This window comes from Haloarcula rubripromontorii, from assembly GCF_001280425.1.
GTDB lineage: Archaea > Halobacteriota > Halobacteria > Halobacteriales > Haloarculaceae > Haloarcula > Haloarcula rubripromontorii.
Window position 1 is genome coordinate 502,822 of sequence record NZ_LIUF01000003.1, and the last position, 45,565, is coordinate 548,386.

44 protein-coding genes and 5 pseudogenes (1 of these 49 cut by a window edge) are annotated in these 45,565 nt (G+C 56.0%); 23 read left to right on the forward strand and 26 right to left on the reverse strand.

Annotated features, from left to right (window positions below; all coding sequences use genetic code 11):
- The 3 genes from AMS69_RS12090 to AMS69_RS12100 all read right to left on the reverse strand — a co-directional run.
- Positions 1-678: the beginning of a transposase gene (locus AMS69_RS12090; RefSeq protein WP_053968310.1), read on the reverse strand. It extends 999 nt beyond the left edge of the window; only the first 678 of its 1,677 coding nucleotides appear in the window; it begins with the start codon at positions 676-678; its stop codon lies off the left edge, out of view.
- An 80-nt stretch (positions 679-758) separates the two neighbouring features.
- Positions 759-2,006, reverse strand: a complete 1,248-nt coding sequence (locus AMS69_RS12095; protein WP_053968311.1) for a digeranylgeranylglycerophospholipid reductase — start codon at positions 2,004-2,006, stop codon at positions 759-761.
- 95 nt (positions 2,007-2,101) lie between these two features.
- Positions 2,102-2,434, reverse strand: coding sequence for a DMT family transporter (locus AMS69_RS12100; protein WP_007107477.1), 333 nt, complete (start codon positions 2,432-2,434; stop codon positions 2,102-2,104).
- Positions 2,435-2,517: 83 nt separating this feature from the next.
- On the opposite strand from AMS69_RS12100, the gene AMS69_RS12105 reads away from it, so the two are divergent.
- Positions 2,518-3,306, forward strand: a complete 789-nt coding sequence (locus AMS69_RS12105; RefSeq protein ID WP_053968312.1) for a TrmB family transcriptional regulator — start codon at positions 2,518-2,520, stop codon at positions 3,304-3,306.
- A gap of 291 nt (positions 3,307-3,597) precedes the next feature.
- On the opposite strand, the gene AMS69_RS12110 is transcribed toward AMS69_RS12105, so the two are convergent.
- Positions 3,598-5,271: a transposase gene (locus tag AMS69_RS12110; RefSeq protein ID WP_053968313.1), complete on the reverse strand. Its 1,674-nt coding sequence runs from the start codon at positions 5,269-5,271 to the stop codon at positions 3,598-3,600.
- Between the two features lie 198 nt (positions 5,272-5,469).
- Here AMS69_RS12110 and AMS69_RS19735 point away from each other — a divergent pair, with 198 nt between their 5' ends.
- Complete coding sequence (locus AMS69_RS19735; RefSeq protein ID WP_077067794.1) at positions 5,470-6,579, forward strand: outer membrane protein assembly factor BamB family protein; 1,110 nt, start codon at positions 5,470-5,472, stop codon at positions 6,577-6,579.
- 102 nt (positions 6,580-6,681) lie between these two features.
- The gene (locus AMS69_RS12115; RefSeq protein WP_053966624.1) at positions 6,682-7,956 is read left to right on the forward strand and encodes an IS4-like element ISHma1 family transposase; all 1,275 of its coding nucleotides are present in this window, start codon (positions 6,682-6,684) and stop codon (positions 7,954-7,956) included.
- On the opposite strand, the gene AMS69_RS12120 is transcribed toward AMS69_RS12115, so the two are convergent.
- Positions 7,931-8,242, reverse strand: a complete 312-nt coding sequence (locus tag AMS69_RS12120) for a hypothetical protein (RefSeq protein WP_053968314.1) — start codon at positions 8,240-8,242, stop codon at positions 7,931-7,933. The genes AMS69_RS12115 and AMS69_RS12120 overlap by 26 nt on opposite strands.
- Before the next feature lie 379 nt (positions 8,243-8,621).
- Between AMS69_RS12120 and AMS69_RS12125 the strand changes: the two genes are divergently transcribed.
- Positions 8,622-9,056 (forward strand): universal stress protein, encoded by a 435-nt coding sequence (locus AMS69_RS12125; RefSeq protein WP_053968372.1) that lies wholly within the window; start codon positions 8,622-8,624, stop codon positions 9,054-9,056.
- 401 nt (positions 9,057-9,457) lie between these two features.
- On the opposite strand, the gene AMS69_RS12130 is transcribed toward AMS69_RS12125, so the two are convergent.
- Positions 9,458-9,796 carry a type II toxin-antitoxin system PemK/MazF family toxin gene (locus tag AMS69_RS12130; protein WP_053968315.1) on the reverse strand — a complete coding sequence of 113 codons (339 nt, stop codon included), beginning with the start codon at positions 9,794-9,796 and terminating at the stop codon, positions 9,458-9,460.
- Positions 9,796-10,155, reverse strand: a complete 360-nt coding sequence (locus AMS69_RS12135; RefSeq protein ID WP_053968316.1) for a MarR family transcriptional regulator — start codon at positions 10,153-10,155, stop codon at positions 9,796-9,798. Before AMS69_RS12135 ends, AMS69_RS12130 begins: the two co-directional genes overlap by 1 nt.
- Positions 10,156-10,441: 286 nt before the next feature.
- Here AMS69_RS12135 and AMS69_RS12140 point away from each other — a divergent pair, with 286 nt between their 5' ends.
- From AMS69_RS12140 to AMS69_RS20650, 6 genes and pseudogenes are all read left to right on the forward strand, one after another.
- Positions 10,442-10,738, forward strand: coding sequence for a ribbon-helix-helix domain-containing protein (locus tag AMS69_RS12140; RefSeq protein ID WP_053968317.1), 297 nt, complete (start codon positions 10,442-10,444; stop codon positions 10,736-10,738).
- Positions 10,728-11,013: pseudogene (locus AMS69_RS12145) on the forward strand (type II toxin-antitoxin system RelE family toxin). Before AMS69_RS12140 ends, AMS69_RS12145 begins: the two are co-directional and overlap by 11 nt.
- A gap of 183 nt (positions 11,014-11,196) precedes the next feature.
- Positions 11,197-11,334, forward strand: coding sequence for a hypothetical protein (locus AMS69_RS20645; protein ID WP_202904543.1), 138 nt, complete (start codon positions 11,197-11,199; stop codon positions 11,332-11,334).
- A 335-nt stretch (positions 11,335-11,669) separates the two neighbouring features.
- Positions 11,670-12,200 carry a hypothetical protein gene (locus tag AMS69_RS20190; RefSeq protein ID WP_155119956.1) on the forward strand — a complete coding sequence of 177 codons (531 nt, stop codon included), beginning with the start codon at positions 11,670-11,672 and terminating at the stop codon, positions 12,198-12,200.
- A 2-nt stretch (positions 12,201-12,202) separates the two neighbouring features.
- Complete coding sequence (locus AMS69_RS12155; RefSeq protein ID WP_155119957.1) at positions 12,203-12,490, forward strand: hypothetical protein; 288 nt, start codon at positions 12,203-12,205, stop codon at positions 12,488-12,490.
- Positions 12,491-12,899: 409 nt separating this feature from the next.
- Positions 12,900-13,037 (forward strand): hypothetical protein, encoded by a 138-nt coding sequence (locus AMS69_RS20650; RefSeq protein WP_202904544.1) that lies wholly within the window; start codon positions 12,900-12,902, stop codon positions 13,035-13,037.
- Between the two features lie 96 nt (positions 13,038-13,133).
- Here AMS69_RS20650 and AMS69_RS12160 read toward each other — a convergent pair whose 3' ends face one another.
- Positions 13,134-13,964, reverse strand: coding sequence for an IS5-like element ISHwa3 family transposase (locus AMS69_RS12160; protein WP_053968373.1), 831 nt, complete (start codon positions 13,962-13,964; stop codon positions 13,134-13,136).
- Positions 13,965-14,057: 93 nt separating this feature from the next.
- Here AMS69_RS12160 and AMS69_RS12165 point away from each other — a divergent pair, with 93 nt between their 5' ends.
- The 3 genes from AMS69_RS12165 to AMS69_RS12175 all read left to right on the forward strand — a co-directional run bounded on the left by AMS69_RS12165 (position 14,058) and on the right by AMS69_RS12175 (position 15,063).
- A complete protein-coding gene (locus AMS69_RS12165) occupies positions 14,058-14,351 on the forward strand; it encodes a hypothetical protein (RefSeq protein ID WP_238378390.1) in 294 nt (97 codons plus the stop codon).
- A 131-nt stretch (positions 14,352-14,482) separates the two neighbouring features.
- A complete protein-coding gene (locus tag AMS69_RS12170; protein ID WP_053968321.1) occupies positions 14,483-14,677 on the forward strand; it encodes a DUF7557 family protein in 195 nt (64 codons plus the stop codon).
- Entirely contained in the window at positions 14,677-15,063 is a 387-nt protein-coding gene (locus AMS69_RS12175; protein WP_053968322.1) for a PIN domain-containing protein, read from the forward strand. Before AMS69_RS12170 ends, AMS69_RS12175 begins: the two co-directional genes overlap by 1 nt.
- Before the next feature lie 512 nt (positions 15,064-15,575).
- On the opposite strand, the gene AMS69_RS12180 is transcribed toward AMS69_RS12175, so the two are convergent.
- The 5 genes from AMS69_RS12180 to AMS69_RS12200 all read right to left on the reverse strand — a co-directional run bounded on the left by AMS69_RS12180 (position 15,576) and on the right by AMS69_RS12200 (position 18,753).
- Positions 15,576-16,004 (reverse strand): PIN domain-containing protein, encoded by a 429-nt coding sequence (locus tag AMS69_RS12180; protein ID WP_053968323.1) that lies wholly within the window; start codon positions 16,002-16,004, stop codon positions 15,576-15,578.
- Positions 16,001-16,309, reverse strand: a complete 309-nt coding sequence (locus AMS69_RS12185) for an AbrB/MazE/SpoVT family DNA-binding domain-containing protein (protein ID WP_080508829.1) — start codon at positions 16,307-16,309, stop codon at positions 16,001-16,003. The genes AMS69_RS12180 and AMS69_RS12185 overlap by 4 nt, the downstream gene beginning before the upstream one ends.
- A gap of 133 nt (positions 16,310-16,442) precedes the next feature.
- The gene (locus tag AMS69_RS12190) at positions 16,443-16,781 is read right to left on the reverse strand and encodes a hypothetical protein (protein WP_155119958.1); all 339 of its coding nucleotides are present in this window, start codon (positions 16,779-16,781) and stop codon (positions 16,443-16,445) included.
- Positions 16,782-17,609: 828 nt separating this feature from the next.
- On the reverse strand, positions 17,610-18,095 hold the full coding sequence (locus tag AMS69_RS12195) for a hypothetical protein (RefSeq protein WP_053968325.1): 486 nt from the start codon (positions 18,093-18,095) through the stop codon (positions 17,610-17,612).
- The gene (locus AMS69_RS12200; RefSeq protein WP_077067796.1) at positions 18,085-18,753 is read right to left on the reverse strand and encodes a nucleotidyltransferase domain-containing protein; all 669 of its coding nucleotides are present in this window, start codon (positions 18,751-18,753) and stop codon (positions 18,085-18,087) included. Before AMS69_RS12200 ends, AMS69_RS12195 begins: the two co-directional genes overlap by 11 nt.
- Before the next feature lie 998 nt (positions 18,754-19,751).
- Between AMS69_RS12200 and AMS69_RS20195 the strand changes: the two genes are divergently transcribed.
- Positions 19,752-20,327: a hypothetical protein gene (locus AMS69_RS20195; RefSeq protein WP_155119959.1), complete on the forward strand. Its 576-nt coding sequence runs from the start codon at positions 19,752-19,754 to the stop codon at positions 20,325-20,327.
- A gap of 52 nt (positions 20,328-20,379) precedes the next feature.
- Here the strand turns inward: AMS69_RS20195 and AMS69_RS12205 are convergent, their stop codons facing one another.
- Positions 20,380-21,354: a hypothetical protein gene (locus AMS69_RS12205; RefSeq protein WP_053968326.1), complete on the reverse strand. Its 975-nt coding sequence runs from the start codon at positions 21,352-21,354 to the stop codon at positions 20,380-20,382.
- 217 nt (positions 21,355-21,571) lie between these two features.
- Here AMS69_RS12205 and AMS69_RS20875 point away from each other — a divergent pair.
- The 3 genes and pseudogenes from AMS69_RS20875 to AMS69_RS20200 form a co-directional block, all read left to right on the forward strand.
- Positions 21,572-21,718: pseudogene (locus AMS69_RS20875) on the forward strand (IS5/IS1182 family transposase); the annotation flags it as partial.
- A 1,041-nt stretch (positions 21,719-22,759) separates the two neighbouring features.
- Positions 22,760-23,911, forward strand: coding sequence for an SOSS complex subunit B family protein (locus AMS69_RS12210; protein WP_053968327.1), 1,152 nt, complete (start codon positions 22,760-22,762; stop codon positions 23,909-23,911).
- Between the two features lie 1,151 nt (positions 23,912-25,062).
- Positions 25,063-25,212, forward strand: a complete 150-nt coding sequence (locus tag AMS69_RS20200; protein ID WP_155119960.1) for a hypothetical protein — start codon at positions 25,063-25,065, stop codon at positions 25,210-25,212.
- An 11-nt stretch (positions 25,213-25,223) separates the two neighbouring features.
- Here AMS69_RS20200 and AMS69_RS12215 read toward each other — a convergent pair whose 3' ends face one another.
- The 10 genes from AMS69_RS12215 to AMS69_RS12260 form a co-directional block, all read right to left on the reverse strand.
- Entirely contained in the window at positions 25,224-25,586 is a 363-nt protein-coding gene (locus AMS69_RS12215; protein WP_080508830.1) for a hypothetical protein, read from the reverse strand.
- A 1,114-nt stretch (positions 25,587-26,700) separates the two neighbouring features.
- Complete coding sequence (locus AMS69_RS12220) at positions 26,701-28,917, reverse strand: type IV secretory system conjugative DNA transfer family protein (protein WP_053968328.1); 2,217 nt, start codon at positions 28,915-28,917, stop codon at positions 26,701-26,703.
- Positions 28,914-29,669, reverse strand: coding sequence for a relaxase/mobilization nuclease domain-containing protein (locus AMS69_RS12225; protein WP_053968329.1), 756 nt, complete (start codon positions 29,667-29,669; stop codon positions 28,914-28,916). The genes AMS69_RS12220 and AMS69_RS12225 overlap by 4 nt, the downstream gene beginning before the upstream one ends.
- Complete coding sequence (locus tag AMS69_RS12230; RefSeq protein ID WP_053968330.1) at positions 29,666-30,139, reverse strand: hypothetical protein; 474 nt, start codon at positions 30,137-30,139, stop codon at positions 29,666-29,668. Before AMS69_RS12230 ends, AMS69_RS12225 begins: the two co-directional genes overlap by 4 nt.
- Entirely contained in the window at positions 30,136-30,513 is a 378-nt protein-coding gene (locus tag AMS69_RS12235; RefSeq protein ID WP_053968331.1) for a plasmid mobilization protein, read from the reverse strand. The genes AMS69_RS12230 and AMS69_RS12235 overlap by 4 nt, the downstream gene beginning before the upstream one ends.
- Positions 30,514-30,518: 5 nt before the next feature.
- A complete protein-coding gene (locus AMS69_RS12240) occupies positions 30,519-33,770 on the reverse strand; it encodes a VirB4 family type IV secretion system protein (protein WP_053968332.1) in 3,252 nt (1,083 codons plus the stop codon).
- Positions 33,770-35,440 carry a hypothetical protein gene (locus tag AMS69_RS12245; RefSeq protein ID WP_053968333.1) on the reverse strand — a complete coding sequence of 557 codons (1,671 nt, stop codon included), beginning with the start codon at positions 35,438-35,440 and terminating at the stop codon, positions 33,770-33,772. The genes AMS69_RS12240 and AMS69_RS12245 overlap by 1 nt, the downstream gene beginning before the upstream one ends.
- Before the next feature lie 2 nt (positions 35,441-35,442).
- Positions 35,443-36,294 carry a hypothetical protein gene (locus AMS69_RS12250; RefSeq protein ID WP_053968334.1) on the reverse strand — a complete coding sequence of 284 codons (852 nt, stop codon included), beginning with the start codon at positions 36,292-36,294 and terminating at the stop codon, positions 35,443-35,445.
- Positions 36,291-38,348 (reverse strand): hypothetical protein, encoded by a 2,058-nt coding sequence (locus tag AMS69_RS12255; RefSeq protein ID WP_053968335.1) that lies wholly within the window; start codon positions 38,346-38,348, stop codon positions 36,291-36,293. Before AMS69_RS12255 ends, AMS69_RS12250 begins: the two co-directional genes overlap by 4 nt.
- Positions 38,349-38,351: 3 nt before the next feature.
- Positions 38,352-38,807 carry a pilin gene (locus AMS69_RS12260; RefSeq protein WP_053968336.1) on the reverse strand — a complete coding sequence of 152 codons (456 nt, stop codon included), beginning with the start codon at positions 38,805-38,807 and terminating at the stop codon, positions 38,352-38,354.
- A gap of 416 nt (positions 38,808-39,223) precedes the next feature.
- Here AMS69_RS12260 and AMS69_RS20880 point away from each other — a divergent pair.
- The 4 genes and pseudogenes from AMS69_RS20880 to AMS69_RS12275 all read left to right on the forward strand — a co-directional run.
- A pseudogene (locus AMS69_RS20880) lies at positions 39,224-39,583 on the forward strand (transposase); the annotation flags it as partial.
- Positions 39,584-39,627: 44 nt separating this feature from the next.
- A pseudogene (locus tag AMS69_RS21215) lies at positions 39,628-40,248 on the forward strand (hypothetical protein); the annotation flags it as partial.
- A gap of 124 nt (positions 40,249-40,372) precedes the next feature.
- Positions 40,373-40,624, forward strand: coding sequence for an AbrB/MazE/SpoVT family DNA-binding domain-containing protein (locus AMS69_RS12270; protein ID WP_053968337.1), 252 nt, complete (start codon positions 40,373-40,375; stop codon positions 40,622-40,624).
- A complete protein-coding gene (locus AMS69_RS12275; protein ID WP_053968338.1) occupies positions 40,625-41,059 on the forward strand; it encodes a PIN domain-containing protein in 435 nt (144 codons plus the stop codon). It begins immediately after the preceding gene.
- Positions 41,060-41,107: 48 nt separating this feature from the next.
- Here the strand turns inward: AMS69_RS12275 and AMS69_RS12280 are convergent, their stop codons facing one another.
- On the reverse strand, positions 41,108-42,022 hold the full coding sequence (locus tag AMS69_RS12280) for a helix-turn-helix transcriptional regulator (RefSeq protein WP_053968339.1): 915 nt from the start codon (positions 42,020-42,022) through the stop codon (positions 41,108-41,110).
- 138 nt (positions 42,023-42,160) lie between these two features.
- Here AMS69_RS12280 and AMS69_RS12285 point away from each other — a divergent pair, with 138 nt between their 5' ends.
- Positions 42,161-42,484: a hypothetical protein gene (locus tag AMS69_RS12285; RefSeq protein WP_053968340.1), complete on the forward strand. Its 324-nt coding sequence runs from the start codon at positions 42,161-42,163 to the stop codon at positions 42,482-42,484.
- A 786-nt stretch (positions 42,485-43,270) separates the two neighbouring features.
- Here the strand turns inward: AMS69_RS12285 and AMS69_RS12290 are convergent.
- Entirely contained in the window at positions 43,271-44,617 is a 1,347-nt protein-coding gene (locus AMS69_RS12290) for an orc1/cdc6 family replication initiation protein (protein WP_053968341.1), read from the reverse strand.
- A 635-nt stretch (positions 44,618-45,252) separates the two neighbouring features.
- Here AMS69_RS12290 and AMS69_RS12295 point away from each other — a divergent pair.
- Positions 45,253-45,565, forward strand: a pseudogene (locus tag AMS69_RS12295) (IS6 family transposase); the annotation flags it as partial.

The following is a 45,565-nucleotide window of genomic DNA, read 5'->3' on the forward strand; positions in this document are numbered from 1 at the left end:
CGCGTTCTCATGTATCCCGCAGCCGTCCCCACGATCCAGCGAGAGTGCTGGGAAGACAATGCGACTGACGTGGTCGGTGATCTTCTCTGCCTGCTCTAACGCAGTTTGGTCGTCCGGTTCTGACTCACCAGACTCACTCCCGTGGTATCGGAGCTTTCGTGCCGGCTCACGCGGAACCGCGACACCCGCATTCTGGGCTTTGATGAGGATCGTTCGCGCTGTGGTTTCGACCGTGTCCCGGAGATCTGCAGTGAAGCGATGGTGCCAACTGCGCCACAGGGTTGACTGAGCGGGGACCGACTCCAAGCCGATCTGTTCGCTGAAATCAGGGTGCTGGGTGAGGTATTCGACGAGGGCCGTCTCGTGGTTCCAGCCATAGCATTCTTTCAGCAGGAACAAGCGAAATAGTGTCTCCATCTCGTAGCTCGTCGATCCTGCATACCGGTCGTGGGGATCGAACTGGACGTATGCAAGCGGTAATGTGTGGACGAATGGTTCAACGCCCTCGTGTTCGTCTTGTTGGAACCACGTTTTTGCGACCACGCGGACATCCGACTCCAGTGCGGGAAGCGACGAACGATCGAACAGCGGGCTAGACCCATACGTTGGCCAATCGACATAGGAACAATGAGCTATTTGGCGAAAGACTGTTCGACGCGACTCGGGGGGCATAGCCATGTGGGTGCTGATAGCAAAACGTCCAAGACCAGTTGATCAAGATCGGATAGAAGTTGGATTCATCAGCGGAAGTGTTGTGGTTAGCTGGAGTAAGAGACACTCCCAAACTGTGTTTCTCGCCAGTATTTCCAGAGGTAGGATAGATCACTAGGATACAGCAGTTTTACAATTTCCCGCTTGCTGCCATCGTTAATATCTGAAAGGGTATCTCGAGAAAGCTTGTTCAGATCTTGCATGAGTCGGTCGTACCGTTCGTTTGGTGCAAGGTATAGCAACCTCGTCATCATCAATCGACGGTCTTGTCTGGGGGCAACTTGCTCGTTCCATAGGTCGTCGTAGACTCCCATCTCCTCAGCAGAGATGTTTTTCGTCCTCGTCAGACAGCGGTCGGCTGTCATTGCAGCTGCGCGAGCTGATTTCATACACTTGTAGATTCCCTCTCCCCAGACAGGATCAACCGATGGGACAGTATCACCGATCGCCATAAATGAATCAGTACTCATCGATCCGGGGGGCTGTACATGTGCTGATCCCCGAACTGGACTCTCTGCGATTTGTCTGGCGTTCTCGAACCGTGGGTCAGTATCAAGCCAATGTTCAAGATACCCGTCGACGGTGCGATCGTGAATGGCGTTTTCTTGATAGCGTTCATTCTGGATGTAACAGATACCGACTTTTGCTGTGTCGTCACCCGTATGGAAGATCCACGAATAACCTCCAGGGGCGTACTCGTGGTCCAACCGCAACATCATCGCGTCAGTGAGATCAGCAAAATCGGGATGATTGAGATTGACGCCTTCGAATAAGTATTCAATACCAATCGCGTGGTTCTCCCGCTCAAGATTGGCTATCCCCAGACCTTTAGCCAGTGGCGCAGACGGACCCGTAGCATCAATAACGATTTCGCCAAAGACCTCCTGGTCACGGTTATAACGGACACCAACGAGATTACCATCTTCGACGATCGGGTCACGAACACGAGAATCAAACCGATACTCAGCACCCTTGTGACGACCATCCTCGACAAGGAACTTCTTGAACGCCTCGAAGTCCAAGACAAAGCCCGGCTGGTCCTGGATAAAGTGTTCATTTGGAGATTCAAGAACTACTGATTCAGTCGCGTGCATAACGACGTCGTCCGGGATGCCGAAGGAGGTCATCATTGACGCAAACGTTCCGCCGGTAGATTTGTTACTTTGAGCTGGGAATTCATCTTCTGCTTCGGTTTCTAGGACGACAACATCGTACCCACGGTCAGCTAGGTCTCGTGCACACTGCGCCCCCGCTGGACCTGCTCCAGCGATGATCACATCATACCTGTTTGACATCGTTGGAGAACAACTACTCAAGAGCGGACGAACAAGATGTTGGAACACAGTGCCACTTTTCGGTTGTTTCTACACAGGCCCCTGTGCCCACCATCTTAGTGGGCAGACATCTGTGACACCACGTTGACGAAGTAGACGCCACCGATAATGAGGCCAATTCCGAGAAGGCCTGCCAGATCAACTGGTTCATCAAAAATAACGGCCCCGATACCTGCTACACCGACAATACCCAATGCTGCCCATGTCCCATAGACGACACCCATCGGTAATTCCTCTAACGTCAGGGATAGTAGATAGAACGCTGCCCCATATCCGAGGACAACCCCGATACTGGGAACCGGTTGTGAAAACCCATCGGAGAGTTTGAGGGCAGTTGTCCCGAATAATTCGGAGAGTATTGCACCAGCGAGCAGTACGTATGGATGCATATCGTTAGGTCTCGAAGCCCCCGAGATACGACTATTGAAACAAAACAGCACTTACAATTTGTTTGGAGGCACAATGACAAAGCATGACGGAATTGGGCGAGCTTGGACTCTCAAGTTATGAGGAGAAGGTATATCGAACCCTTCTCGTAACAGGAGCAGTGACGGCAGCTGAACTCTCTGATACTAGTGGAGTCCCAAAAGGCCGTATCTACGACGTACTAAACGGCCTTGAAGCTCGCAAGTTGATTTGGAGACAGTCAAGCGACCCAAATCGGTACGTGGCCGTACAGCCAGAAACCGTCGTCGACAGGCTTCTGGCTGAACGAGCGTATGAACTGAAACAAGAGTGGGATCGTTACCGCGAGAAAGCAGAAACAGTTCGTTCGAACCTTTTGCCGACACCACCAACAGAGAGTAGTTTCTGGCTTGGATCGCTCGGGAGTGACGAAATGAGTACAGCGCTCCAGCAGCATATGCGAACCGCGGAGAATGTTGTCAAAGCAACTGTCGGGCCTCCCTACGAGGATGCGACGTGGGAGACACTCCAATCTGAAGTGGAAGGCTTTTTCGAGGGTGCTAATACGGATTTGTCTGTTGACCTCCTCTTCAGTGAAAAAGCAGTTACCGTACTCCCCGACCGATTCCCACATCTAATTGAAAACCAGCCCGCAAACATAACTGTCAGAACGACTCCTGAGATTGCGCTTTCGTTTGATATCGTGGACAATGTGGAGACGACGATCGATGTGCTACATCCAGTATCTGGCGAAGACAGGATCGGTGTGATCGGGATCAAAGATTCGCAAGTAGTCTCCGAGTTTGAGCAGTACTTCCAACGACTGTGGACCGATGCTGTTCCCCTCCTTGAGTGAGACAGTGATGATGGGAGGAAGACGTGATGTACTGTAATTGACTCAAACCGATATTGCCTCTGTGCATTGAGAAGGCCAGTCTCAACTACTGTCGCGCCTTGGAAGTTGAGACTACAGCGGGTTTAGCGGGGCTGTAATGCGTGGTATCGGCCGATTCAATCAGCAGAAACTGACTCAGATCACCCTTCGTTCGCTTCTTCCTGTCGCACTAACAACTATATTGCCATGTTCCCGAGATTCTCAATAGCGTTGCCACTCGGAAATTTGCGCTGACCCAGATCGAGGACGCTACTATCCGATCCCAGTCTCCTTCTTCAGCAGCGTCAATGTGTTATCAGCCGTCACCACCGGCGAATGTTCGTACTCTCCGGTCAACTCAACCTGCACGAGCAAATCAACTGCCCGCCAGATAGAGTACAACAGACACGCGAATGCGAAGTAGAAGAACCGGAGCCCGAAATCCTTCGAGGTCGTCGCAGCCATGAACCGCTTAATCGACCTGTACCCGCTCTCAATCTCCCATCTGTAGCCGTACTCCGTGAGGTGTCCACTCCCCCGATTTGTCATGAACACCGAATACTGCCGGTGATCGTCATGCTCTGAGTCCTCTTTCCGTCGGTAGACCAGCGTCGTCTCGTGCCACTCGTTCTTGCCGAGGTGGAGCTTCCGGTCGGTCTCGTACCGATCTTGACCATGCTGGAGTAACCGCTTGGCCTGGGCTTTCTCACTCGTCTGCATCCGCTTCGGCACGACGTAAGAGAGCCCGCGCTGGCTGATCATCTCCAAGACGTGCTGACTGTCGAACTCCCGGTCCATCAGGACGTTATCAACGTGAACGAGTTCTTCAGCCGAATCCAGCAGGTCCTCGACAATCTCTTGGCGTGACTCGCCTTTCCGCACCGGGCGAGCATCGAGGACGAGCGGGACCGCATTGCCGACTAGTTGCGCTGTCGCCCACTGGTAGGCGTACTCGTCGGTCTTCTCCTTCGTCCCGATGATCTCGTCTTCGTGACCGGTGCGGTCGCCGGTAAAGGGGTCGGCCTCCGTGATGTCGATCGCGACGATGCCTGCGCGGAAGAACTCCTCCGTCGCTGCGATCTCATTGATGAGCTGTCGGACCGCCTGTCGGTACATCTCGCGAATCTGCTCGATAGAGAGATTACGGATCTGGTCGCGATGACCGTGCCCGAGTGGTGTTCGATCACGCGTCGACTCGTGGATGAAGCTGCGAGCGCCCTCGTTGGCGGCCAAGTTCTCACGGAGTCCTAAGTAGGTCTGTAAGCCCCAGTAGGCGTTCTCGGGAATCTCACAGCGCTCGACACGGTTGAGCGAGAACGCGGGGAACGCGACGCGACTGACGTGCTTGGTAATCGTCCCTGTCTTGTTGAGGATGGCCTGGTCGTCAGGGTTCGAATCAGCGGCGTCGTGGCCTTGACGGGAATTTCGTTCTGGTTCGCGTGGTACGGCGACATCTGCGTTTTGCGCTTTGATGAGGATCGTTCGAGCCGCTTTCTGGACCGTCTCGCGGAGATCTCGCGTGAAGCGCTCGTTCCAGCTGCGCCACAGTGTCGATTGATCGGGCACCATCCCAAACTCTAGGCGTCCGCAGAGTCCAGGGTGGCCATCGAGGTACTCGACGAGAGATGTTTCGTGCTTCCATCCGTGGAGTTCTTTCAGCACGAACACGCGAAAGAGGGTATCCATCTCGTAGCGTGTCGAACTTCCGTAGCAGTCGTGGGCTTCGAAGCGGAAGTAGGCCAGAGGAATCGAGCAGACCAGCTGTTCGAGTGAGTTATGATCAGGGTGCGTAAACCAGGCACTCGAGACGACTCGAACGTCCGATTCTAACCCGGCGAGCGAGGTTCGATCGTACAGCGGCGTCGAGTCATATGTGGGCCACTCGACGTGCTGGTGGTGTGCGATTCGTCGAAAGACACTGCATCGAGACTCGCGAGTCGCGACCACTACGAATAGATAGCCCGGACATGCCCAAGAGTCCGTCTAACTGACCTGTATAGTGGTTTCAGTAGCTCTATTGGATTCCCCAGTCGCGAAACAGGAGTGGTGCAGCTAATCGTTAGATGTAGAGTGAGAATGTAACAGAGTGGGGTTCTAGATATAGCTTACAGAATGTCTATATGATTCGGGTGGGTGGATTTCTGTATGCCCTCCCGCCGTTCGTTCCTCGCCACTAGTGGTACGCTCTTGGCAGGTGTCCTCGCTGGCTGCTCGGGGACAATTCTTTCACAATCGCCAGATGGGACGCAATGGACCGCATCAGTTCCTGAACCAACATCACTGTCCCCACCCTGTGTAACGAACGGATGGCTTGCAGTTGGTGGGTATCATAGCAGTCAATCTGGGAATAGCCAGCTCGCGGTTTTTGATGCAACAGACGGGACACGACAGTGGGATATTGATCTAGAACGAATAACTGGCCTCACTGCTTCAGATGGACACATCTACGCCGGCGAGAGAGGCGGCCCCCGTGGTGCACAAGCACAGATCTACGCGTTCGATGCATCGAGTGGTGAGCAATTGTGGACACAGGCCGTGAATAACCTCGCTTCAGCGCTCACTGTTTCGGATGAGACCCTCTACGCGGCGAACGGCTCCCTTGCAGCCCTTGAGACGAGTGATGGAACACTTCGCTGGGAGCAGTCGTCGATCGATGGAATCGACTTCACCGTGATTGCCGCACCAGACGACCAACTTGCAGCTGATGATACGGCGGTCTACTTCGGTAACCAAGGAGGCGTCGTCGCACTCTCACCCAGCAACGGAACACTTCTGTGGGCGTGGCAGCCGGAGGACTGGCCGTCAACAACTGTCGGCCCTCTTCCTGTCGATACCCATGTATATGTTGGAGCAGACGGTAACGTCGCCGCACTTGATCGGACAACTGGCCAGCTCCAGTGGCGATCGTCATTTGGAATGGATGCCCGAGTTCAAGGGGTCCACAAAACTGAATCATCCCTTTTAGTTGCAGAGTCGACAGCGCAAGCACCTTCTGGAACTTTTGGGACATTATATGAGCTCTCACTTCAGAACGGTACGGAACGCTATGAGAGACGCTTTGAGACGCCCGTAACACAAACAACTTCGACCTTGGACAGGTTCATTGTCGGAACAGATGCCGGACAGATCACGTGGGTCGATAGACTCTCTTCATTTGAGCGAGCTCAGACGACGATTTCCAGTGAGACATTTCTCCTAGGTGCCGGTGACGAGCAAGTGTTTGCACAAACAACTAACGGAACCATCCGTCTTTAGCTAAGAGAGAAACCGCGTGACAGCAGCGGCTTATCGAGGCTTCTTTTCGAGAGGAATGAGGAGGCGATAGCTGTGTCCAACAGAGCCTCCTCATCGAGAATCATGCGTCGGCTCACTACACTGTTTCCCTCTGAGTTCCTCGAAGAGCACGCCGAGGAACTCGGCGTGGTCGAGCGAGAGGGTAAGCTCCAGATTCCTGTCCTCGTGTGGGCGCTCGTGTTCGGCTTCGCCGCAGGCGAGAGCCGAACACTCGCTGGGTTTAGACGCTGCTACAACGCTACAGCTGACGAACCGATCTCTTCTGGCGGCTTCTATCACCGGTTGACACCGTTACTCGCAGAGTATCTCCGCGACCTCGTCGAGCGCGGCCTCGACGAAGTCGCTGTCCCTGATGCTGTTGATGCTGATATCGACCGGTTCAGGGACGTGATGATCGCTGATGGAACGGTGTTGCGGTTGCACGAGTTTCTTTCTGATGAGTTTCAAGCCCGCCACGAGGAGCAGGCTGGAGCGAAGCTCCACCTGCTCCACAACGCTACCGACCAGACCATAGAACGGATCGATGTGACTGATGAGAAAACGCACGACAGCGCGCTATTCAAGACAGGATCGTGGCTGCAAGGACGACTGGTTCTGTTTGATCGAGCGTACTTCAAATACCGCCGCTTTGCGTTGATCGACGAGAACGACGGCTACTTCGTGAGTCGGCTGAAGCAGAACGCAAATCCGGTGATAACGGCGGAATTACGGGAATGGCGCGGCCGCGCCATTCCCTTGGAGGGCAAACAGATCCACGATGTGGTCGATGATCTCTCGCGGAAGTACATCGACGTAGAGGTGGAAGCGGAGTTCAAGCGTGGCCAGTACGAGGGAACCCGGTCGCTGGACACGAAGCGATTTCGCGTCGTCGGCGTCCGCAACGAGGACGCCGACGACTACCACCTATACATCACGAATCTACCGAGAGAGGAGTTTCTCCCGGCGGATCTAGCGACGCTGTATCGGTGTCGATGGGAAGTAGAAACGTTGTTCCGTGAGTTGAAGACGCAGTACGAACTGGACGAATTCGACACGAACAACCCTGATGTCGTGAAGATTCTACTGTACGCAGCGTTGCTGTCACTGCTGGTGAGTCGTGAGTTGTTGGATCTGGTCACTGAGCAGGCCGACGATGAGATCGTGTTTCCGCCGGAACGCTGGGCGGCGACCTTCCGGTCGCACGCCCAGCTCATCCTTCACGAACTCGGTGAGTACCTCGGTTACTCGCCACCGCCGTTGTTGGAGCGGCTAATCGAAGATGCCCAGAAAATCCACCAACAACGACCGATCTTACAAGAGACGCTCGCTACCGCTACACAACCGAGGTGTGAGTCTTAGCTAAAGACGAATACGTGTCGGGATAGCTGTTCCAGAGCCGGCGAGCGGGGCCGTTCTTCGGCGGCGTTTCGTGCTCGATATCGTGGCGGTTGATCGCGCGATAGATGGTCCGCTTCGAGACCTCGTGTGCGATGGCCAGATCGGCGACGTCGAAGCCGGCATCGAGCGCCGCTGCCAGATACGACGGGTCGGTGTAGGCGTCTGGCGTGAATTCAGACAGGTCGAGTGCGGCAACGATCTCGGCTTTCCGGTTGGTGGTCGCAGTCTGTGAGTCGGGATCAGTCATCGGTGTATATGTCAAGTTGACTAGCCGGATTTCCTAGAGTGTTTCGGCGACAACGGGGAAGGTGAGCGATAGTAAAATAGCGGCAAGAACTGATGCCATCCGCCCCCTCCCCCCTTCATTCCAGTTAATACCCGCGCGTGCAGGGATCGGAATTGGGAGTCAGCAGCTCGAAGCCGCTACCGACCGATTCTGAGACCGGCCATATATTCGAATACTGAGATATAGTTGCCAGCGGAATCGCCGCCCACCAGTGGGGCCGGTCAGAAAGGACACGGCCGCTTTGCCGTCGCTATGTTGCTCACATTACTGGGGAGTCTGCCTGCTCACTAACTGGTGGCCGGGGTCACAGTTTATGCGTGTGCCGGGCGCTGAAGCCGACATGTACGATAGTATCCTCGTTCCGACCGATGGGAGCGAGCACAGCGACCTTGCCATCGAGCACGCGCTGACGCTCGCGACACAGTTCGACGCGGAAGTTCATGCACTATTCGTCGTCGAACAGGCAGGACCGGACGGTCACTGGGACTTTGCCGTCGAGGACCAGGAAGCAACCGGCGAGAAGGTGCTGGACGCGGTGGATGCAGCAGGCGACGAGCGCGCCGTTCACGTCGAGCGCCACTTGCGCCGTGGGACGCCCAGTGAAGAGATCGTCGACGCCGCCACCGACTACGAGGTCGACCTCATCGTCATGGGAACGCAGGGCCGAACCGGCCTCTCACGCATCGCCACCGCCGGTAGCACGACAGAGCGCGTAGTCAGACTGACCGAGATCCCGACGCTCGTCGTTGGCGGTGCGGGCGCCGAAACCGCGTGAGACCACCAACCGACCCTGGCGAGAGTTAACAGTCCTGTAGCAGCTGATTCGCGAGTTCCTCTACTGGCTATACAGCTGCCGCAGTACTATAGGAAGGCAGTGAGACCGGCTGATGCCACCAGTCTCGAGAGGAGGACTTGTCCGTACTCAGGTCGGATATCATAAGCAATCAACGTCGACAGTCCCGGGTGTTTGCAGGCACATCACAGCGCGATTCGCCCCCTCCCCCCTCCAGTCCAATTAATACCCGCGCGTGTATGCATCAGCGTGAGAGTGAGTCACACAGAGTCGCTTCTTCCGGATTCTGTTCCCGACCATATTTTCACAGAGTCAGGCATGGACGCGGATATCGAGGAATTGTTGCCGTCGGTTCGAAACAGGCCCTTGGGTGACGATAACCGTCAGGTGTCGGGTGCTGGTGTGTATCGATGGAGTTCCGTCACGGCTTCGGCGACGAGCGACGGTGCAAGGGTTCCCTGCTGCTGGTCAAAGTCACGATGCTTGATGGTCGTCGTGTACCACGGCGAAATATACGCATCGGCATCTGAGCCGCCCTCGAGCCAGCCATCGTCTGCGACAGGGATTGCGCCAGAGTGCTGCTGTGTTGTCATCGCGAGTGCAATGCATTCCGTGTGTGCGAACGGGTGGGAGCTGTCACTGACGATGACCCACGGTCGGTACGACGGTCCAGATTTGTGTGGCGCAGGTCCCCACCAGACATCGCCTTGTTCGTAGGGCATCACTCCTGCTCCTCAGATTCGTCGATGCCAGACCCCCACTCCTCGGGATCTTCGGAACCGAGACGATCAGTCGCTGCACGAGCCGTGGCCATCGCACTGAGCGTCTTCTCGATGTCCTCGGCATCACTGATGGCCCAGTACTCACCACGATGTCGCACGAGGTCACGGTCTTCGAGCCGTGACAGAACAACACCAACGCTCCCACGGGCAACATCCGTCGCCTCGTGAATTTCCTTGGGCGTGTACGCTTGCTCTGGGTGGGCCGCCAGAAACGAGAGGATGTCCTCAGCGTTCGTCCGGCCGCCCGAGCGGAGGTCCTCGCTGGATCCTTGCTCGAAGCGGTCGATGTCGATGGGCATACACCACAGTTTGTAACAGAGGGTAATAGCTGTAATGGGTGTAATTGCGGGAGAATCGGCTTCAGCATACGACAGATCGTAGGACCGGCAGAATCCGTAAACCGACGAAGTCGACTCCCTCAAAGCGAATCAGCTTCATAGCAATTGAGATCGTGGTATCAATCATCGTGTCATATCGGGCCGATACAGTACCCCAAGAAAGGGTCGTCAAACAATGCTGTGCTGTGACCAGCCCGTTCTGTCTCGTGCGAAGATTTAGGCATATGCGTACGTAAAGCATCTGTATATGTCTGATGTAGATACAGCAAACAGTGGTGATGAGCCCGAGATGGTCCAAATCAACCTGCGACTGAGTAAGGCATTCCTCGAGGATATCGATGCCACGTGGCAGGAGGAGGGATTCAATTCCCGCAGTGAGTTCCTTCGGCATGCTGCCCGGGATGCAGTGAAACACCCCGCTTTCTCTCGCGAGGGGTGGAAACAGATTGCAGCAAGCGAACACGACCTGCGGTCCGGTGATGCGGAGTTGGTCTCACGAGAGGAGGTTATGCAGATGATGGACCAGGACGAGGATGACGAGTAGCAGCGACTGGGCCTGGAAATTCACGCCACGGGCAGCCTCTCAGTTCGACGATTGACCCACACGTGCAGGACCGCCTTGTCTCAAAACTCGACGAGGTTGTCACCTCTGAATGGCGGACTCCCGATGAGTTCCTCGAACCACTCACCGGCGGTCCGTTCTCGAAACTTCGAATCGGGCAATACCGACTTGCCTGTGTCCTCGACCACGACGAACTGGTCCTAGAAGTTCATCGGATCGAACACCGAAGTGGTGCCTACACTGCAGACGACGATTGAGAGCGAGAGTAACGACTTGTCTACGAAGCCGTAGCAGGTTCGCCGGATAACAGCGGAAACCGTGGTGTGTCCGACCGACTAGTCTCCCCATTGGAGGGCAAAATTCAGTAGTGTGTAGTTTTGTTTACAACGATCCTCTCCCCAATTTTGTGTGCCTCTGGCGGGTGAGAGGCGTTTCTGAATATGAGCACCGAACAGCAGTCCGTCGATGAACAGTTTCCAAGCACCGAAGCCGACGACCGACCAGATATTCGTGCCCAGCATCGACAGGCACAGATGAGTGGCGAGGTGTTTCAGGGTCGTCCCCGGGGTGAGAGATAGATGTGTTGTCCCGACTGCCGCCGGCCACCGTCGGCGTCAGCGTGTGTCGACAAGCGCTATTAGTGTTCTTGTGTCGTCGAGATCGAATACGAGCGAGAAGTATATAGTCGAATATATCCATCCGTGATTTTATCACTGTTTCCGCTAATATAGAGAAATACGCTTCTTCAGACATAACATACCTAGTTTATGTCTATCAATATTTGTATGGTTAGTAAATATTACAAAAATATAATCTTTCCGGTAATACTAAGTACATATGATATACAAATTGATGTGTACGCTAACAAACACCCCTCCGACGCAGAATCCGTAAATAAGGATATAATACAACTATGTATCAAAATCGCCGCCAAGTGTTACAGTCCCTCGCAGGTAGTGCAGTACTCGGAGCAGGAATCCCTCAAATCGCCGCTTCTGGAACAGCACAGGAAACGGACGATCAAAAGAACAATTTCACTATCACGCCACTTTCTGGGCAAGCTGCCGAACAATTGCAGAAGGAATTGCTGTCGACTGATCCTCTCAAAGCTGTCCAGAAAAAGATAGAGAGTAGCGGGTTCAAAGCTGAAGTAGATGATCACACTGTCACAGCCGAAATTACGAACGAAGATACTGATGATCAGTGGGCCGCCCTCAGATTGGGCTTCTCTTACACGGGTGAGGTGACAGACAATCAGAATCATGCCGCCATCTTGTATGCTCACAAGATAGATGATGATAGCGTCTCCGTTCGTGGAATCTTCCAACATGAGGGAGATCCGGTAGCAGTCCACGAAGCAAGCGGTTCAGCGAGCCCTGCCATAGCTGCTGATGACGGAGGCGTTACTACGTATACAGTCCCAGTTGCTGATGGAGGTGAATGATAATGGCTCTAACTTACGCAGGTAAGATACCGGTAGATGAGCTTTGTGATGCTTTTGAAGACCCAGATCACAAATTAAATGATTGGTTAGACGAGCACGGGATTGATGCTTCCGAGGAGGCAGAAGAAGCTGCAAAAGAGATGTCTAAGAATCTTGAGGATGCTGCCGATAGTGCTGATTATGCTGTTGAAGTGGGGCAAGACGTTGTTGATGAGATAGAAGACACAATTGAGGGTGGACTTGATGATATAGGAGATATCATCAATATGGGACAGAATTTCGTTATTTAATAAGACTGTCTGGTGATATGAGATCCCCTATTCAATAGTATGACAACGTATCAAGTTTCGTGGTCGGAAATGGCCGCTTATTCCTTTTTTTTGCTAGTGATGGCTGGTCTGGTGTATGTTGGTGAGACAGCTTTGGCGGTGTTATATATTTCAGCAGTAGCCGTTGGGTTATGCTTGTACGTTATTAGAATAAGATATATGCAATGAGTCGAGATTCGTTTTCAAGAGCCACCAACAGTTCGAGCAACTGTTTTGTCGACAGACGAAACCGCTTCGTCATATGTCTGTATCAGGCCGAACACCCAGATGTTTTAGTCAGAATGTAGTTGGAGTATCGTACCGTTCAGTCTGGTGACGGTACGTTCCCTAAATTTTGTGCGCCTCTGGCGGGTGAGAGGCGTTCCTGAATATGAGTACTGAACAGCAGTCCGTCGACGAACAGTCTGCAGACAGCCAAGCAGATGAGCGACCAGACATTCGTGCCCAGCATCGACAAGCGCAGGCCGATGGCGAGGTGTTTCGAGGCCGCCAGCGAGGTGAGAGATAGATGTGTTGTCCCGACTGCGACCAGCCCTACGAGGTAGCGGCCTGTGTCGACAAGCGCTATTACAGGCTGTGTTGAATCGCCATACAGCAGTGGAATTCACTGTTTCACGGCTCGCTTGATGTTATAGACGACACACATCAGCGCGATTTCACGGAACTCCCGGAACCAAGTACGCGCTCGCACGGCGAAGCCGAGCGAGCGCTTCACAGCCGAGTTCACAGTCTCGGTCATCGAGCGCTGATTGTAGCGCTGTTCGTCGATTCTGGCGTTGTGCGCGTGGTCGTAAGGTGCGAAGATACGATGTTTGATGAGCGGGCGAATCCCGAGGTTACGAAGGGATTCGCGGAGCGATTGCTTGTCATAGCCTTTGTCGGCAGCGAGAGACCGCAGATCGCCCGCGTTCCGGCGGGCGATCTGCTCGGCGAGATCGGCATCGCTTCCTTCTCGGTTCGTCGAGCAGTGAACGTCAAGGACAGCTTGAGAGTCTGTATCGACGAGTTTCGTGACCTTCAGCTTCTGTACGCGGTAGCTGATTCGCTGGCAGTAGTGACGGCTCGCAGCTGAGCGTTCGTAGAATGTTGCGTCGATAGCACCGTGTTTCGAGGGGTCGTGCAGCTGCGCCGACTGGCGCAGCAGCACTCGGCAGACGCTCATACTGATCCGGTCGAACGCCTTACACAACGTGGATGGCGAGGGGAGATCGGCCGCTTCGAGGCCGATCTCCCCGGTTATTTGTGGCATCTCCTTCAGGAGGTCTATCGTCATCCGGTAGGACGTGTCGAGGTAAATCCGCAGACAATGGAGGGAGACGAGCGCATAGTCGGCGAATCCGCCGCCACCTTCCGGGGCGGCGGATTCGTCTCCATCGCCAGTAACTCTTTGAGAAATCGGGACAATCTCGCCAGTGAAGCGGGAGATTTGCGTCATGACCATTCGCAGTCTCCCGCTTCAACTCCTTTGATTTAGCGACCTATCCCGTCGCCATCTAGTGATTCAACACAGCCCTATTACATCAATGGGGTGGCTTCCGACCCGATTCCGTGGGGCGAGGGCAGCCAGTACCTCACGTACAAGTTACAGGTCCTCCAGACCAACGAACGGGCCGTTACCGTCAACCCCGACCGGTGGCGCGACCAGTCCTGTCCTGCCTGTGGCGTCAAGCGAGGCGGGATACATCATCGGTTGTGCGACTACGAGGAGTGCCCCGCGTGTGGCGAGCAACTGCTACTGTGTTCCTGCGTCGTCGACATCGAAGTCGTCGCACCACGTAGCCCGAGGCGTCGTCTCAAGCAGCTGCTCAGTCGTCTCCTGTAGGTAGGACTCCCCCTTGGTAGAGATATGTGGCCAGTGTCAGTTGTTGTGACTACACTCATCTTATTCGCAAGAGTGTACGGTCATTTGGCCAGGGCAAACACTCATAACTGAGAAATTCATTAGAAATTCACATGAGCCGAACATCCATTCCCATAGATACCGATACAAAAGACAGACTCGACGAGGCGAAACGAGAAGATGAAACGTGGGATGAATTCCTCCTCCGAATTGTTGCATCGACCGGTGATGGGATGTCTCCAGGGGCACTGTCTGATGAAGAAGCCGAGGAAGCACTGGAGATCGTACGAGAAGGTCGCGAGCGGTAATGTTTCTCGATACCTCCGCGATTATCGCCTACCAGCAAGGAGACGAGCGCGCTGTCGAGTATCTCGATGATGGCCGGCCATGGTACACATCTACAATCTGCGCCTTCGAGTATATCAACGGCCGGCTTGGAAGCGGTGAAACTGACGTACTGGCCGTCAGACAAGAGTTTTCGGATGTGCAGACACTTGACCTGAACGAGCCCATTGCAGTCGAGGCCGCACGCCTGCAAGATGAAATAATGACTGACGGAGGGCGACTGGCAACTGCTGATATGCTTGTTGCGGCTACAGCCCGCTCAACGGGTGACGAACTTGTCGTCGCGGATAGCGACTTCGAGACTGAAGTCCTTCAAACTGTGATGGAGGTCACGAACCTCCGTAAATGAGCGATACGCAGATATACTAACTGGCTATTTCGGCCACCACAGTAAGTAAATAAACCCAGCCATAACGACTGGTAGCAAGACCAGACCCCGTGGTCAGAATTTTGTGTGCGCCGGCGAGGGTGCCGGCGTCGCACTGACTGCAGTGCGTAGAGCGCCGGCAGGTCACGGTCTACCAATGCATATGCTCATCTACGCGCTAGTTGAGGCATCGACAGCAGACGAGGCACTCGCCGCTGGCAAGGGCGTCTTCGACAACCTGGTCGGCGTCGACAGGCACTCATGTAGCAGTTGTAGTGAGTCCAGTCTTATTATGGATTTGAGTGGCTGGAACTCAATTTTTCGAGACAGTGAAAGTAGACCAGCTAATTTACTGAATTAAACAGAGACGGTGCTCTCACGAGAGTGAAAATAAATCACCGCCTGTGGAGACTGCGCTCCTATGGACATCTAGTCGGTGTCTGCAAAGCGGCCAAGGAGCGAACCACGTCAGCAGTGATAGGGTGGGGCGGCAGTCACGCTGGTTCGGTCCGGAACCGAGTGACCGGGACATCGGCGACAGCATCGTAATCATCGTCGGCCCCGACGAGAAGCATCCCATCAAAATGTGCTGCGGTCCCGAGTGCGAAGGCATCTCCAAGTGCCAGAGAGTAGCGGAATTTGAAGTCAGCTGCCGACGACCAGGTCTGTTCGGTGTCGATTCGACGGATACCGCTTTCCTCAAGGACATCAACGACGGCATCAGCGCGTTCCTCACCGTCAATCGCACGGACGAGATAGTGGACCTCGGCAAGGTTGATCGCCGAAATGTACCCGTCTGCTGCGCCTTCAACAGCGTCGACGTACGTTTCGACGGTGTCGCTCCCTAGTTCGTTGCAGAAATAGGCAATGAGTGGTTCCGCGTCGAAGACGATCGTTTCGGGAATGTCAGCCCCGTCAGTCATGCGTCAGCCTCATCATCGCCGGCGTAACGCTGCCGCAACTCCTCTTCACTGGCTTTGTCCGCTGCACGTTCCTCCTGTAGGCGCTCGGTTGCCGAGCGCTCCTGCTCGTCGGTTTTCCCTTCCAAGACCCCACGCAGGTCTGTAACCGAGTGGATGGGGCGGACAACGATATCACCCTCCTCGGTCCGGACGAACTTTACACGGCCGGGCGTGTCGATGCCCAACTCTTCACGGAACTCCTTCGGGATAGTAGCTTGCCCGCGCGACGATACAGATACCACTTTTTCAGACTCTGTTTTACTCATACTATTCTCTGTTATTATTTTGATCTGGTCATACAAAAGACTGCGGCTTGATAAACTGCTGTCTTCACGCAAACTGACCAGATCAATGTCAAAAGAGCATAAGTCCTCGATGGAACCGCCTGCCGGGAAACGTCTAAAAGTGCAACTCCGTTCCGCCAGCGCCCTCGCGTGATTCGGGCGTTAGATACACGCGAACGCTCATGTCGACCTCGGGTGATTCGCCGTAGTTTGGGTTGAACCGGAGTTTTTGGTCCCAGTCACCACGTTCTGAAATCTGCTCGCCGGCGTTGCCAACCAGTTCACGAGCTCTCTCGAGGTCGGTAGTGTTGAGGTGAAGAATCACGTCGAAATCCTCTTCACCCGTCATCTCACCAGCTGGATCATCAGGATTTGAGGTACAGACCCAGTCGACGTCGTCAGTAAAACTATTCAGTGATTGCTTGAACGCAGTTCGTAGTTCTGTAACTCCCACACCAGTAAAGGACGTGTCTACACACATGAAACTCTGGAAACCGACAACGCTGTACAGTTGGTAGTGGCCTCCCTCACAGGACGCTTGAGGGAGAGTTTTCCTTTTACCCATGACGCTCATGCGTAGCACATTGTTGATGGTGCGCTGTCCTGCGATTTGACTGAACCAGATCTGATTCAAGGATTGACTCGTGAGTCATTTTCTCCTCGGTTTAGCACTCACCACGAGACGAACCGAACTGTATCAACAATCTCCTACGGAAGAGCGTACCCATGAAGTTCTTCTATTTTGTCATCGATGTGGTCCTGAGCGATAGCCAAGTTGTCAACAGCCATTGCGTTGTTCTCGAACTCAGAGAGATGATTATCGAGTGATCTCTGAGCATCGCTCAGGTCGTCGTGCAGCCCATCACCACATCGGTCGATGCCGAGTCGTATTCAAGCGCGTCAAGTGCCTCATTGAGTTCGTCGAGGTCTGCTTGCGTCGGTAAGTTCGTCTGTGTTCAGAACATTATCGAACTGCGCTTCGACCATGTCGACAGTTCCATCGAGTCATCCAGATCGTTGATAGACGCACTGTTCTACCGCACTCATCGGGCTTGAGCTCATGAACAACACGCTGTGCATTGAGCATCTCCCTCGGCGGCAGCGTTTCGGTTTCACTCTCGAGCGTCTGTTCATGCAGTTAAATTCCACGCACGTCGGAGTCGCGCGCGGTTGGAGACAAGAGGGAAACGACTGCACTGACGCTGGCAGTCGGTCCCTTGCAGCGTGGGGCAGACAGGCGGGTAGGAACGGATAGATAGCGGGTGTGTTGTCTGGTCGTCGGTCAGCAGAGACATTCGTGGCGCACTTGGCTCGCGTTGACGAGATCTTGATGGACATCTGTGGCGAGTTCGTGCATCGCCTTTGCTTGCGATTCAGTGGCAATTCCGAGCCGGTAGTCGGTTTTTGTTCGATTCTGGTTCCATAGTTCGGCTAATCGCTCCCCAAACGCATCATCATAAAGTCCGATCTCTGCACCTCGCTGGTACAGTCGCCGATGGCTACTGATGACTTCAGAAGCGTCCATTGCGCCGTCGTGGATGAGTCGGAACTGGATCGTCCGCTCTATCGCAACGAATGACGACTCAATGACAACCGTGTAGTAGCCGTCATCAAGCAGGCGGGACGCAGCTGCCAGAAGCCGACACGCTCGCCGAAGTTGGACCAATTCGGCTTCGTCAACATCGAGCCCGTCCTCAACATTCTGTGGTGTTTGCTCGAAACTACGCTCAGCGGCATCCAGTGCGTTAAGCACTGATTCATTTTCCATTCGCGTACACCTCCGCTCGAATATTGGACAACTGATCCGTCCCAACCAGTATTAGTCCTTCGTCGAACTGCTGTTGGAGCCGGTCACCGATCCGTTTCGCGCTCTCGGTCGATTCGACAAGTGCCTCGAAGGTATAGCGGTTCCCCTCGAATTTCGACTCTTGGAGAGAGCTTACGATTGACTGTACAGTTCGGCGGGCCTGTGTTCTGTCGTCTTCGACGAACACAAGAAGGTCGATATCACTTGCGCGGTCAGCTGTCCCCCGCGCAACACTACCGAAGAGCAGGACGCCGACGAGATGATCAATCTTTTCTTGAACCGTATCGACGAAGGCCCGGACAGGCCTGTGAAATTCCGATTGGGGGATCGACAGGACTGGATCAGGTTTTGTGAGTCGATCACGATGGATACGTACGTATTGCTTCCGTCCTTCTTGACGGGTCTGCACCGTGCCAAGCTCTTTAAGCAGTTTGACTGCCTTCGAGACCGTTGCCTGATTCCCGTCAATCATCTCCGCGAGTTGGCCGATGGTGAATTCTTCGTATGGCTCCTCAATCAAGCGAGCGAGTACATCCTGCATCGCCTGATACCGAAAGACCCGGTCCTGGGGAAACGGATACTCCAGAGCAAGTGTGATTGTTTCTTTCGTATTAGGCATACTATTCCTATTAGGAATGTATGAATATAAAACCCAGTCTGGTCAACCAATTTGGTGACTGTCGATACGCACATCGGAGTCGCGCGCGGTTGGAGACGAGAGGGACGCGACTGCACTGGCGCTGGCAGTCGGTCCCTTGCAGCGTGGGGCAGACGGCCGGGCGAAGCGGGTGGACGCCCGATGTGACGCGACGTGGGGCTGGCAGGCTGGCTGAGAGCGCGTGAGACAGGTGTGAGCCGGCGTGGGACTGACGGCCGGGGAGATTTACGGATGGCTGCTGGTGTGTCTCTAGCCGCCGGGCAGCCGCCGCTGGGCGGCACTCTCGCTCTTGCCGGAGCCGGGACGTTGGCTGGGGGTGTCCGGAGAGGGTACGGGTGGTATGTGTCTCGTGTGTGATAGCGAGCGGGTTCTGGTATTGCTGGGTCTGGAGCCGAGTCGTATGGCACTCGTGACGGTGTCGAGGGAGGTGGGACTACTGGTAGCGGGAATCATGGCACTACTGGTAGCAGGACTATCGGGACTACTGGTAGCGGGACTACTGACTTCGACGGGACGGCTGACACTGCTTGCGGTACTACCTCGAACAACATCGCGACGACAGAGACGGTGTCGGACCAGCACATCTTGAAAGCCCCACGCCGCTGGCGGTCGCTCACCGACTGCTACGGCACGACACAGCAGTAGTGGTTAATATTGGAGCAAAACGCAGGTTTGTAGATCCCGATCTAACAGATCAGGGAATGGCTGTGCAACAAGGGGGTGAAGCGTTGTTAGTCGTTATGGGCTTCATGACAACTTACGCTGGACTTATCGCGTAGATAGCATCATTCACAGGTGACTGCTAGTGGTGGAGTTGTAACAGCTGCGAGTGTCATCCCCATGTAGGATTTGATATATTTTAGACGATCCAGGGACACACTCTCTCTACAGTTCAAGTGATTCTCCTGCCTGAATAGTTAGACAGAAATTATACATATTTGTGTAGAATACAGTCTAGTGTGGCTGAACAGAACTCACTGTCACGGCGGGCTCTTCTTGCAACAGGTCTTGCTACTTCGGCTTCGGGGTGTCTGGGTCCATTCAGTAACGGACCCGATTGCGAGATGTCGAGTAATATTGAGAGGGATGAGGATCTGATTTACAGAGTTAAGATAACCGACACAAGTAACAATGTGGACAAAGAAGGGAGTTGTAGTCGGTGGACAGCCGAGCGTTGCTTAAGCGTCACAGTGTGGATTGACACAGAAATCATCGACCGGATTGAAGCACAAACACCAACCGGGGAACTCGTAGCCGCTTGGGATTCTACTACTACTACTACATCACGCTCGGAGTCGTCATCAACAGATGAGAGCCAAGAAACGGCCTCTTCCGATAAAAATGTCTTCACAGGGGTCACTGAAACGCCATCAGCTGAAAACCCCATAGAGTTGGGTCCGGACGTCCCAGATGATTCACTTGGAGTTTATTTTGAACTGGCCGCTCTAAGCAAGGGGCAAAGTGCAAGCCGCCAGATTCTGTTCTTCTCAGGAGGGGAACAAATCGAACAGATATCGGCATCGCTCGATTGTTGATTATTTGTACACCATTACTCACTAAAAAATTAAATATATCCCCTACTCTTGATCAGCCAAGTGTGTTTGCGTTATCTTCCAGCAGCCATGTCGATACTGCCCATGAGAATGGAGCGAGTATTCCTCCAGTCAACAGGTTGCCAAGGTCATTCGCGGCGTTTGCGATCCCATTTTGATCGAGGTCATATTCGCTCCAATTAATCCCCGGAGCGACGCCGTGTGCTGCGTTGAAATTAACGTCACTACCGCTGGCCTCTACATTGTGTGCCGTCACAACAGTCCCACTGACCGCTGGGAAGTCGGGACAGTCCCAAATCGTCCCTGCCGTGTCACCATCCTCGAAATCCCCTTGATTATTCCATTCGGTGTTGAAAGCGTCTGGGACTTCACAGTTTCCGGTGAATCGTTTCTGCACTTCGCAGAACGGCTCGAATTTCTCATCCCACGTTTCACCCTCACATGCCTCTCCATCAACACTCTCTCTATCATGATCCCAGTCCGAACCGTTGTCATCCTTCACGATTGTTCGGGCCAGCGGTCCGCACTCCTGTGACTCCGTTTGACCATAGTACACTGCATCATACCCGCCCGCAGAGGGTTCATCAAGGCCACTGGTACTCGCTTGGCCATCTGATTCCGCTGGTTTTTCAATTTCTGCAGTGAGGTCCGCTGGTGTGATACTACTGGACTGTGTCGATTGAGCACTGACACTCTCTGACTTCGGTGTGAGATTCAACGAGTACGTCGTCTTTTTTGACTCGCTACCGCTAGTCACTTTGTCTCTGTCGAGTGCTAACGTTTTGCTGACACTACCATTTTCGTGGATTTTAATTTTAGCCGTCTTGACTTCAGGTTTGTCAGCTATATCAGCTTTGACGACTCGTGGCTCGAACGTTTGATCCCAGGATTGGGTGCTGGACGCGGAGACAGTTTGGGCGGTAGACGCTGACGCAACCGCGGCAACGCCGAAATTTCTCAGGAGGGTACGACGATTCAATTTCATTTGTGAATCGGATGTATCTGACATCCAGTGTTACGATCGAATCGATGGATAATAAATATGTCCTATTAATTGTCATGTTGCATGAATTATATGTGTTTGCGAGGGCAAGTTGCCACCAGTCGGACACCCGCAGAAGGGCTTCGCACCATCCGTTGTTCGCTTGGGCTGAAGAAGAACCCATCTTTAGGCAATCGGAGAGTCACCGCACCACGGTAGTTTATCGGGATTTCTTTACAGAGGGCATGATATCTTGGGCGAATATGACTACCTGCTGACCAGACGGGTCGTGCCATGCCCTCCGTCCAACCCGCGAGACACTGACGACCCACTGGACATTGAGTACAGGGTCAATGGCTGCTCCAAGAACCACAACGAGGACATTCAGCTAATCAGCGCTACGGAATTAACTTCTGCTTCGGCGTGAACGCGGAGGGATCAAGAGAGACCAACTGCCAGCGTCAATGCAGTCGGCCTCTCTCAGAGGGCAGACGGCCGGGCAGGACAGGTGGCTGGCTCGTGTGTCTTTGGGCGGGGTGCAGCCGTCGCTGGGCGGCACTCTCGCTGCTGGTCGAGCCGGTACGTGAGCAGGGATCGGACAGCGTGTTAATGAGTGGATCGTGTCCCCCGGATTGTGCAGGGAAAAGTCTGGGACCGTTGTGGCTGGAGCTACGAATGACGATAGGACTCGTAGCGGAGCGAGTACCAGTGGGACTGCACGAGGCAGGAATCAGGATACTGCGGGTGGCGGAACTGGGGACACTAACAGGACGACCACGGCTAAAAGAACCGCGACGACGGACTCGGTATCGGACCAGCACATCTTGAAAGCCCCACGCCGCTGGCGGTCGCTCACCGACATATCCTCACTGCGTTCGGATAGGGGTCGCTGACCCGACCACAGCAAGCGCCAGCGGCGTGCCCCTTTCAGTCCCACCCGACTGCTACGGCACAACACAGCAGTAATCGAACGCACGCGTCGAAGTCGCGCGCGATTCGGCTGAGGAACCCACGCGGCCGGCGCTCCCTCGCCGGAACGAGGACGGTCGCGCTGCTCACTGTGTTCCGGGCTGCTCACTGCGTTGCGCTGCCGGGCTTTCACCCATCCGGCACTCGCTTGGCCGCGCGGGATGCTGGCTCACCGCAACCGCACACGATGAGACCGCCCGCCGGGATGTCACCAAGCTACCGTTTATTTATATACTACTACCCCTCGAAACGTGAAACACAAAACGCCGCTTAGACACCACCAAGACATCCGAATACTGCACTTGAAATAATCCAAATAGTCCGGTAGCTTTAAATACTAGCCACCCATGCCATTAAGTACGGAAAGGCACGACGCACGCGGCGCTGGCAGGGCAGTTTCACGCCGCAGAAATCGGGTGCTAGAACACCCGACAAGTGTCTTTCCGTAAGGCAGTGAAAGACAATGTACGCTACCAATTCCAGCGGTAAGAATGCATCGGCCAGCAACCAACAGGTTCCCCTCTCGACCCACTTCGAAGACGGCCCCGAGCAACTTCTAGAAGCCGTCGCAGAGACCGAGAACGGCAACGAACTCGACTTTCGGATGAACAAGGGGAGCGATAGCCGTGGCAACTACTACGCCCGTCAAGACGACTATCACAGCTACGACTGGACTCGCTCGACCGAGGTCGGCCCCAACCGGCGGTTTGGCGAAACGTTGGAACAGCAGGAGGAACGCCACGGGCGCGACGCCGAACAAGCCCGACACTCCGAGGTCGCACGCGCTCACGTCGACGGTGCCGACCGCGAAGCCTCGGCTCGCCAGCTCACCGACGCCGAAACCGAACGGGCTGACGGGTTCCGGTCCCCGGCTGACCCCCGGCAGTGGATGGACCGCGACACGCTGGCGCGCATCAACCAGCAAGCCGCGACGCTTGCAGACAAGACCAGTCTGTCCCGAGCGGCCGCGAGCCGGCGACTCGCCGCCCTCGTCTCCGGGCAGATGGGCGACTGCGATAGCCTGTATGACGCTTCGTTTACCCTGTTCAGGGACGCCCGCGAGGAACTACAGGAACCGACGCCTCTCGCGGATCTGTCGCCCTACGGGTACGAGTGTACGGTTGAAGGCGAAGTTACGCACATCATCGAGGAACCCGACGCTCGGAACCAGTACCAAGTCCTCTATATCGAAGACGACGAGGGTACGAGCGCGAAGGTCACGGTCTGGGGCAAGTCGATGCACGGCGGCGAGATGGTCCGCACGCTCCACGAAGGCGACCGGGTGCGAATCTCTGGGGGCAAGCCAGACGAGTACGATGGCATCAAGACCGTAGCCGTCACGAGCGACACGCTCATGTGCATCATCGAGCGTGGCGACGGTCCCGCGCCGACCGGACACGGAAGCAGTATGTTCGGTTCGTCCGGTGAGAGTCAGACGGTGGCCTCGTGGGAGGCTGAATCTGACACCCATGCATGGGCCAACGAGCGGGACGGTGACCACGCGGTCGCCGTGACGCTGGGCAAGGCCCGCTGTCGTGAGTCTGGGTGTTCGGACCTGTTCGATACCGAGCATGGAGCCGCCACCCATCGCGGGGTAGTCCACGGCGACGACTGACGCCCGACGGCTAGGGCGTCCCCCACCGAGTGGGGCCTGTCGGTCGGTCGCTGCGACGGTGCTCGCGCACGCGGCTCGCCGGCGGCCACCGGCAAGCCGGGCCGCCGCCGAGCGACCGCGCGCACGGACTGGAGCGCCACCGCACCAGCGCGTCAGCGTGGGTCAGTCTGGTGGAGGCTCTGAGAGGGCTGGAGTCCTGGTGTGTGCGTGGACGTGGGCCAGCCGGCCGGGGAGAAACAGAGGCTGGGTGGCTGGTGTGTCGCGACAGCGCGCGACGCCACCGACAGACTCGCGATGCTCGTCTGTCGAGCCCTCGTTCGCTGGTGCTCACGAGGACGACGGGACGCTCCGCTCGGCGCTATCGCGCGCCTCGCGGCGGTCCATCGTGCCTGCGGTGGCGGGCGCGATCCCGGCCTGCCGCCGGAAGGTGGACGGAAACGCACTCTATCTTCTGTTGTCTGCTCGTGTTTCGATCTAGACAAGCCAACAAACCAATAGCGCGACATTTTTGCGACTCGCTCCGGAAAGTGGAGAGTATCATGTCAACCAACAGAGAAGGTGAAAATCCGATAGAACAGCTTACCAGCGGTCAGGATGCCAAGCGAATCCCTCACCCAAAATCAAACGAGTACATCGCTGTCTTTCGGCTTGACAAGGACAGCAACACCGGATACAAGCTCGTGACCGATGATGGCAGCGTCATCCGGACGTCATGGTCTTCCTCGGGGTGCAGTGTATGCAACGAGAACGAAAGCTACAGTCCGAGGAGGGGGACTCCACACGATACAGCACAAGAGAAGCGCAAGCAAGCAAACTGCGAACACGCACAGTTCGCAGCAGACGCATTCTCACTTGACGCAGCGGGGTCCTGCGACGACTGTGGCGCGTGGGCGATCTCTCCACGGTCGATACCCCACCCTACGGTCTCTGGAGCTACCGCACTAGTTGAGGAGTACTGTGCGGAGTGTGATGCGCTTCGAGCAACGTAACCTGCTGCGGTCCTCAGTGGTCTACCCAAGACAGTCGGCGCAGTCTGGGGAGCTGTTGGGTAGCTGTTTTCTGGGCCCGGAATCCCGGATAGACACACCTCGATTTTGTGTGGCCGCAGGAAGGTGGCGGCCAGATAGGGCCGCCGGGAGGTGATTTCTCAAATGGGAGAAATTCAATTTCCACGCTGTGAGGACGTATTTATTGCCGAGTTCGATGAGGTCCGGATTCGGTCGGGATCGTTCCATGACTCTGACCGCAACGAGTCGTTTGACCAGCTTTGTGAGGACTGCTATCGCGAGGTCGTGAAGTGACGTCGGTCAAACTACTCTCTCTTTTTTTCGACTGGATCTGGGATACGGCCAAACTCAGTTTCTAGCAAGACTTCCAGCTCATCAGTTTCTGTGTCTCTCTCAGCGAAAAAGCCTTCAACCACTTCACGGTCACTGTGGTACTGGATGATCGCCTCGTATCCGTACCGGTTGTTTGCCCCGGCAGGATACCAGTGCTTGACGCGAACTTTGAACTCCCGATCTTCCCACGTCCATAGGCGAACTTTGATCGGGTGCTTGAGTTCTCGGCGGGCGATGTCGATCACTTCGTCGACGACCGGCCCAATCGCTTCAATGCTCGGGATCTGGCGCTGGCTGGATGGCTGTTGCTCTGGAGATAGGTGTTGCTGTGACATGAGAACGGTGCGATGCACACTTGGCCGGCATCGCTCAAAAAGCCCCGGGTCGGGGTGGGAGCCGACTGGCAGCCAGCGAGGAACAGTCCCGACAGAGTCCCGGGTGGATCGCAAGCGTGGGTCTGCCGGCCGGGCTGAAACAAATGGAAGCGCGGTGTGTCGTGACAGCGCGCGACGCCACTGACAGACTCCCGCTGGTCGTCTGTCCTGTCCTCGTTCGCTAGCGCTCACTCGGACGACGGGGCGCTGCGCTCGGCGCTGTCGCGCGCCTCATGCCGGTCCAATCGTGCCTGCGGTAGCGGGCGCGATCCCCACTGGAGATCGGACAGTTCCCCGGCTGAATGGCACACTAAATTGCGAGTATATTACTGTACGAAAGGAACGTCTATCAGAAGTGTTGCGATTCGAATATAAAGCTCCGGATACAATGGTGTTCCCTCCAGTTGTTGATCGACAAGTTGAGTTCGGTGCGGCGTCGGCATGGGTCTGGCCCGAGCGTGGGTCTGCCAGCTCTGGCTCAGTTCCGGTAGAACTATGATCGGTGTGGCCTCGACGTCGACGGGTCGGCGACGTGCGTGGCACAGTGGACTCGCATGACGCTCGGTGGAGCTGGCCGACCGCGTGCAGGTCACGATGTGAGTCCCGGGTTCGGGGGTGTTTCTGTCCGTATCCTAGTAGGTTGCTTCATGGGGTGAGTCTGCCAGTCTTCGCTCTGGTGAGGTTCCGCGATGCGCTGTCTCTTCTTTTGTTCTATATCTTATGTTTTCCTTCTTATGTCTCTCGCGCCTCTGTCGGGATATGCACGACAAGGTAAAGAGTGTAGTTTGCATCTGATTCTGGGCGATTCATACCTATGCGGTCTTGCGATTTTTCGATGATTCGCCTCCATGTTTGAGTGATTCACCGTGATTCAGATTGACGAATTACCGACGCCGTCTTGCGATTTCGAATATAGAATAGTTCGAAGAAAGTAATTTCAACAACTCTAATACGAATAGATTACTACTGGCTCGACAAGACCCGGTTACTAACCTGCAGAGAAGCACCACCACGTCGCAGAAATGGGAAATATGTAGAACTTATTATAGTTAGAGAACGGGCAAATTGGGATAGGTCACATGAACTCAGATGGCCTGCGTCGCTCTCCGCTTGCCTCAGCTTCGTCCCGCTGTTCACTCTCATCAGTATCACCCTCCGTGTCCGATTCATCAGGTGATTCACTCTCTTCCTTCTCAGCAGAGTCCATTTCGTCACTGCTGGGATCTGGGACCGTACCAGAGGAGTGGTCGCCATCTTCATCGAGTAGCTGTTGGTCCTGATCTGGGTCAACAGATTTACCCTCTAAATCTGATAGGTCTGGGTGGTCCGTGTCCGGAGACGTGACGGCAGTGCTCGCTGTTGTCTGGTCGAGTGGGTCGGTCGACTCGTCGTCGCCCAACCCATCCGTCGCGTCGACGGTTGGCTCAACTTCGGGGCCACGATCCGGGCCACTATCTCTAGACTCACCGTCGTCGGTCTCACCAGTTGACCCACGGAATATATCGTCAAGTTGCGCACGAGTGAACGAGAACCAACTGTCACTCTCGATGTCGGTGTCATCCTCAGTGGGTTCCGGTTCCGAACTGCCCGGCGACTCCGCGCCCTGTGCCGGCAGACTGTCGCGAACGTCGGCCAGTTCGTAGGACTGTCCGTGGACCCACGTCGTCCGAGAGACAGCAACGCACTCACCGGGCTGGAAATCTCGGAGCAGCCCAGAGGTGATCGGCGTCTTATCCTTCTCTTTGTACGTATCCCGAGCTTGCGTCCGTGGGTTCTCACCGCGTCCCTGGTGACTCATCGACACCATCTCGGAGCGATCATACTGCCGACTCTCGCCGAGTTCATCGAGGATGAAGTCCGTCGACTCGCTGTCACCCGGGCCAAAGTACACGCCTTGCGGGCAGTTGCCGACAATCCCAGAGATCGTACTGTACGTGTCCTTGAGCTGGCCGATTGTCTGGACGCCGACCAGTGCCCGTGCTTTGTGTTTCCGGCCTCGTGCCGTGAGGTTCGTTACCTGAGTAAGTGCCGGCAGCGCGTCGATCTCGTCGAGGATGTGGACCGTTGGGTTTGAAGCGTTCATCGCATACCGGATCGACCAGTCTACGAGCAACTGGTACATCGGCCCGAGCGTTTCCAGTTCCGTCGGATTCGAGTCGATGATGAGGACCCGGCCTTCCGGGTTCTCGATATACTCTTGCAGCGAGAACTCGCCATACTCTCCGAAGTCGCCGGTAAACACAGGGTCGACGTTCTCTTTGATTGTCTGGTAGACGTTCTGTGCGCCTTTGCCCTTGTCAGGGTCTATGTGGCCCGAGTCCAGTCGGTCGAACTCGTCCAGTGCCTTCTTGAGCGCGATATGGCCCTCGTTGAGCAGCGAGACTATATCGGCGTGACAGAGGGCATGGCGGCGATTGTTCTTTTTCGCGCTGAGATGCAGGTACATCAGCATCTCCGCGAAGGTCTGTTTGGCGGGCCGATGGAACGGGTCGTGACCATCGGCTTCGCCGAAGATTGCGCCGGCGACCTCGCGAAAATCAGACTCCGAGTCGGCGTCCTTGAACAGATTCCAGACCACATCGCTGTCCTCGTGGCGGATGCGCTGAACCTCAAAGCCAAGTTCCTCGTAGAACGCTTGGAAGTCTTCGCCAGTGTCGTGAGCGATGACCGCGGTATCGCTGTAGTACGGGAACTGGTAGGCCAACAGTTTCATCATCGACGTCTTCCCCGAACCAGTCTCGCCCACAACGGCGGTGGAGACATCTTGGTCGAGCGTGAACGGCAGTTCCGCGTCGTCGTGTTCGTGGCCGACCTCTTCGAGCGGAACGACGGACTCGCCGTCGTCGTGGTCCCACTGGTTCATCGCGAGCATTTCGGGCGAGGTCCGGCGGAGCAGTTCCCCGGAGAACACGATACCGATGGAGATGGCATACAGGATCACCGTTGTCGAGTACGAGAGCATCGGCAGCGACAACCCGGGCACCGTGAAGTCAGCGAACAGTGTCCCGACTGAGACGGCAGCTAGAACGTGTGCGAACGGGAACAACAGCGCTGTGCTGGGTGTCTGGGCAAGCACGTCGTAGAAGAACGCCGCGCTGATGAGTCCAAAGCCGAGGTAGATGTAGCGCCATGCCCAGAACCGCTTTGGCAGGACCTTGTCGCTATCGACGATCATCGGCGGGAACAGTAACATAAACCCTGCCCAGACGAACCCGACGACGTTGTCGTACTTGAGGCTATTCGGGACTTCGCCGGAGCGTTGTCCTGGTGGTGCAGAGGAACTAGAACTCACTGCCACCACCCAACTTCGCGTTCGGGTTCCTGCTCGCGTTCAAGATCAACTTCGGGTTCGCGCTCAGTTGCGGCCTGTTCTTCAGCCCTCTCCGCAGCGCCCTCTGAGAGTGGCTCTGGTTTGCTCTCAGCGCGCTCTTTCTCAGCCGTGGGTTGTCCGACGTCTTTCTGCTGGCTCTTCTCACTCGCCCGCTTGAGCGCTTTTTCGGCGTCGAGGTTCAGTGACAACTCTGCCTCGTGGTACTGCTCCCGTGCTTCTTGATCGACGACCCGGCCGAGATTCTCTGGAGCATCGCGAGCAGTTGCCGTTGGGTCTCTCGTCCGGGAGGGCTCTTCATACACGGTCGCTGCTTGTTCGCGCAACTGTCGGATATCCTCCCGATCCATCTCCAACTCTGCGCGCTCGCCGGTCGCCGCGATATGCGCGTGTGGGAACTCTGTGTCCCTGTGGACCCCATACACGTAGTCAGTCGTCGGCTGCTGGGCAAACTCACTGTGCATGAATTCCCGAGTGTTGGCATTCACCTCTTCTGGTGAGTATTGTCCCGTGGGATCAGGAGAGACGATCATGTGTCGCTGGAATCCGAACTCCCGGCTCTTGTCGACGAATTGGTCTACTTCTGGGTCGGATAGTTCTCTCCCAGCTGGGTTTCGGAGGTCAACTGTCGCGCCGGCGTCCTGTTCGCGATCACGCTGAATATAATCGACGAGGTTCCCTGCACCACCCTCCTGATAATCTGTTTTTAGCATCATGCACTCTCACCTGCCGGCTCAGTGGCAGTCGAGGCATCTGACTCAGCGTTGTTTTCTTCATCTGGTGTTTGCGACTCCGTGTCCGGATCTTGTCCGACGTGTTCGCCGGCAAATTTCAGCGCAAGCCGCCGCTGTTCAGCGGAGTAGTCATCTTGGAGCAGTTTCCAGATCGCGATGATATATGCTGTCCGGACTTTTTGCACGGTCTTCACTTCCTCCATTGATCCAGACTCAAATTCTGCTAACAGTTCCGTCACCTCGCGCTTTGCCTCCTCCAGCAGGACTTCAATTTTTGTGTTAGTGCTGTACCGTTGATACTGATTCTCTCCAGTCTCCCATTCAACGTAGTCCTCGATAACCTCGTGTCCGTATTCGGAGGTGGATTTCCCCGCGGCGTCAGCCAGCTGGTCAAACAATTCTTTGTTCCCCTCGCTCGTATAAATCTGGAGCAGAGTGTCTCTCTCAGTCATTCCTGACCCTCCTTGTTTCGGATTCTTTCAACCTCTTTCTCGAGTTTCCCTGTCGCTTCCTCCATCGCAGTAGCGCGCCTCTCTGCCGGGAACTCAGAGGAAATCAAATCCCACAGAGCGACCGAGTAGAACAGTTCCTGATCCGTATCAACGGTTGTTGCTTCCTCAACGTCCTCTACGACGGCATCAGCGATGTACTCCAGTTCCGATCCAAGATTTAATTCCCCCGCACGCTGTTCCTGTAGTTCCCTCGAAATACGCCGTTCCGTGGCTTTCAGAATGTACTCTGAAACCCCTTCACCCGCTTTGTTAGCCTGCTTCACGATCTCTTTTCGCTGCTCTGCACTCAGCCGAATTGTGACTTTTTCACTCATGTGAATCACTCCGTGTTATCGAACTCCGAATCAGTCTCTACCTCGATACCACCGTCAGCCACAACTGCATCCGGCTGTGCCCGGTCAAGTGCCACAGACACAGCATCCACCAACTCGTCTTCGTCCAGTCCGTCCAGAACGCGCTCAGCCTTCTCCGGGGACAATCCGTGATCTGTTAGCTCCTGCTGGACTGCCTTGGAGTGGACGAACTCTTCGAACTCAGCAACGTGGGGGTCAACCTCGGCGACAACATCGTCAAACGCGTCCTCTGCGTCGGCGTCGAGGTCGATAATCTGCTTTTCCTCCCACGACGTCTTGATCGTCAGCGGGTAGTCGCCGTGCTCGTCGACGCGGACCAGCGCTTGCGAGTACCCCTGACCGTCGCCCAGTGACTCCTTTCCAGCTTCGGCGTGCTGGATGTAGGACTGCTGTTCGCTGGTGAGTCCGGCACTTGTCGCAGTCTCATCGCCCAGTTCTGGCTCACGATGATGCACCTTGATCGGACACATCCCCGCGATTTCCTCAGCTGCGCCCTTATCCTCGAACTCCGAGAGTGTCTGGGACAGCATCACCAGTCGCAGCCCAGCGTGACGCTGGTGGCGGGCAATCTGGTTCAACGACTCCAAGTTCGCGTCGTCGTTGAACAGGTAGTGGGCTTCGTCAATGATGATCTCGACCTTCTGGGTCATGTTCTTGGCCTGCTGGTACAACGTGCTCAGAAGCAACTGCATGATGAATGACTGCTTGCCGAGGCCACTACCCGAGCCTTCGACCTGCTGGAGGTCCAGATACACAGCCTTGCTGCTGTCATCGATCAACCGCAGGTCCGACTCTTTCGAGAGATTGCCGAACGTACTCCCCGGCCGGAATGGATGCAACGCAATCGAGAGTTCGTTCGCGTACTGCTGGATTTTCTGCTGGGAAGATTCGGTTGTCGCGCCGGGGAACATTCCCGGGTCTTCCTGGAGGCGGTCGACAACCTCAAGGAAGTCACTCAGGTCGGGCGAGTTCGCCGGCGTATGTGTCGACGGGTCGTCCGGGTCGATATCGGATTCAGTGAATATCTTGTCGATCAGGAATGTGATCAGCCCGCTGTGCATCTCCAGATCGACATCCCGCGATTGCAGGAAGTTCTCGATGACACCGTACACTTCGTCTTTCTTTGCGGAGACAGGCTGCATGTCCGGAGACTGTTCGAGGACATGGGGCGGCGTCGGATGCATCTCACACGGGTTTAGCGGCGTCTCACCGCTGATTGTGATCGTCTTTGCATCCAGCATCTGCGCGCTGCCGTGCATATCCCCAACCGGGTCGATGTAGATCTGCTTGACATCCGACCGCTTTTTCAGCATCCGCATCGCCCGAGCCTGCGTGCCGTGTGTTTTGCCGCCGCCGGGCATCCCGGTAACTAGCTCCGAGTGGCCGGTTTCGAGATCCCACGGGTCGATCAACAGCGATGAATCGTTGTGGCCGTGTAGCCCGTACTCGATTCCGTCGTCCATCCGGAGGTAGTTCGACGAGAACGGGAACAGCGAACCCAGCGCTTCCCCAGTCATCGAGGAGAGCCGATTCTGCCCGAGTTCGTTGGCCCCGATCGGCGAGACAGTCACCAGTCCGGCTTCCTGTCGGCGGGTCGTTCGCTTGACGCCGCAGTTCGACGGCGAGTCCCGCAGCAGCGTTTCAAGCCGGTTCGTTTGCTTCCGGAGGTCTTCCTCGGTCTCCGCGGTCAGACGGATGAACGCGCCGACACGGAACAGCGACGTGTGATTCCGCCGGACCATCTGCCGGATGTACTTCGCCTGGTTGACTTCCTGTTCGATATCTTCCGCTTCCAGCTCCCCTTTATCGTTTTGCAGCATCTTCAGCGACGAAATCCACTCTTTCATGACCGACACGGCTGCGTCAGAGTCGTAGGGGTCGATGTGGATTGAGACGTCGACGGCAAGGTCCGTATCCAGCAGCAGTTGCTCTAACATCCCGCTGGTCGGATGCTCTGGATACGTCTCGATCCAGAAACAGCGCGTGTACGTCTCTTGGTCGATGAGGGCGTGGTCGGCGTCCCACTCGATATCCGTCGGCGCAACCAGCGACCGGTGGTTCTCTCCGGGCCGGTGGAGTTGGGAAACAAAGTCAGTCTCGTCGACCTCGTAGTCGGTCCCACCGACATCGTCGGTCTCCATGCCCTCTGCGGCGTCGTGGGCTGCTGCTCCCTCACCGTGCTTGATGAGTTCCCGAGCGGAGTATGTTACCGGGGAGACGGAGGCAGCCTCTTCGTACTCTCGCTCGGACCGCGTTTCACAGGCCCAGTAGTCTTCGGTCAGGTTTGCCAGCTCGTGCGGGCTGACCGACCGGCTACGGCACCGGTACATATTGTTGACTGCCCTGTCGACAGTCTCAAGCCGGTCGTGGAGTTTCTTGGCCTTGAACTCCTCTCGCTCGGCGTCAGTGAGAGTGTCACTGTCGAACCGACCGAACAGTCGCCCGAGGACGGGTATCCCGGCCAGATAGTCAGCGATGGAGTCATCGGCCATCTGGAGATCATGGATGTCGCCGTCAGTGACCCAGACGATGATATAGTACTTGCGCTGGAGTTCAGTCTCGGTCTCAACGTTGCCGCTGTCGTCGGTGTAGCGGTTGACGAACTCCAACAGGACTCCCCGGAAGATCGGGTGGCTCTCCGCATCGGGATCTTCGAGCCGGTCGATATGTGTCTGGATGTGGGATTCGTTGTCGACTTCCGCTGTCGTGACGTGGAGTTTCGCTCGCCCAGTCAGCGACTCAGACAGGCGTGTGAGTGACTTGACCGCCTTGTCCCATTTCTCGTCGTCCTGCAGCGACATATTGGCGGGCTCGACCTCGACCGCGCCGACATACGCTCCGTCGACGCGCTCGATGCCGTGGGGCATGATCCGCTCCAGTCGTGTGACCTGCCGGGTGTCTTGATTGCCTTGGCCGTGCGTGTACTGGCGCTTTTTGACGAGCCAGAACAGTTTGACGCGCAGCCACTCAGTCAGCCGATAGTGGTCTGGACGGACTTTGTGGAGGATGTAGAGGAAGACTTCAACGACCGCTGTGAGGGCCAGCGTGGGGAAGAACAGCGCCGCTGGGACGAACGGCATCCCCATCGCGACGAGGAAGCCAAACGGCGGGATGAGGAACAAGATGAGCTCTCCGAGCGTGTAGTCTCCCCAGAAGTTGGTCGTATCTCCGAGGGATTCGTGGATGATGTTCGTGTTGTACTCTTCGTTATCAGCCATTAGTCGTCATCCCCCCGAGGCGGCAGGCCGTCGCGGTATGCATCCGGCCCTAGTTTGTCAGCATCAGTTGCAAACACATCCTTGAGCGAGTCATACGACTCGGAGTCATCGGAGTCGGTATCGGTCCCGTTTTCGTCGGGTTCCCCATCCGAGAACGGCGGGTCTGTCTCAGACTCGTAGACTCTGGTATCGCCAGAGTTGATCTGCGTCTGGCGCTCCATTTTCGTCTGACGCTCACTGACCGGGGTATCGTCGTTTCCAGAGCCGCCGGACGAACTCCCGTTAGTGAACCTGCTGTTGAGCGCACTTCCAGGGGAGGTCCCACTGGAGCTACCGGAGCTACTGGAACCGCTGGAGCCGCTAGAACCACCGGAACCGCTACTGCCGGCAGGAGACGGAGCGGAACCGCCACCACCGCTGTTACCTCCACCGGAGCCGCCGGAGCCACTGCTGCCGGCAGGAGGTGGGGCGGAACCGCCGCCACCGCCGTTACCGCCTCCAGAACCGTTGGAACCGCTCTTCCCATAATTGCGGTTCATCCCGGCAGGGTTGGCTGCCATCTGACGATGGACCATCTGGGCTCCCGTGGCAGCACTGCCAACACGTCCTTTTGCAGCGCTTGAGGCGGCTCGAATCGTGCCACCCGTCGCCATTGCTGCACCGGGGCCACCAACCGCTCCAGCGCCGGCTGTCGCCGCCGCGCCAGTGGCCGCCGCGCCGATCTTTGCTGGCTTTTTGCTGCCGGCAAGGACCTGCTCGCTGACCTGAATCGCAACGCGGCTACTGCGCTGGATGAGGACCTTCTGAGACTTTGCCGCCAGGTACAGCGTCACGAGACTGATGAACAGCGACAGTTCAGATGCCAGTCCCCAGTTTGTCGCTTCGAAGCTCATGCGGATCAGGATTGCAGGCGGGATGCCCGCAGCGAGGACTCCGGGATACGCGCCGGCGATCTGCTTTGCCAGTCCCGAGAAGCGATTGAGTGGCCAGACCTCGACCGCCCAGAACGTTGCGACCAGCGGCATCGACAGCGTCATCAGGAAGACCAGCAGCCATCTGGTGATGAAGATGAACGCCGCCTTGAGGTAGACGTACAGTCCGACAATGATGAGTACGAGGAATATGCCAAGGCTGAGATCCGCAATTTGCTCGGCTGAACTGATTAGTGCAGCAATCTCCTTTTCAGACTGACCGGTTTGGTAGATCACCTTGCCGATAGCATCGAAGAACTGAGTCCCGAGTGAGGCCACTGGGAGCCAGAAGAACAGCGAAAGAAAGGCAACTCCGAGTCGGCGTAGAAGCTTCTTCCGAATGACTGGGTTCATCGACCCATATCTGAGTCCGATTATCGCCAGAACCGAGAACTGGATGCCGACCGCTAACCCAACGATGGAATCGAAATAGATGCCTGAGATGAGCGAGTCCCACGGAGCATTGCTCGCAGACTCAAATGCAATGTCGACAGGGGCTGCTGAATTCGGCCCTTCAGGAGCGGGCGTCCGCACCATCGGTTCGATGATGGCTCTGAAGAACCCATCTAAGTACTCGACTATCTGTGTTCTGAGTTGATCAAAGAAGCCACTCATACCGGCTGTAATTGCCGATGAGAGCTCTCCAATCAGCCTCTCGGTGATCTCTTCGAGGATTTCATCACCAATCCCGGGCTGCATCGCTACCCCTCCGTCTCCGTCTCCGTCTTTGTTGGAGTTGTGGTGACCTCTTCTGGCTCACCAGCTAGAGTTCGTTTGCACCCGTTACCGGTGGAGTCAAACCTGTCGGTATACTTGATAGATTGGGTGATAGTAACCGGGTCACTCCAGAGGAAGCCAACAGCCAATTTCTCCTCTCTTACAGTCGTTTCTTCCACTTTTACACAGTGTGCGCGATCTTTCAGGAGGAAAGTAAACTCGACAATGCCGGTTTCACCAGGTTCTATTGGTTCAAATGGTTCGCTGTCTCTTTCTCCATTGAGGATTGTCTGCGTTGCCGCACCGGTTCGCTGGCCTACATTCCGGACAACTACCCCTAAGCTGTCGTCACGAACCTCTTCATGCTCGGTCCCAGGGACGACTTCCTCAAGTTCGAAGGTAGTGTCTAGTTCGAGTGGGAGTTTGGTTTCGACGTCATCCCCACGCAGGTAGAGTGTGTGCTGGCCCCGTGGCAGCGGCTCGTACGAGTCCTCTCCCTCTGTTAGCGAGAGACGTGTCCGGGTCTCGCCGGGACTGAAGTAGTCGCTGGCGAACTCCCGCCCAGACTCTGTGATGATGCTGACCGATGACGGCTCGATCTCATCGGTCACAGCCACTTCCAGAGCCAACTGGCGGCCGTTCTCGACAATCTCAATCGACGTCTCTTCAATGTAGTCGGACTGCTCTTCTGGCGGGCCGGCGCTTCCGTCACCGCCGTCACTGCTATCAGACAGCCCGCCGCTGCATCCTGCAAGTGCGGCAAGACTCCCGCTCAGGAGTCCAAGCACTGTTCTGCGGTCGATACTGCTGGTTCGTGGTATATTCTTGTGTGTCATGGATTATACCAACCAACGAAGTTGCCTCTCATCCAGACGTCGTAGCCGTACAGCACCAACACAGCCGGCAACAACGTCAGGAGCGTCACTACAGCAAGGTCGATGAAATTCGCAAGGTCCGGGAGATCGAGTTCATATGCGACCCGCTCTTGGGTGTCTCGCACCGGGACAGCACGCCCTTGCTCCCACCAGATCTGATTCGGACGATACGTGACTATCGCCGACGAGACTTCGCCCTGGTCGACGGTCACAGTAAGCTCATCGTCGCCAGAGAACGACCGTTCAACTCGAGTCTGTCCAGTCGCGACCGTGACGTTCCCCGCTGCAATCGGGAAGCCAGCCGTCGGTTCGACCCGGACCAGCAGGTCCGTCGAGTCGTCAGTCGAGTTGACCACCTCGGAGGTGATATTAACCTCACGGATCGGCGTCGGGTTCGTCGAGTCCGCTGGCTGTTCGATGCTGTTCCCACGGACGAGTCCGTGGATCTCGAAGTTCTCTGTCCGGAGCGATTCTGCACTCCGAATCGTGAACCGATCTGCTGTCGTGAACGTCTCCGAACGGTTGATCCGAATCTCCGGTGGGAGCGTCGTCCTGTTGGTCGCGTTAGCGGTCGTGTTCCCCGTCGCGTTCACCGGATACGTCGCTTCGAGCGACGGCACGAACTGCCAGCCGTCGGAACTCTCGTTTTGGACGCGGTTGACCGTGACTTCCGGGCCCTCTGTAGTCCGGACAGCGTGGGTTTCGAGCGGTCGCACTGGCGTCGTCGTATTCTCTGACCAGTTCTCCCAGCCGGGCGGTGAGCGAGTGTAAAACCGCCACTTGCTCTGGACTTCGTATCCCCTGTCAAACTGGACGCGCTGCCAGCTGCCGGGGATTACAGTCCCGATACGATAGTCGTCGGTCGTGGCCCCTCTGCCGTTCGGGACGACGCCGGGTTCGACGACCATCTCCCGCTCGGATAGGTTTTCGACGTGGACCGTGCGGGAGTCCGTGACCGTCAGTTCGTACTCGTCGATTTCGTCATCGCCAATGTCTGAGATATTCGTCGAGATCGTCGTGACCAACTGGAGTTCCGTGGTCCCAGAGATGTTCGTGTAGTTGAGGGGGGGCTGAGCAGCGGTGCTGTTGTCCATCGCAGTGCCGTTGGCATACAGCGTCGTGTTCGTCGACGTGTTCAGGACCCGGAAGTCGTCCTCGAAGAACTCCGAGATGAATACCCGGTAGTCGTGGATGGCACGAACAGTCCCGTTGGGCCGGACGAGCCGTTTTGTGCCCGATGGTCGATGGACGACCGTCGATGGCTCGATGCTGAAGAACGCGACATAGGCGTCACGCATCCAGAGTCCAGATCGAGTGTCGGTGACGTTGACTGGTCGCGAGGAGTCCTCAATTCCAGTCCGGAACGAGTCGTGTTCGGGCCGGTTCCACAGCGTCGTGTTCGAGGGCGCACGAGAGGGCATATCTCCCGTGCAAGATGGCAGGACGGCCAGCGTGCCGTTCTCGGCATCTGACCGGTCGGCCCGTGTAAGATTCGGGTGGTCCGGGTCGCCAGACCACAGCGCACGGAAGAACGTGTGGTTGTGATTGTAGGACCTATTCGGAGGCACGACGCCGGCCGTTGCGTTGTCTCCAATAGACGCGTTCGCTGGTGGATTCGAGGCGTTCTCGTAGCACGAGACTTGCGCGCTGAGGTTCTGCCTTGCGCCGAGTTCGACGGACCTGTTCAGGTCCGTCTGGTTCGGTGCTGGTCCCTGTTCGATGGACTCGTTGCCCCCGGTTCCGTTGGCTGCTGTTCCGTTGTCTACCGGGTCTTGGACGCTGGATTCGTTGTTGTCAGTGTCGTTCGCTTGTCCCTCACCGCTGGAGCCATTCGGTGCAGTGGCGTTTTGTTGGAGTACCCCCACGCCACCGTGGCTCACATCGCCAAGAGAGTCTGCCGTCCCCCGCTCAATCTGAGATGGGTTGCTACTAGCAGACGCAGGCCCCGCAGCTGCGGCTGTCGAGAGCAGCGAGCAAAGGGCCGCGACCAGCAACAGTGAGCGGAGTGCCGGCATCGTTTAGAATGGGGTCACGCAGTCCGAGAAGCCGAAGCCGACGTTGTCCCCGAACTTCGTGATGAGTTCTGGAGCCACGATTGCCAGCACAACGACGCCGAGGCCAACAAGCGAGAGGATGAGGTCCCGCCGGGCTTCGTTTTGCTGGTTCGGGTTGCCGGAGGCTCGCATATACGACAGGCCACTGCGACCGACGAACACCATCGTTGCTGGGAGTCCAAGACCAGCCAGTGCTCCAAAGACGACGTTGACGCCGTCTTCGACAGCCGTGTCACAGTAGATGTTCCCAACGTCAGTCTGGCCCATCGCAGAGCCAGCAAACAGCGTGAGGATCAGCAGCAACTGTGTTGTTTCTCTGACGCCAGGCGTGAGCCATGCGTCTGCGAGTCGGCGCTTTGCGTGCCCGTAGAGTGTTGATTCCGAGGTCGATGCGGTCGAGTTCTGTGTTCGTGTTGACATAGATGTCTCTGCTTGGAGTGGCTTGCTTGTCCACCGATTCCCCACCGGTGATCTGCTTCTTACGTTATATTGGATTTTCTATACTATCGATGAACTCGTTGCCTGATTCATCACCAAGTTATGACAACTATATGTCTATAAAACTTGTGTGTTATATGAACAGTTCACTGTATATAATACTATAGTATTATATAACGTGGTGCCAGTTTCGGTCAAAACTGTACTACCGATTCCCCTCCCGTGTAGATATTAGAGTCCTAATAATATTGCAATTCTAACTATCTACCTACCGATAATAAATTAGTAAAATATGTTATGTTAGTTATGGCATCTCTGCGGAGATCATAGTAGACATCAATAGGTGTAGCGTATAAAATATTCTAGATAGGTAAGAGACAGATACAACGGAACAGGGCGGCTTGTCTACGCGTGGACGTGAAACATATCACGAAGACAAACCCTCGGTGTTCATACTCGTCGACCGTGACACTGGAGAGACGTACGTTCACCCAGTGAAAGCCACTGACAAAATGACGGTTCGACTCTTGGTCAGCGGTTGCAGACAGGAGTCAATGACTGTCTACCCAACAGCTTTCGAACCTATGAACCACTCAATTCGGATGGCATCTTCGCCCGGAAGTACGCCGGCCACAGCAAGACCGGATGCGCTGATGGTGATATCCGCGTCGACACATACGAGAGCCACGTGTCGTTGACGACGGTGGCTCTCGTCCCATCGGGATGTCTCGAAACACAAGCTCACGCCGTATCTCAGAGGTGACTGTCAGTGAGTCACCAACAGAGTCCCGGCAACGTCTCGATCGACGGCGTCACAGTGGGCTACGGCAGCAACGACGCGATGTTCGACAGCTGGAGCGCCAGCGAAGGTTGGTGGGAAACTGTCCCGCCCCAGGAGGCGTGTACGCGCTTTCGGGTGTTCTTCCCGCACAACCACCAGACGGTTCCACGCGATATCGTCGATGTGATGGCTGCGCTGGGTGCCTAACGAGTCTGGACTGGGAGCGCAGCGGCGTGCGGCTCCTACGACCACCGCGAGCGCTGTGGCGTACACTACCTGTGGCGGAGGGGCCATCAGGTGGAGGAAGTGCTCCACGAGCGGCTCAGTAGCTCTGCGGAAGCGCTCGCTCCAGACGGTGGCCGAACGGGCGACGTTCGTGATCGGCTGGTCGTTGACGATGTCACACAGACACAGGATGACCTTGAGCCACGCACGAAGCGTGCCATCGACGAAGCGATGGACGTCTAGCTCCTCTCGAAAGGTGGTCGCCACGGGGTCCAGTCCGCGTCCAGTAATCGATATGAAGTCGACGTCGTCGACGAGTCGTGTACCTGTCCCGACTGGCAGCAGCGCTCACCTGAAGATGGCTGCAAACATCCGCGTCGCATCGATCACGAAACCAAACGGGGCCGTGTGCCCTGACCAGACGGTCGGCTCCCAACGATTTCAGGGTAAATCACCGTCCTCTTCGTCGGAATCGGTCTTATGCTACTGAGTAGTGTGGCGGCACACTAGATTTTTGACGACTGGTCACCTACCCGGAGATATGAGCAGCGACAGAACCGACGCTGAAAGCAAGGTATCTGGAAACCAAGCAAACATCCCCGCCCGGATTCGACGTGAACTCGATATCGACGACGGTGATCAGCTCCGCTGGCATCTCGAAGATGACGGGAGTATCCGGGTGCAGGTCATCCAACAGCAGACGGGCACGTTCGCCGATTTCAACGGCTACGCTGGTGAGGACGCAACCGATGTGACCAGTGATCACGACGCCTGGGGTGTCGACGTCGAGTAAATGCCCCGCGCACTCATCGATACATCGGTCCTGTTTGCAGCCGCATACAAGCGAGATAACTCACACGACGCCGCACTCCCAGTGCTCCTCGGCATCGATAATGGAACGCTCCCTGAGGCAGTCGTCCTCGACTATGTTCTCGCCGAGACGTTGAACGGCCTCACGACCCACGCTGGCCACGACGCAGCGGTCGATCTCCTTGATCGCATCGAAGAAAACGCCCGCTTCCACATCGACACACTCACCACCGACGCCCTCGCGACAGGAAAGGCCCTCTTTCGCCAACACGAACCCCTTTCTTTCGTCGATGCCTGTATTGTCGCATATATGCAAACCGAGGGGCTCGGTTACCTGTATGCGTTCGATGACGACTTCGACGCTGTCGAGGACGTCTATCGGCTCGAAACAACGACGAATCCCTACGAGCCAAACTGACGCAAACAGACGACACGATTGGGGTGACGAAGTGCAGTCTCAGGAAAGTCACACTTCGTAGTCAGCCGCCAGCTCTTGGAACTCGTCCCACTCCGGGAGCCGGTCGTCGTCGATCTCGCCGTGCGTCTCGAGGTAACAGAGCAAGGCGTCAATCTCGTCTTCGAGGCCATACTTCGCCGCCTGCGCTCGGAGGTCCGCCTCGTCGATGTCGACGTGGCTGAGCAGGAGGAGACAGTACGAACGGTGGCGGCTGCCGTCGTCGATCAACAGTGTGTGACAGCAGAGCTCCGCCGGCGAGAACTCGTCAAGAGTCTCGGCGTAGCGGTAGTAGCGATGGTCAGTGAGCAGGAACTGGAGGTCGAAGGCTGCAAATCGAGCGAGGCCGGTTTCGTGGAACCCCTCGGTGTCGATCTCCGTCTCGGCTTGTGCGAGGAATTCGTCGTAGGTTTCCCAGAGAATCGTGCCCTTCGAGGCGACGGCTTCGAGGCGGTAGCGATGCAGATGGTGTGCGAGTTCACGGGCGAACTCGTGGAGGCGGTCGAAATCGGCGTTGAACTCGTAGCGGCCGTCGGCTGTCCCGACGAGACCTCGGTCGCGAAACCGCTTGAGGACGCGGTTGACCGTGTTGCGGTAGTTGTCGCTCCGGTCGGCGATCTCGGAGACAGTTCGCGGCTGGTCGAGGTAGTACAGCACCTCGAGTGCCTTCCCGGTCAGCAACTCGGGGAACTCGATGTGAGAGTGCTGGCGGACGAGGTCCCGATAGAGTTCGACGGCGCGAGCATCCGACGGGACGACTCGTTTTCGGCGGCCGTCGCGTTCCGTGTACACGAGTCCCTTCTCGACGAGGTCGGCGACGGCACGGGAGAGGTAGCTCTCGCTGTGGTCGAGCTTCGTCGCGAGTTCGGAGATCGTGTCGCCGAGGTCGACGGTGGCGAGGACCTCGAGTTCGATGCGCCGGAGCACGATGTAACATAGTACGAAACTACTATATAAAGAAGTTTTGAGTAGTGTTACAGGTAGCGGTCGCGAGAACCGCCACCATCGTCTTAACCAACAAAACTATTGTTTCGTGGGTCGTGTTGGTTAACACGAGAGTAGCCGATGTCCTACGAACCCCCGACCCCACCGGCGAACCTCCCGACGGAGATCATCAACACGCTCAACGAGTCGGACCCGGAGCAGCTTCGAGACGTTGCGACGTACGCTGAAGCGCTCGCCGAGCACCAGGAACGAGAGGCCCGTCTTGAGGAATCGGCAGATCAAGAAGAGGTCGAAGAGCGACCAGACGATCTTCCGGATGACGTCCCGGCCAAAGCGACGATCACGATCAAGGAGATCAACGACAATCGCTACTACTACTGGCAGTGGCGAGAAGGTGAAAAAGTGCGTTCCCAATATAAAGGCCCCGTCAGTCCCGACGAATAGACGGCGCCGAAACCGTGGCCGGTGCTATTTCAGGCAGTTAGTAGCGTTATAGAGGACACCCCCCGAGTGTGAATGGGTCCTGCCCACCACACACCCCTCAGTGTGAATGGGTCCAATCAACCCGGATGGACTCGAAGAGTGAAGCTACCCACCCCACGTTTCCGTCGTAACTGGAGGCCGGTGGAAGGACTGTGGCCACGATGGCGGGCACCTCACCCTCCACGTTTCCGTCGTTTCTCCACGACATCCATCCCACACTAACGACAGCGCCCACGATAAGACGGAATGTAGATCAACCCCCCGTGTGCGAAGTGAATTACAGGAGGACTTAGGGGTATTTTCGAAAATCGAGAGTACCTACGGGAAGTTATAGACACCCCTCATCAAGAGTGAAAGCCGCGGAGAAAGGCCGGGTAGAAGGACTCACAGTAGATTATAGATTATTTGTATCAGTTCTTTTTGCTCCAAGCACACCACACCCCTCGTCAAGAGTGTATTCACTGATGGCCTCAGAGAGCTACACTCCCCGTGTGCGAAATGAATTCGAAGACAGCCTGGAGTCAGCACCCCCCGTGTGCGAAGTGAATTTGATCTCACCTCAAGGAAGACCCCGTATGAGAGATGAATTGAGTGATGAGTCGAGGACGGGGACACCCCGTGTGCGATATGAAATCTTGCGTACTATTGTCAGACATATCTAGTTATCCTAATAACATTCCCGGCGGAACCACCCCTCCCCCCCCGTGTGCGAAATGAAATCCGGACCGGCGTCGGTAACTCTTCGCCTTAGTTCCCCTCGAAGAAATCGTCTATCTGCGCATTGACAACAGATTTGACGAGATTCTCTTCGTGTTCAGCTTGCTCGAGTCTGATGTCAGCCTGGAGGGTTTCGGCGACCACCTCTGGATCGTCGACGAAGGTATACTCCTTGTGGACTCCACTACCATAGCCACGTCCGCGTTTTTCCGATGTGACGAAGTTGTAGGTCTCAGCTTCATTCATATAGCGTAAGTAGGAGTCGCGAGATTTTTCATCGGCATCCAACAAGTCCGTGAGATACTGATAGACACGATACGCAACCGTACTGGGGACAGCATTCAAATTACGCTGAGAGTGAACGGGGACAATCGCAGTGGCGTAGAGTGAGAGCTTCTTTTGCGTCGATAGACCCTGCATCTGGGTTAGTGTTCGGTCGCGTTCGGCCTCTTTCTGGGCGTCGCGAACGTGTTCTTCGCAAACTGTATCATCTCCGTCGCGATCTGCAATCTCACCAGCCTTCCGAAATAGATCAATCGCTTTTCTGGCGTCACCGTGGTCCTGGGCAGCGAATGCAGCACTAAGCGGAATGATTCCGTCCTCGAGGACGTCATCCTGGTACGCGTCGCGACGGCGTTCGAGAATCGCCTGTAATTGATTCGCATCATAGTCTGGGAAGACGATGTCCTGGGGATTGAACGAACTCTCCGCCCGGCCGTCGATATCCTCCATGAACCGGGGATCGTTCGTGAGCGCTGCAACGGATACGTGCCCCTCGATACGACCGAGCTGTGACGCTCGAGACAGTTGGTAGAGCAACTTCGAATACGCCGGCTCGTCGTTCGGATCGCGTTGCCGGCCAACCAAGAGGTCGACCTCGTCAAGGATGATGATGACCGAGTCGAAGTTATTGCTCAGAATTTCGTAGAACCGATCAAGCTTCTGGTCAGTCGAAATCCCGCTTTCGGGGACACCGATGTCGACATCAGCCTCTTCGGCTGCATTCTTCACGAGCCGATATACAGCGCGGTCGTGAGATTTGATGGTCTGGCAGTTGATTTTGATGACGCCAAACCGGTCCCCTTGTGAGTTCGCAAGTTCGAGAACCTGCTGACAGACAGCGTTGATGATGAGTGACTTTCCGGTTCCCGACGGCCCGTAGAGGAGCATATTGGGTGGGCGATTTCCCTGTAATGCTGGTCGAAGGTAGGTGATGATATCGTCCAGCTGGTCATCACGACCAACGATCCGGTCCTCGTCGATAACGGCATCCGGATCGAGAAGTCCCTTATCTCGAAAAACAGAGTTCTGAACCCCCTCCTGGAGACGGCCCTTGATAGATTGTGAGAGGGATTGTTGATCGTCGCCGTCAGCCATACTGTCGCAGTTAGGTCGAAACTATAAATAAATATGGGTACCGTGTGCGAGGTTAAATCAGCCGAATACTGCCGATAGAAGCGATTTGAGAGAGGGGTCCCGGTAGAGTGTGGTAACCGCGGGCGAAATCAATTGGTCTTTCGGACCCCCCGTGTGCGATATGAAATACTGGCTGGACCGTCGAACAGTTGTCGGTGCCGAGGCGAGTCAGACAACCTCGATGGAGACATCCTCGTGTACAAAATAAGACACTAGACGTGGTCTCGGACCGGGTAGTGCAAAGAATACCCTCGATGATCCCGAGTAAAATCGGAGCTCGTCAGAAAGACCACCCCCACACCCCGTGTGCGATATGAAATTGACGAGAGGACGGGCAAGGACGAATCATCTGAAGTTCTCGGGTATCGGCGAGAGAGCCCACGAGAGGACGTAAAACCGACGAAGCCGTCCAACACACGAGAGACCCTAGCCACGAACGAGTCCGGTCCTATCACTAAACATACTGTTTCGTTTCGACCGACTCTAGGTCTATTGCAGCTATGGTTGATAGAGTGACTATGTAAAGGTTTCCCTGGTACATAGGGCGGTGTTTAGTTAAGCGTAAAAAGTGAGGCGGGAGAATTTCTTGGTGGTCTATGCCAGAAATCGCCCGCCTCAGCGGTAGTAGAGACTGGATTGATTTGGATTTTGTGGAGCGCGAGCGGACACCCGAGCCAGCGATGGCGTTGGGTATTCAATCGCACGTTGCGGGGCTCTCACTGTCGAATACCGTCGAATTACTCGACTCGCTGGGTGTCCAACGCAGTCGAAAAGCCATCCACGATTGGGTACAGAAAGCCGATTTACAGCCCGAATCCGGTAAATCTCCGAATCAGATCGCGCTCGACGAAACGGTGATTCGAATCAACAACCAGCAATTCTGGCTGTATGCCGCCGCCGATCCGCAGT

Coding starts and splice junctions, on each gene's coding strand:
- AMS69_RS12095 (WP_053968311.1), bottom strand. CDS start 2,006: ATGTCAAACAGGTATGATGTGATCATCGCTGGAGCAGGTCCAGCGGGG.
- AMS69_RS12100 (WP_007107477.1), bottom strand. CDS start 2,434: ATGCATCCATACGTACTGCTCGCTGGTGCAATACTCTCCGAATTATTC.
- AMS69_RS12105 (WP_053968312.1), top strand. CDS start 2,518: ATGACGGAATTGGGCGAGCTTGGACTCTCAAGTTATGAGGAGAAGGTA.
- AMS69_RS19735 (WP_077067794.1), top strand. CDS start 5,470: ATGCCCTCCCGCCGTTCGTTCCTCGCCACTAGTGGTACGCTCTTGGCA.
- AMS69_RS12115 (WP_053966624.1), top strand. CDS start 6,682: ATGCGTCGGCTCACTACACTGTTTCCCTCTGAGTTCCTCGAAGAGCAC.
- AMS69_RS12120 (WP_053968314.1), bottom strand. CDS start 8,242: ATGACTGATCCCGACTCACAGACTGCGACCACCAACCGGAAAGCCGAG.
- AMS69_RS12125 (WP_053968372.1), top strand. CDS start 8,622: ATGTACGATAGTATCCTCGTTCCGACCGATGGGAGCGAGCACAGCGAC.
- AMS69_RS12130 (WP_053968315.1), bottom strand. CDS start 9,796: ATGCCCTACGAACAAGGCGATGTCTGGTGGGGACCTGCGCCACACAAA.
- AMS69_RS12135 (WP_053968316.1), bottom strand. CDS start 10,155: ATGCCCATCGACATCGACCGCTTCGAGCAAGGATCCAGCGAGGACCTC.
- AMS69_RS12140 (WP_053968317.1), top strand. CDS start 10,442: ATGTCTGATGTAGATACAGCAAACAGTGGTGATGAGCCCGAGATGGTC.
- AMS69_RS20645 (WP_202904543.1), top strand. CDS start 11,197: ATGAGCACCGAACAGCAGTCCGTCGATGAACAGTTTCCAAGCACCGAA.
- AMS69_RS20190 (WP_155119956.1), top strand. CDS start 11,670: ATGTATCAAAATCGCCGCCAAGTGTTACAGTCCCTCGCAGGTAGTGCA.
- AMS69_RS12155 (WP_155119957.1), top strand. CDS start 12,203: ATGGCTCTAACTTACGCAGGTAAGATACCGGTAGATGAGCTTTGTGAT.
- AMS69_RS20650 (WP_202904544.1), top strand. CDS start 12,900: ATGAGTACTGAACAGCAGTCCGTCGACGAACAGTCTGCAGACAGCCAA.
- AMS69_RS12160 (WP_053968373.1), bottom strand. CDS start 13,964: ATGACGCAAATCTCCCGCTTCACTGGCGAGATTGTCCCGATTTCTCAA.
- AMS69_RS12170 (WP_053968321.1), top strand. CDS start 14,483: ATGAGCCGAACATCCATTCCCATAGATACCGATACAAAAGACAGACTC.
- AMS69_RS12175 (WP_053968322.1), top strand. CDS start 14,677: ATGTTTCTCGATACCTCCGCGATTATCGCCTACCAGCAAGGAGACGAG.
- AMS69_RS12180 (WP_053968323.1), bottom strand. CDS start 16,004: ATGACTGACGGGGCTGACATTCCCGAAACGATCGTCTTCGACGCGGAA.
- AMS69_RS12185 (WP_080508829.1), bottom strand. CDS start 16,309: ATGAGTAAAACAGAGTCTGAAAAAGTGGTATCTGTATCGTCGCGCGGG.
- AMS69_RS12195 (WP_053968325.1), bottom strand. CDS start 18,095: ATGGAAAATGAATCAGTGCTTAACGCACTGGATGCCGCTGAGCGTAGT.
- AMS69_RS12200 (WP_077067796.1), bottom strand. CDS start 18,753: ATGCCTAATACGAAAGAAACAATCACACTTGCTCTGGAGTATCCGTTT.
- AMS69_RS12205 (WP_053968326.1), bottom strand. CDS start 21,354: ATGTCAGATACATCCGATTCACAAATGAAATTGAATCGTCGTACCCTC.
- AMS69_RS12210 (WP_053968327.1), top strand. CDS start 22,760: ATGTACGCTACCAATTCCAGCGGTAAGAATGCATCGGCCAGCAACCAA.
- AMS69_RS20200 (WP_155119960.1), top strand. CDS start 25,063: ATGGGAGAAATTCAATTTCCACGCTGTGAGGACGTATTTATTGCCGAG.
- AMS69_RS12215 (WP_080508830.1), bottom strand. CDS start 25,586: ATGTCACAGCAACACCTATCTCCAGAGCAACAGCCATCCAGCCAGCGC.
- AMS69_RS12225 (WP_053968329.1), bottom strand. CDS start 29,669: ATGATGCTAAAAACAGATTATCAGGAGGGTGGTGCAGGGAACCTCGTC.
- AMS69_RS12230 (WP_053968330.1), bottom strand. CDS start 30,139: ATGACTGAGAGAGACACTCTGCTCCAGATTTATACGAGCGAGGGGAAC.
- AMS69_RS12235 (WP_053968331.1), bottom strand. CDS start 30,513: ATGAGTGAAAAAGTCACAATTCGGCTGAGTGCAGAGCAGCGAAAAGAG.
- AMS69_RS12240 (WP_053968332.1), bottom strand. CDS start 33,770: ATGGCTGATAACGAAGAGTACAACACGAACATCATCCACGAATCCCTC.
- AMS69_RS12245 (WP_053968333.1), bottom strand. CDS start 35,440: ATGCAGCCCGGGATTGGTGATGAAATCCTCGAAGAGATCACCGAGAGG.
- AMS69_RS12250 (WP_053968334.1), bottom strand. CDS start 36,294: ATGACACACAAGAATATACCACGAACCAGCAGTATCGACCGCAGAACA.
- AMS69_RS12255 (WP_053968335.1), bottom strand. CDS start 38,348: ATGCCGGCACTCCGCTCACTGTTGCTGGTCGCGGCCCTTTGCTCGCTG.
- AMS69_RS12260 (WP_053968336.1), bottom strand. CDS start 38,807: ATGTCAACACGAACACAGAACTCGACCGCATCGACCTCGGAATCAACA.
- AMS69_RS12270 (WP_053968337.1), top strand. CDS start 40,373: ATGAGCAGCGACAGAACCGACGCTGAAAGCAAGGTATCTGGAAACCAA.
- AMS69_RS12275 (WP_053968338.1), top strand. CDS start 40,625: ATGCCCCGCGCACTCATCGATACATCGGTCCTGTTTGCAGCCGCATAC.
- AMS69_RS12285 (WP_053968340.1), top strand. CDS start 42,161: ATGTCCTACGAACCCCCGACCCCACCGGCGAACCTCCCGACGGAGATC.
- AMS69_RS12290 (WP_053968341.1), bottom strand. CDS start 44,617: ATGGCTGACGGCGACGATCAACAATCCCTCTCACAATCTATCAAGGGC.